Genomic DNA, 55,969 nt, shown 5'->3' on the forward strand with positions numbered 1-55,969 from the left:
TACGACCGCGGGGTGGAAGGCTCGGTCCGCACCTACCAGCTCACCCGCGTCATCCTCAGCGACGAGTCCGGCGTCTACGGCCAGGCGACCCGTGCCGCACTGGAATCCGAGAGCTCGGAGCCGTGACGCCCCGAGGCGGCCGGGTGTTGCGGGTGACTCAGGTCGTCTCCTGCAGCAGTTCGGCGACCGTCGTCACCCGGATCAACGGCCGGTACAGGTCCAGAAGGTGCAACGCCTTGGCGTGTGAGTCGTCGTCCGCGCCCGCGCAGGCGTCGGCGACGACCAGCACCTCGACGCCCTCGTCGGCGGCGGCCAGGGCGGTCGACAGGACGCAGCAGTCGGTGCTAACGCCGGCCAGGACGAGGCGGCCCTCCGACGTTGCGCGTCGGGCGAGTTCAGGGGTCCATTTGCCGAAGGTGCTGGCGTCGAGCACATGCCGCGCGCCGGGCGCGAACTCGTCCGTGAGCTGCCAGAGTTGAGCGTCCGGCGGTTGCAGCGCGAAGAGCCACTGCTCGTAGTACGCCCGCCAGGCGCCCTTCGGGCTCTCGGGTGCCACGAATCGGGTGAACGTGACCCGGTCCCCGAACGCCGGCAGAAGCCGCCGTACGCCCGCTGCCGCTTCGGCGAATCGCGGGGTGGCCCAGGGGCTGCCGGGATCGGCGAAGACGCGCTGCATGTCGATGACGGTGAGCAGCCCCGTGGTCATGCGGTCGCCGCCCCCTCGTCCGGCGTGGGACTCGGTGCCTGCGCCTCCTGCGCACGGACGCGTCCGCGACGCAGCACCAGGGTGCCGAGGAAGCCGAGGGCGAGGGCCACGAGGACGCCGAGGTTGGCGTAGGCCCAGGAGCCGGATCGGCCGCCGAGGCCCAGTGGGGTCAGCAGATAGCCCTGCCAGTCCAGCCAGTTCGCCGCCGAGTTGGTGACCAGGCCCCAGCCGAGGGCGGTGGCGGTGAGGGTCAGGAGAAGCGGGGTGAGCGGTACGTCGCCGTAGCGCCCGCTCGGGCGGTAGAGGTCGGGTTCGTCGTAGTCGCGGCGGCGCAGGGTCAGGTCGGCGAGCATGATGCCGCACCAGGCGGCGATGGGGACGCCGAGTGTGGTGAGGAACCCCGTGAAGGGGCCGAGGAAGTCGTCGGCGAAGAACACGATGTAGATCGAGCCCACGATCATCAGGACGCCGTCGACGAGCGCGGCCACGTAGCGCGGCACGCGCAGGCCCGCCGACAGCAGGGCCAGGCCGGAGGAGTAGATGTCGAGGACCGCGCCGCCGACCAGGCCGAGGACCGCGACGACCGCGAACGGAACCAGGAACCAGGTGGGCAGGATCGTCGTCAGCGCGCCGATCGGGTCCGCGGCGACGGCATCGCCGAGCTTGCTGGACGACCCGGCCAGGAGGAGACCGAAGACCAGCAGGAGCAGCGGCGCCAGCGAGCCGCCGAAGGCGGTCCAGCCGATCACGCCCCGGCTCGACGCGCTGCGCGGAAGGTAGCGGGAGTAGTCGGCGGCCGCGTTGACCCAGCCGAGGCCGAAGCCGGTCATCATGAAGACGAGTGCGCCGATGAACTCCTGGGCGGAGCCCGTGGGTACGGCGCTGACGACGGACCAGTGGATGTCATCGGCGACGAGGACGACGTAGACGACGGTGAGCACGCCGGTGACCGCGGTGATCACGGTCTGCAGCCGCATGATCAGGTCGAAGCCCATGACCCCCACGACCACGGTCAACGCGGCGACCAGGACGAGTGCGACCACCTTGGTCTCGGTGCCGCCGCCCCAGCCGAGCCTTCCGAAGACGGTGGCGGTGGCCATGGTGGCGAGGGCGCAGAGCACGGTCTCCCAGCCGACGGTGAGGACCCAGGAAATCACCGACGGCAGCCGATTGCCGCGCACCCCGTACGCGGCACGACCGAGGACCATCGTCGGCGCGGATCCGCGTTTTCCGGCCACTGCGACGAACCCGCACAGCAGGAACGAGAAGACGATGCCGACGACTCCGGCGACCAGCGCCTGCCAGAAGGAGATTCCGAAGCCGAGGGCGAACGCGCCGTAACTCAGGCCCAGGATGGACACGTTGGCCCCGAACCAGGGCCAGAACAGAGTGCGTGGCGTGCCTTTGCGCTCGGCGTCGGCGATCACGTCGAGGCCGTGGGTCTCCAACTGGAGCTTTCGGCTCGCGGGCCGGCCGTCGAGTGGGTCCGGGGATGTGATCATTCCGGCATCGTCGCACCGCTTTTCCCGCCGCGGAACACCGTCTGCCGGTGTCCGTCGCGCTGGTTGCCATGCGACAGTCACTCATCCGAGTGGCTCTTGGTGTACCCCGGGGGTTCCGAGGGTGATGTTCATGTGACAACAGCACCCACTACAACAGGAGTACGCATGCGTATTCGCACCGCACTTGCTGCCACCGCCCTCGGAGCTCTGGCCGTCTTCGGCGGCGCTGCCGCCGCCCACGCCGACGTCGACGACCAGAGCAGCTTCGGCGTCGGAAGCCAGGAGAACCAGGGCTGGCAGGAGCCCGCGTTCAACGACCAGGGCGACGGCGCCTTCGGCAGTGAAGGCAGCCAGGCCACCGAGCAGGGGGCGGGCTTCGGTGACGCCGAGGGCGCCGAGGGCTCGTTCCTGCAGTAGACGGACGTAGCCGACGAGGACGTCTCGTATGCGCGTCGCGCACGAGGCGTCCTCGGCCGTTGCCGCCACTCGGGCCCGCCGCAGCACCTGGGTGCGCGGGCGGGGCGGCGGACTGATTCAGCCCAGCTTCTTGAGCAGTTCGACGGCGAGCGGGGCGGCGGAGGACGGGTTCTGGCCGGTGACCAGGTTGCGGTCGACCACCACGTGCGGAGCCCACGGCTCGCCCACCTGGACCTGCACGCCGGCCTCGGTGAGCCGGTCCTGCAGCAGCCACTTGGCCTTGTCGGCGAAGCCGGCCTGGGTCTCCTCGGCGTTGGTGAACGCGGCCACCCGGTAACCGGCGAAGGTGTTGGTGCCGTCGGCCTTGGTGGCGGCGAGCAGTGCGGCCGGGGCGTGGCAGACGACACCCAGCGGCTTGCCGCTCTCGAGTGCGAGGGTCAGCAGCCTGCCGGACTCGGCGTTGACGGAGAGGTCCTCCATCGGGCCGTGGCCGCCGGGGTAGAACACGGCGGCGTAGTCGTCGAGGTTCACGTCCTCCAGCCGGACCGGCTGCCGCAGCTCCGCCATCGAGGCGAGTACGGCGGCGACCCGGTCGGCGTTCTCCTGACCGTCGTTGAACTCGGGCGCGAGGCTGCCCTTGTCGACCGGCGGGACGACTCCGCCGGGCGTGGCCACGACGACCTCGTGCCCGGCGGCCGTGAACGCCTCGTACGGGGCGACGGCCTCCTCGGCCCAGAAGCCGGTGGGGTGCTTGGTGCCGTCGGCCAGCGTCCAGTGGTCGGCGCCGGTCAGCACGAAAAGGATCTTCGACATGGGGGGCTCTTTCGAGAGACGGTGAGTCGATGCCCCGACGGTACGCATCTCGTGCCATTGGAATCCAATAGACTTACACATATGAGACATAGGAATTCCGATGAGATGGAGGAGAGCGCCCAGCTCAGCGGTGCAGTGCCGGTGGACCTCAACCTGTTGCGCACGTTCCTGGCCGTGTACCGCACCGGCTCCTTCACCGCCGCCGCCCGGGTGCTGGGGCTGTCGCAGCCGACGGTCACCACACAGATCCGCACGCTGGAGCGGCAGCTCGACAGGGAGCTGTTCCGGCGTCTCGCGCGCGGCGTCGCCCCCGCCCCCCACGCGGACGAGCTCGCCTCCCGGATCGTCGAGCCGCTGGACGCCCTCGCCACCGTGACCGGGCCGGGCGGCTCGGCCGAAGTCCAGCCGGCGGAGCCGGTGCATCTCGCCGGTCCGGCCGAGCTGCTGACCCACCGCGTCATGCCGGCCCTCGCACCGCTGGTCGACAAGGGCGTACGGCTGCGCGTCACCCCCGGCCTGACCGAGCCGCTCCTGGAGGAGCTGCGGGCCGGCCGCCACGACCTGGTCCTCTCGACGTACCGGCCGCGTGGTCGCGCCCTGGCCTCGGTGCCGCTGATGGACGAGGAGTTCGTGCTGGTCACGGCCCCCTCCTGGGCGGAGCGCATCGGCGGGCCGACGCGGATCGCGACAGCCGGGCCCGCCGCGCTGCACGGCGTGCCGCTCGTCGCCTACGCCGAGGACGTACCGATCGTGCGGCGCTACTGGCGTCATGTGTTCGGCAAGCGTCTGGTGCGTCACCCGGCGGTCACGATGCCCGACCTGAACGGGGTCAGGGCCGCCGTGACGGGTGGTGCCGGGTTCAGCGTGCTCCCCCGTTACCTGTGCGCCGCCGAGTTGGCGTCGGGCGCGTTGGTCCTGCTGCACGACCCGGACGATCCGCCGATCAACACCGGCTTCCTCGCCGAACGCCCGGGCTCGTCCGGCAGCCCGCATGTCACGCTGGTTCGCGACCACCTGCTGGGAAGCGCGCGCGACTGGTAACTACCCTGATTTCAACCGGCGTTGGCCCGCAGCGCATGGGTGCGCAGCGCCAGCAGGGCCTCGAACCGGAAGCGCGGGTCCGCGAGCCGGTCACCGAACAGCTCCTCCAGCTGGCGCAACCGTTTGCGGGCCGTCTGCGGATGGATGCCCAGCGCCTGGGCCACCTCCGGAGCCGTACGTCCCCAGGACATCAGCAGCGCGTCCAGGGCCTCGGCGAGCCGCGAGGCCCTTCCCCGGGGCAGATCGGTGAACACGCCCAGCACCCGCCGGCCGAGCAACTGCCCGATGGGGCGCTGCGGAGCAGGTGCAGCTCCGCCAACTCGTCGTCGACGTGCAGGAAGGCACCGTCGCCCGGTTCCGCGCCAGGCGCCGTCGGCCGCTCCGCACGGCGGTCGAGGGCGAGGCGGGCGCACTGCAGGGACAGCCACGCCTCGTGCACGGGAACCGCCGGGCCCACGACGGTGACACGCCCCCGCGCGGCGGCCCGCACCCGTTCGATCAGCCCGCCCGTCTCCGGCTCGGGCACGATCAGGACGATGTCACTCCCCCGGTTCACGGAGAGCACTTCACCGTCCGCGCCGGGCACGGCGAAGCGCCCCGCCGACCGCACCACCACACAGGCGACCGCACCCGGCAGCGCCCAGCGGGCACGCTCGGCCAGCGGTCCCAGCGGTGCGCGTTCGGGCCTCGGCCTGCTCGCCCTGGCGATCCCCGGCGGCGACGAACTCCTCGGAGTGAACTGCAAGGCGTGCAGCCAGCAGCTCATCGGCTCGGACTTCCTCCGGGACCTCAACGCGGCCCGGCGAGACCGACCCGCGCATCAGCTACACGGTGATCACCACCCGGTACGACGAGGTCGTCACCCCGTACGCCTCGGCCTATCTCGACGCCGCCCCGAACGTCACCGGCATCAAGCTCCAGGACCTGTGCCCCGCCGACCTCACCGACCACGTCAGCATCAGCTACAACGACCTGGCCACCCGCCTCGTCCTCAACGCCCTCGACCCGGCCCAGGCCCAGCGCCCCACCTGCTGACGCCCGCGATCCCGTGGCCCGCGCGGATCACTCTGCTCGGGCCACGGGCCGGGGCTCAGAGGCCGCGTGCGGATTCCGCAGGCCGGCCTCCGCCGACGGCCGCGCCGGCTGCACAGGCCCCGGCCGCGCACTCCGTCAGCCACTGGTCGAAGTCGGCGTCGTAGCGGGTGCCGATGTCGGAGGCGTAGACGGCGTATCCGCCCGCGTAGTCACCGACGCGGAAGCGGGCGAGCATGCGGTGGACGTCGGCCGGGTGGCGCTCGAACATGTAGCGGACGGCGAGGTAGCCCCACGGGTAGGTGCGGGTCACGTCGCTGTTGGTGTACGTGTTCTGGAACAGCGTGCTCAGCCGGTACGTGTGCCTGCCCGCCTCCGCGATCGCCCGGCCGTAGGTGATGCCGCGGTATCCGTAGGAGACGTACTCGGCCACTCCCTCGATCCACCAGACGTCCGGCACCGAGATCTGCTGGGCGAAGTCGCCCTTCATGTTGTGGCGGGCGTCGAGGTAGTGCGTGTACTCGTGGTTGAGGTTCCAGATACGGGCGGCGTGACCGTCGTCCTGCTCCTTCTGGTACATGACCGCGAACGGCCGGTTGGCGGGGTCCTCCGGGTCTCCGATCAGGGTCATGCCGCCGTTGTCCGTGCTGATCCCGAAGATCGCTCCGGCGTAGGTGCGGTAGTCGGCGGGGCCGGCGAAGACGACGAGGTCGATGGTGGACAGGTACTGGCCGGGTATGGGGCCGTCATCCTTGACGAGGTCGTGCACGTACGCGTCCTGGCCGAGCACGCTGGCGCACGCCGCGTCGAGGTCGGCCGGGGTGAGTGCCTGGGCCCGGATCGTGTGGGTCGCGTCGCAGGGGTGCGTGATCGGCAGGGCGGCCCTGGTCAGCTGGCCGGTGAGGTCGCAGACGGCGTAGTAGGAGCAGTTGGCTCCGTCGTAGTACTCGGCCTGCGTCGCCACCGCGACCCACAGCCCGGCCGTGGGGCCGGTGATCCGTGACGCGCTCAGCAACTGCCTGGTCAGCGGCCGCACCATGGCTCGCAACGACGGGTGCTCGACGTAACGGGCCAGGTTCATCCCGGCGTTGGACGTCAGATACGCCCGGTCGGTGGGCAGCAGGTCGAGGTGGTCGAGCGCGAACCTGTGGAGGGTCCGCACGATGTACGGGTCGGCGGCCACGGCGTTGACGTAGTCCGCGTTCCAATTGCCGCGCCACAGCGGGGTGTAGACCGCGTTGACGGCCGCGAGCATGCTGGGGATGGCGTCATGGGAGCTGTCGTATCCGTTCAGCACCCGCCGGTAGACCTTCAGATAGCGGGCCTGCTGGTCGGCGCTGTCGGTGAGGATCAGGACCTCGCTCAGCACGTCGCCGTTCGCCGCCGTGACGTCCCTCGACGGTGTGCGGGCGAAGAAGGTGTCCAGGCCGCGGACGGTGTTCCGGGCCAGTCGTGTGCCGTAGGGGCCGACGTCGTCGGGGTTGTTGAACTGCACGTAGTAACCGGCGCGCAGGAAAAGCACGAGCTGCCAGATGCGGGTGGAATTGTCACCGCGATAGGTCTGTGCCGTGCGCGTGAACGCCTCTGCGACGGTGACCATTTGAGACTCACGGAAGACGGCGCGGGCGTCCGTGCCGGTGACCGCGAAGAGGCTGTTGACGCAGTCCGTGGTCGAGGCCTTGAGGAAGGCCACCAGCGCGGATCCCGTTCTGCTTCCGAAGTCGGCGGGACCGCACGGGGCCGCCTTCGGAGCGACCTGCGCGCCGGGGCTGTCCGGCTTGGGCGTCGGCGTCAGGGGCGGCAGGTGGGCGGGGGTGCGCTGCCGGTCGCGTACGGCGGGGTGGGTGGTGGCGTCGGGGGTCGATCCGGTCGGGGGCGGGGGTGGCGTCGACTTCCCCGACCGGGTGGGGAGCGGGGCGGTCTCGGCCGCGGGTGTCGCGAGCGCGGGCGTCGACAGCAGGCCGGCCAGGGTGACGCAGGCGACGAGCGCGGCGGCCATGTGTCTGGGCAGCACGAAGCGGTAGCGCATCTGGATTCCTCCACGGATGGATGCGCCTCGATACGGGTGCTGAGGCGTGTGTGGCACTGTCTCAACGCCCGCCCGGCCCAACAATGGCGTGTGACATAGCACATTGCACTGATCGGCCATAACGCCGACGTCGCGGGCGTGACCTAAGTGGAGCCGGGAGCTATGCCTCGCTGACGTTCCACGTACGGGCCGCCCACGTCCTCAAGTGCGGGGAGTGGGCGACGAGTTCACGGTACGCGGCGGTGGCGGATTGCAGCAGTGCGTCGGCCGTCGCCTCGGTGACCACGTCACGCCGCCACGCCAGTACGTAACGGCACCACAGCGGCGTACCGATCAGCGGCTTGACGACGACCTGCGGGATGGGGCGCGTCGTCGCCTGCACGACGGCGACGCCGAGCCCGTCGGCGATCATTCCCTGCAACTCCAGCCGGTCGCCCAGGAATTCGTGCACCGCCGAGGGGCTGAAGCCGGCCGCCGCGCAGGCCGCGTGGAAGACGCCGGGCCATCCGGCCCCGTCGTCCGGCGTCAGGAACCAGGCCTCCTCGGCCAGATCCGCGAGGGCGACCTGAGCACGGTGTGCGAGCGGGTGGCGGGACGGCAGGGCGACGAAGTTCGGCTCGGTGACGATCCCGCGATGGGCCACGGCGTCGGAGTGCTCCAGCTCCCTGCCGGGGTAGTCCGCGGCGATGGCCACGTCCACCCCGCCCTCCTCCAGCAGTTCGACGATCCGGGAGGAGGCGTACACGCTGCTCACCGCGAGCGAGACGTCCGGCAGCCGGGCACGGACACCCGACAGCATGCCCGCGAGCATCGGAGAGTTGGTCGCCGCCACCCGCAGGGTCCGTCGCGAGGGCCCGGCGCCGGAGGCCGGCCGGCGTCCGATGGCGTCGGCACGGGTGAGGACGTCGCGGGCCTGGGCGACCACCTCGAAGCCGTACGCGGTCAACCGCACACCGCTCGACCCTCGCACGAACACGGGCTCACCGAAGTACCGCTCGATGCGCCGGAGTTGGGTGCTCATCGCGGGCTGCGAGTAGCCCAGCTCCGCCGCGGCCCGGCCTACGCTCCCCGCGTCCGCGATGGCACACAGCACGCGCAGATGCCGTAGCTCCAGCTCCACCCTTCACTCCTTCCCCGCATACCGGAAAAAACCCGAGAACTGGGGCATTCTCCCACCTCACCGACCCCCCTTTGAACGATCGTCGCACCCTGCGGTTAGCATATGAGCGCCACCTAGCTCGAAAGATAGGCCCGTGACTGTCAACGACGACTCGTTCACCAACTGGAAGACCCGCGAGGAGATCGCGGAGTCGATGATCCCGCTCATCGGGAAGCTGCACCGGGAGCGGGACGTCACCGTCCTCCTCCACAGCCGCTCCCTGGTGAACAAGTCGGTGGTCAGCATCCTGAAGACCCACCGGTTCGCCCGGCAGATCGCCGGTGAGGAGCTCTCGGTCACCGAGACGCTGCCGTTCGTGCAGGCCCTCACCGCGCTCGACCTCGGCCCGTCGCAGATCGACATCGGCATGCTGGCCGCGACGTACAAGGCCGACGACCGCGGCCTGACCGTCGAGGCGTTCACCGCCGAGGCCGTCGCCGGTGCCACCGGAGCCAACAAGATCGAGCGCCGCGAGGGCCGCGACGTCGTCCTGTACGGCTTCGGCCGCATCGGCCGCCTCGTCGCCCGCCTGCTGATCGAGAAGTCCGGCTCGGGCAACGGCCTGCGCCTGCGTGCCATCGTCGTGCGCGGCGGCGGCGAGCAGGACATCGTCAAGCGCGCCTCGCTGCTGCGCCGCGACTCCATCCACGGCCAGTTCCAGGGCACGATCACCGTGGACGAGGCGAGCAGCACGATCTTCGCCAACGGCAACGCGATCAAGGTGATCTACGCGAACGACCCGTCCGAAGTCGACTACACCGCGTACGGCATCAAGAACGCCATCCTCATCGACAACACCGGCAAGTGGCGCGACCGCGAGGGCCTGTCCGAGCACCTGCGCCCCGGCATCGACAAGGTCGTCCTGACCGCGCCGGGCAAGGGCGATGTCCCCAACATCGTGCACGGCGTCAACCACGACACCCTCAAGCCGGACGAGCAGATCCTGTCCTGCGCCTCCTGCACCACCAACGCCATAGTCCCGCCGCTGAAGGCGATGGAGGACGAGTACGGCGTGCTGCGCGGTCACGTGGAGACCGTCCACTCGTTCACCAACGACCAGAACCTGCTGGACAACTACCACAAGTCCGAGCGCCGTGGCCGCTCCGCGCCGCTGAACATGGTCATCACCGAGACCGGCGCCGCCTCCGCCGTCGCCAAGGCGCTGCCCGACCTCAAGGCTCGGATCACCGGCAGCTCGATCCGTGTCCCGGTGCCGGACGTGTCGATCGCGATCCTGAACCTCCAGCTCAAGCGGGAGACGACGCGCGAGGAGGTCCTCGACCACCTGCGTGATGTGTCGCTGACCTCGCCGCTGCGCCGCCAGATCGACTTCATCACGGCCCCCGACGCGGTCTCCAGCGACTTCATCGGCTCGCGCCACGCCTCGATCATCGACGCCGGCGCGCTGAAGGTGGAGGGCGACAACGCGATCCTCTACCTCTGGTACGACAACGAGTTCGGCTACTCCTGCCAGGTCATCCGCGTCGTCCAGCACGTCTCCGGGGTGGAGTACCCGACCTACCCGGCCCCGGCGGTCTGATCCCGCCCACGTCGACCCGTCTGTCGCCCTGCGCTGAGCTGCGGCAGGCGGGTCGGCGCTCGCGGAGCCCTCAGTGGCCGCGGAAGGCTTCCTCCAGCCACCACGACCCTCGATCGGCGACGACCTTGGCGTCGACGAGCAACGGCGCGCTGCGCGGCCCGGCGACCCAGTCCACGACGGCCTTCAGGTCGGCCCGGGTCCGAACGGTCACCCCCTCGAAGCCGTAGCCCCGCCCCACGGCGGCGATGTCCGTCGGCGGGAAGCGCACCGTGTCCAGCGGGTGTCCGTGCGGGCCGAAGTGGTGCACCTCGGCACCGTAGGCCTCGTCGTCGTACACGACGACCACCATCGGCAGTCCGAGCCGGCGCACGGTGTCCAGATCCACGGCACTCATCAGCGCGCCCCCGTCCCCGAGCGCCGCCACGGGCAGCCGGTCCGGCTGTGCCAGCGCCGCCCCGATCGCGGTCGCCAGCCCCAGGCCGATCGACTGGAAGGCCTGCGTGAAGCAGAAGCCCTTCTCGTCGGGCACCGACCAGTACGCGCTCGGGTAGCCCATGAAGTTGCCGGAGTCCACGCCGACCACCCGCTCCGCGGGCAGGATGTCGTCGAGCGCGATGCTCAACGTCCTCGGATCGATCCGCTCCCGCGTGCTCCTGTCCTCGTACGGCACGTCACGCAGCCGCACGCGCGCCGCGATGGCCGCACGGACTTCCGTGGTCCGATACCCCTGCCGCTGACCGTCACCCGCCTCGAACACCTGGCGCGCGGTGAGCCCGGCGTCTCCGGTGACACCGAGATGCACCGGCCGGTGCGCGCCGAGCGCCGAGGACTCGTCGTCGACCTGTACGACGGTCGCGTCGGCACCGATGAGGTTGCCGTGCCGCATCGTCCACATGTTGAGGGCGCAGCCCCAGCCGACGATCAGGTCCGCGCCCTGGAGCAGTTCGGCGGCCAAGGGTGAGGCGAAGCCGCCGGAGATGCCCAGGGACCAGGGGTTTGCGTGAAAGAGCCCGTGGGTGACGGCCGAGGTCGCCAGTAGCGCGCCGTGCCGTTCGGCGAGCGCCTCCAGGGCCTCGCGACAGCCCGGCCCGCGTGCTCCGCGGCCGGCCACGAAGACGGGCCGTCGGGCCTGCCCGAGCAGCCGGGACAAGGCAGCCACCTGGTCGGCGTCCGGCTCGACCGCGGCCCGCTGCGGCGGGGGCGCCGCCTGGGCTAGGGCACCGTCGGGCACGTCCAGCGCCTGCACCGGCAGCGGAAGGTTGAGCAGGACGGTACGCCGCTCCCCCACCGCCAGCCGTACCGCCGCGCATGCCTGCTCGACCGCTTCCTCCGCCGACGTGACCCGAACCGTGACGGCGCCCACCGCGCGCGCCAACGCCTCTTGGTCGACATAGAAGTTGGACCGGGGCTCGGTCACCTCGGCGGCCAGCACGACGAGTGGCGTACGGCTCTTCGCCGCCTCCGTGATTCCGGTCATCGCGTTGGTCAGACCGGGCCCCTGATGCACGCTCACGACGGCGACCGTGCCGCTGGTCCGGGCGTACGCGTCGGCCATCGTCGCCGCGCCGCCCTCATGGCGTGCGGCGACGAACCGCGCCCCCGCCGCGACCATCGCGTTCGTCACGTGGAAGTTGCCCGATCCGACCACCCCGAAGACCTGGTCGACCCCGGCCGCGCACAGCGCCCGGCCGACCGCTTCCGCGACGTTCACGAGCGCTCCACCAGGGCCAGCACCCGTGCCGGAGCCCCGGAGCCGGTGACGATGGGCAGCGGTCCGGCGATGACGACGGCGCCGGTCGGCGGCAGCGCGGCGAGGTTCTGCAACTGCGTCAGACCGTACTTGCCGCTGCCCATGAGGTAGGAGTGGCACGGAAAGGCGGGCTCGAACGAGTGCGCGCCCCCGGCATCCGTGCCCACCGTCTCGACGCCGAGCCCGATCACCGGCGACTCCTCGGCCACCCAACGGGCGCACTCCACCGACAGACCGGGGGTGTGCGGCCCGTTCTCGTCGGCGTTGAGGAACGCCTCCTGGGAGTGCGACCGGGCGTCCCAGCCGGTGCGCAGCAGCAGCCAACCGCCTTCGGGCAACGGGCCGTTCTCGGCTTCCCAGGCCTTCACGTCGTCGACCCCGACCAGGAAGTCGGGGTTCTTGGCCACCTCGGCGGTGAAGTCCAGGACGACCGCCGGTGCGATCAGCTTGCCGGCCGGCACCGAGGCCACGTCGGCGAGGTCCTTGCCGGTGACCCAGTGGTTGGGGGCGTCGAAGTGGGTGCCGGTGTGCTCGCCGCTGCGGAAGTTGTTCCAGTACCAGGCGGGGCCGCGGTCGTCGTACCGGCTGATCTCCTCCAGCTCGAAGACGGCGGTCTGCCCGAACTGGGGCGGCAGTTGGATCACCGGTGTCGAGGACGACAGGGGCGAGGTGAGGTCGACGACTTCGATCGATCCACCCCGCAACCCGGACACCAGCGCGGCAAGGACGGACGGCTCGGGCATGGGCGCCTCCTCGGTCGGTGCTCTCCATGACAGCATCGCAGCCGCACTTCCCGCCCCTTGACGCGTCAATGACAACAGTGGCCTGATGGGCTATGGGAGCGCTCCCACTCGCACCGGCGGCACGGCCGCCGACGGCACGGCGGCGAGGGCCACACCTGACACTCCCCCGCCCCCCAACTCCCCTCTCCTGGAGCCGCCATGCGATTCCGCATCCCCGCCGCCCCGCGGCCGGTCACCGTAGCCGCAGCCCTCCTGGGACTTCTCCTCCCGCTGCTTGCCCTCGTCACGCCCGCACATGCCGCGCCGCCGGGCTTGCGCATCGCGAACGGCCGGCTGCTGGAGGCGAACGGGAACGACTTCGTCATGCGGGGCGTCAACCATGCCCACACCTGGTACCCGGACCGCATCAGCTCCCTCGCCCACATCAAGGCCAAGGGCGCGAACACGGTGCGGGTAGTCCCTCTCCAGCGGTGACCGCTGGACCCGCAACGACACCGCCGACGTGGCGAACGTCGTCGCCCAGTGCAAGCAGAACCGGCTCATCTGTGTCCTGGAGGTCCACGACACCACGGGCTATGGCGAACAGAGCGGCGCCGTCACGCTCTCCCGGGCCGCCGACTACCGGATCGGCGTGCAGAGCGCGCTGCTCGGCCAGGAGGACTACGTCGTCGTCAACATCGGCAACGAGCCGTACGGCAACACGAACTGCACGGCGTGGACGGCCGACACCAAGGCAGCCATCCAGAAGCTGCGCACCGCCGGTTTCCGGCACACCATCATGGTCGACGCACCCAACTGGGGTCAGGACTGGGCATTCACGATGCGCGACAACACCGCCTCGGCCCTCGCCTCCGATCCGGACGCCAACACCGTCCTTTCCATCCACATGTACGGCGCCTTCGACACGGCCGCCGAGACCAGCGACTGTCTGAACCGCTTCGTGACGGCCGAACTCCCCATCGTCGTGGGCGAGTTCGGCCACAGCCACTCGGACGGCGACCCCGACGAGGACACCGTCCTCGCCATCACCCAGCAGCTCGGCCTCGACTATCTCGGCTGGTCCTGGAGCGGCGAGGCGGCGGGGTCGAGCACCTGGACATGGTCACGAACTTCGACCCCAACCAGCTGACTTCATGGGGGCAGCGGCTCTTCAACGGCGCGAACGGCATCGCCGCCACGTCCGAAAAGGCCACCGTCTACTCCTCTTCCACGGGCGACACCACTCCCCCGACCGCCCCCGGGACGCCGACCGCCTCCGCCGCCACGTCCTCGTCCGTCACCCTGAAGTGGAGCGCCTCGACCGACGCGAACGGTGTGACCGGCTACGACGTCGTCCGCGTCGGCGGCGGGACCGAGACCGCCGCCACCACGACGACCGGCACCTCCGCCACGGTCGCCGGCCTCGCCCCGGCGACCGCCTACTCCTTCGCCGTTTACGCGCGCGACGCTGCGGCCAACCGCTCTCAGCGCTCGGGCACGCTGGCGGTCACGACGTCGTCCGCAGGCTCGTCGGCGTGATGCGGCGTCGCCTACCGGGTGGCGAACGAGTGGCCCGGCGGCTTCCAGGGCGAGATCGTCCTCCGCAACACCGGCAGCTCGGCCGTCAACGGCTGGACGCTGCGCTGGACCTTCCCGGACAGCCAGCGCGTCAGCAATCTGTGGGGCGGCACCGCGACGCAGCGCGGCACCGGCGTGAGCGTCACACCCGCGCCGTACACGGCGTCGATCGCCCCCGCCGGTTCGGTCACCCTGGGCTTCACGGCCACGAAGGGCGGCACCAACCCGAGCCCGGCCGCCTTCACGCTCAACGACTCCGCCTGCTCGCTGACCTGACCCGCACCCGCTCGCAATCCTTGGCGTCCTGGCAGGTCAGGGCGCCAAGGAAGCCCCGCGTCCCCGGCACAGGACCGTGACAGGAACCACACAGCCCTCGTGTACGGCACACGGAGATCATGCGGATAAGGTGAGCCTGGCCTAATTGACGGCCACATGTGCACCATGAGGGAGCCCTGTCATGCTTCACCGGCGCCGCGGCACAGCCGCCGTCGCTCTTGCCGTCGCCGCCGCACTGTCCCTCGCGGCCTGTGGCAGCTCCAACGACGGCTCGGACAACGCGGGTTCCGCGGCCGGGTCCGGCAGCAAGAAGGACGTGGCCAAGGGCGGCAAGGACTTCGCGTCCGCCGCCGAGAAGACCGCCGCGCTGGGCACCGACGCCAAGCCGGGCCAGTGGCCGCGCACCATCGAGCATGCCATGGGCGAGACGGTCATCGACTCCCAGCCCAAGCGTGTGGTGGTCCTGGACGTCGGCGAGCTCGACAACGTCGTCTCGCTCGGCGTCAAGCCGGTCGGCCTCGCCCCCACCGAGGGCTCCCCCGAACTGCCGTCCTACCTCAAGAAGGACGCCGGCACCCCCAAGAACGTCGGCACGATCAACAACCTCAACCTGGAGGCGATCGCAGGCCTCAAGCCGGACCTGATCCTCGGCAGCCAGCTGCGCGCCGCGGACAAGTACGACGAGCTGTCGAAGATCGCGCCCACCGTCTTCTCCATCCGCCCCGGCTTCACGTGGAAGGAGAACTACCTCCTGAACGCCGCGGCCCTGGACAAGACCGCCGACGCCAAGGCGAAGCTCGCCGCCTACGACAAGAACGTCGACGCGCTCGACGCCAAGCTGGGTGCCGACAAGCCGACCGTGTCGATGGTGCGTTACCTGCCCGACGGTGTGATCCGGCTGTACGCCAACGCCTCGTTCATCGGCACCATCCTCAAGGACGCCGGCATCCCGCGCCCGAAGAACCAGGACATCGAGGACCTGGCCGCCGAGGTCAGCGCCGAGAACATCGACCAGGCCGACGCGGACTACATCTTCACCGGCGTGTACGGCGACGCGAAGGCCACCGACAAGTCCCGCGCGCAGGGCAACCCGCTGTGGAAGAACCTCAAGGCGGTCAAGGCCGGCCACGCGTACGACGTTCCGGACGAGACCTGGTACCTGGGTCTGGGCGTCACCGCGGCCGACGAGGTCCTCGCGGACCTGGAGAAGTACCTCACCAAGTAGGGCCCTCGTACAGGGGATTCGGCTGCCGCACGGCAGCGCGACCAACAGCAAGAGGAACCGCATGTCCCGTACCACCCGGCGTCGTATCGCCTGGACGGTCGCGGGCATGCTCCTGTTGCTGGTCGCCGCCCTGCTGAGCCTCGCGCTCGGCAGTCGGCAGATCCCGCCGGCCCAGGTGTTCGACGCCCTCCTGCACGGCGGCACCAGCGACAACGCGCAGGTCGTGCGGGCGCTGCGGGTTCCCCGCACGGTCATCGGCGTGATGGTCGGGCTCGCCCTCGCGGTGGCCGGGGTCGTCATGCAGGGCATCACCCGCAACCCGATCGCCGAGCCCGGCGTTCTCGGAGTCAGCCAGGGCGCCTCACTGGGTGTCGTCTGCGCGATCGCGTTCCTCGGGGTGCACTCGCCGGCCGGTTATGTGTGGTTCGCGTTCGCCGGTGCGGGGCTGGCCGCGGTGGCCGCGTATGCGGTGGCGGGCAGCGGACGCGGGGGTGCCTCGCCGGTCAAACTGGCGCTGGCCGGGGCCGCGATGAACGCCTTCATCGCCTCCGTGGTGTCCGCCATCGTCACCACCGACGCCCGCGCCCTCGACGAGTTCCGCTTCTGGGACGTCGGCACGATCGGCGGCCGGGACGGTGATGTCGTCGCGCAGACCTGGCCGTTCGTCCTCGTCGGGCTGCTGCTGGTCGCCGTCATTGCGCGGGGGCTGGACGCCCTGGCGCTCGGGGACGACGCGGCCAGAGGGCTCGGTCACCGGGTCGCGCTCCTGCGTGCCGTAGGCGCGCTCGCCGCGACCGTGCTGACCGGGGTCGCCGTCGCGGTCGCCGGTCCGATCGCGTTCGTCGGGCTCGCCGTCCCGCACATCGCCCGGGCGTTGGTGGGCGCCGACCACCGGTGGGTGCTGGCCCTGTCCGCGCTGCTGGGCCCTACGGTGATCCTCGTGTCGGACGTGCTCGGCCGTGTCCTCTTCGCACCCTCGGAGGTGCCGGTGGCCGTGATGACCGCGTTGCTCGGCGTGCCGTTCCTGGTCGCGCTGGTACGCAGGAAGGCAACGGTGCCGGCGTGACCCAGCCCCTCGATCGAACCGCCCCCGCACCCCGTCGCCTCCGCCCCCGCGGCTACACCGTTGTCCACGTGCGGGACGGCAGCTTCCTGCTGCACCGCCGGGCGTGTGCCGTCGCGGTGCTGCTGGCCGCCGTACTTGCGGTGACGGTCGTCGTGTCGCTGTGCGTCGGCGAGTCGTACGTCTCGCCCACGGAGGTCGTGCGGGTGCTGCTCGGGCAGCCGAGCCCCGACGAACTCGTCGTCGGCACGTTGCGCCTGCCCCGCCTGGTGACGGGTCTGCTGGTCGGCGCGGCGTTCGGCGTCTCCGGCGCACTGATCCAGACCGTCGCCCGCAACTCGCTCGCCAGTCCGGACGTCATCGGCGTCACGCACGGCGCGGGCGCGGCGACGGTGACCGCGATGACCTTCGGGCTCACGTCGTACACCGTCCTGCCGTACGTCTCGGTCCTGGGCGGGCTCTCGGCCGCCGCGCTCGTCTATGCCTTCGCCTGGCGGGGTGGTCTGCACGCGACACGCTTCGTACTCGTCGGAATCGGCGTGTCCATCGCTCTCGGCTCGCTGACCAGGCTGTTTCTCACCAAGGGCGACTATCTGGTCGCCCAGCAGGCCAAGGTGTGGCTGACCGGCTCCCTCAACGGCCGGGGCTATGACCAGGCCGCGCCGCTCGCCTGGATCCTGCTGGCACTGGTGCCGGCCCTGCTGTGGGCGGCGTACGCGCAGCGCATGGTGTCCCTGGACGACAGCACGGCCACCGCGCTGGGCGTGCGGCTCGGTCCTGTGCGGCTGGGTCTGACCGCGCTCGGCGTCGTGCTGGCCTCCGTGGCGACCGGCGCCGCCGGCCCGGTCGACTTCGTGGCGCTGCTCGCCCCGCAGATCGCCCACCGGCTGACCCGCACCGCCCAGATCCCGCTGCTCTCCTCCGCCCTGACCGGAGCCACGATCGTGCTCGTCGCGGACGTACTGGCCCGCCGGATGTTCTCCCCGGTCGAGCTGCCCGTGGGTGTCCTCACGGCGGCCGTCGGGGCGCCGTATCTGATGTGGCTGATCGCCCGCACTCGCATTCGTCGCTGAAAAGGGAACCCGAGCGGGGGAAAAGGCGTTCTCATCTGGTAACGGGGTGGGTCGGCCCGATGGCCGGCGACAGGAACGAGGGTGACACGATGAGCGAAAAGGCCCGGAAGCTGTTCGAGGCACTCGACCTCGACGAGAACGGGACCCTGACCCGCGAAGAGGTGATCATCGCTCTGCGCAGCAAGGGCCCGTCCCTGGCCGCTTCTGGAGATCTGCCGATCTGGGCCGTGGGAGACGAGTACGCCTCGTCGGCGTTGTTCGACGCGGCCGACCAGAACGGGGACGAGGTGCTGACCCTGGAGGAGTTCGCAGCGGTGGTGGACCGCCGCTTCGGCTGGCAGTGATACGGGATGCGCGCATAGCGCTGCTGCTCTCCCCTCCTCGAAGGGCCCGACCGTCTCCGCGTCCCGCGCCTCCGGATTGAGGTCGATCAGCACCTCACAGGAACGGCCCACGGAGGCGACGTCGATCACCGCCCGGTAGCCGCCGTCCCCTTCGCCGCGCTCGGACGAATGCGCGGTTCGGCGAGCACGACCGACCCGCACGGCACCTGGTACGCGCTGCTCGCCGTCGGCGTGCCCATCTGCGCCCATCTGGCCTTCGGCCGCCGCACGATCCTCAGCGCCGGGGCCGGCACGGCCGTGCAGGTCGCCCCCCAGCCCGACACCTGCGCCTGACGAGCGCCGCCCGTCAGCGCCTGCGCCCCGCGTCAATGTTGTGCACTTTATTGACGGCAGTCACCATAGAGCCTACCTTCGCGGTGTCCTTCCCCCCTTCAAGGGAGACCGCGATGCCCCCGTCCCCCGTCGCATCACCGTCACCACCCTCGCCCTCGAACCCCGAACGCGCCCGGCAGCTGCGCCGGGTCGCCCTCTCCGGGCTGCTCGGTACCGCCGTGGAGTTCTACGACTTCCTCGTCTACGGCACGGTCGCCGCCCTGGTCTTCGGCGAGCTGTTCTTCCCGGGCGCGGACCCGGCCGTCGGCACCATCGCCGCGTTCGGCACGTTCGCCGCCGGCTATGTCGCCCGCCCGCTCGGCGGCATCCTCTTCGGGCACTTCGGTGACCGGCTCGGCCGCAAGTCCATGCTGCTGCTCACGATGGGCCTGATGGGCGGCGCCAGCTTCCTCATCGGCCTGCTGCCCACGTACGGCACGATCGGCGTCTGGGCGCCGGTCCTGCTGATCACCCTGCGTGTCCTGCAGGGCATCGCCATCGGCGGTGAGTGGGGCGGCGCCACGCTCATGGTCGTCGAGCACGCAGGGGAGCGCCGCCGCGGTCTGTGGTCGAGCTTCACGCAGATGGGAGCCCCGCTCGGCTCCCTGCTCTCCTCCCTCGTCGTCACCTTCGTGGTCGCCATGCCCAGGGACCAGTTCACGGCCTGGGGCTGGCGCGTGCCGTTCCTGCTGAGCGTGGTGCTGCTCGGCGTCGGCCTCTTCGTCCGGCTGAAGGTGGTCGAGAGTCCGCTCTTCGCCGAGGTGAAGAAGGACCGCACCGAGGCGCGGCTGCCGATCGTCGACGTACTGCGGCGCCCCCGGCCGCTGCTGCTGGCCTGCTGTGTCGGCATCGGCGCCTTCACCGCCCAGTCCCTGCTGACCAGTTACCTGATCGCGTACGCCACCGGCATCGGATACGCCCGCCCGCAGGTGCTCACCGCGCTCACGGTCTCCGCCTGCGTCGCCCTGGTCGTCCTGCCCTGCGCCTCCGCGCTGTCCGACCGCGTCGGCCGCCGCCCGGTCGTCCTCGCCGGAGCCCTCACCTCGGCCGCGCTCGCCTTCCCCGTCCTCGCCCTGGTCGACTCGAAGTCGCCCGGCCTGCTGATCCTCGCCGTCGTCCTCGGTCACGGCCTCGCCCAGTCCGTGATGTACGGCCCGCTGGGCGCCCTGCTCACCGAGATGTTCGGCACCCGGGTCCGCTACACCGGAGCCTCGCTCGGCTACCAGGGCGCCACCCTGATCGGCGCCGGCTTCTCCCCGATGCTCGCCGGCAGCCTGGTGGCCGGCAGCGGCAACGGCACCCCCGTCGCCCTGCTGATCTGCGGGGGCTCACTCATCACCGCGCTGACCGTCTGGTTCGTGCGCGAGACCAGCCGCACGTCCCTGTCCGGCTCGGCTCCCGGACGCCCCAACGCCCGCCGGACGGAGGGGATTTCCGCGTGATGACCACGACCGCGCCCCCGCAACCGCACGTACACCGGACCCGCCGCCGGACCCGCATCGCCGGTGCGGCCGCCCTCCTGCTCGCCGTCGGGGCGCTGCCCGCCACGACCGCTGCGGCCGCCTCCGACACGACCCACGTCGACGGCCGACTCCCCTCGGGTGCCACGTACATGATGGACGTGCCCGCCCACTGGAACGGCACCGTCCTGCTGTTCAGCCACGGCTACGCGACCGGCCCGGCCAACCCCGCCCAGGACGCCCCGGACGACGCCACGAAGGCTCTGCTCCTCAGGAACGGATACGCCCTCGCCGGCTCCTCCTACGCCACCACCGGCTGGGCTGTGACGGACGCGGTTCCCGATCAGCTCGCCACCCTGACCGCCTTCACCGAACGCTTCGGGACGGCCTCCCGCACCATCGCCTGGGGGCGGTCGTACGGCGGACTCGTCACCACCGCCATCGCCGAGCGGCATCCGGAGCGGATCGACGGTTCGATCTCGCTGTGCGGCCTGGTCCACGGCGGGGTGGCCAACTGGAACAACACCCTCGATCCCGTCTTCGCCATCAAGACGCTCCTCGCGCCCGGCACCGACGTCCCGCTGGTGAACATCGCCGATCAAAGGGCCGCCGACGACGCGGCCGACACCCTGACCTCCGTGGTCGACTCGGCGCAGACGACGGCCGAGGGGCGGGCCAGGATCGCCCTCGCCGCCGCCCTGCACAACATCCCCGTCTGGAACCAGCCCACGCAGCCCCGGCCGACGGCGACCGACGGGGAAACCCAGCAGGCCAACCAGTACGAGGCGGTCAAGGGCCTGCTGCAGATCGCCGCCTTCAACCGGCGGCAGGAGGCGGAGGCGCGGGCGGGCGGCAACATGTCGTGGAACACCGGCGTCGACTACGCGAAGCTGCTCGGCCGGTCCTCCGTCCGCAAGGAGGTCACCGAGCTGTACCGGAAGGCCGGCCTGTCCCTGCGCGCCGACCTCGCCACTCTCAACCGCGCCCCGCGCATCAGCGCCGACCCGAACGCCGTGGCGTGGATGAGCGGCACCAGCTCCTTCACCGGCAAGCTGGCCAAACCGCAGCTGTCGGTCCACACCATCGGCGACGCCCTCGTCCCCGTCCAGACGGAGAGCGCCCTGAAGCGGGCCGTCACCGCCGCCGGGTCGGCGTCCCGGCTGCGGCAGGCGTACACCGACAACGCCGGCCACTGCACCTTCAGCCCCGCCGAGCAGCTCGCCGCCCTGCACACCCTGGAGGACCGCCTCTCGGCCGGCAGCTGGGTCGGCACCGACTCGAAGTCCCTCAACTCCCGTGCCACGGAGGCCGATCCGACCTCGCCAACGCGCTACGTGCCGTACCACCCGGCGCCGTACCCGCGCCCCTACGACCTTGCCCACCCCGCCGACGGCCGGTGATGCCGTACGACCGCCCGCCGCGCTGTCGGTGGGCGGTCGTACGCTGTGCACCGTGGAGGACGACGACATCCTGGACGCCCAGGTCACCTCGGAGGGCCCGCAGCCGCGCCCGCAGTCGCTCATGCTCGCCTTCTTCGGCAATCACGTCCTGGACGAGGGCGACCTGTGCGTCTACTCGGGCAGCATCATCGAGGTGCTCGGCCGCGTCGGGGTCGGCGAACAGGCCGTTCGCTCCACGCTCACCCGCATGGTCAACCGCGGTCTGCTGCGGCGCCGGCGCGAGGGCCGCAAGATGTTCTTCGGCCTGACCCCGCAGGCGACGCGCGTCCTCGAGGACGGCCGTACCCGCATCTGGAAGCAGGGCGCGGTCAACGACGACTGGGACGGCTCCTGGACGCTGCTCGGCTTCTCCCTCCCCGACTCCTGGAAACGGCGGCGCCACGACCTGCGCTCCCGGCTGGCCTGGTCCGGATTCGGCGCGTTGTACAGCGGGCTGTGGATCGCCCCCGGGAGGGTCGACGTCGCCGCCGTGGTCTCGGAGCTCGAGCTGGCCGACCACGTCAAGATCTTCCACGCCCTGGCGGACGACAGCACCGACATCGCGCAGATGATCCACGGCACCTGGGACCTGGAGAGCATCGCCGCTCGTTACGTCACCTTCGACAAGCGGTGGACGGCCCACCTCGACGCCGGGCCCGGGGACGACCCGATCGGAACCCGGCTGCGGCTGGTCAGCGAATGGCTCTGGACCATCCGCACGGACCCGAGGCTGCCCGCCCGGCACCTTCCCCCCGAGTGGCCGGCCCGCGCCGCCCAGGAGACCTTCCGGCGCGTCGCCGAGCACACCGAGCTGCCCGCGCGGCGGATGGCCGGCGAGTTGCTGGAGACCACCCCGTTCGGGTAGGCGAGCGGCGCCGGGCAGCCGCGCGACCCGGCCGGGAATGCGATCCGGATGGCGGACGGGAACCGGCGGCGACTCGCGAAACGCCGCCGTGGTCCTTCGCAGCCCTCCCCCGACCGGCGAACATGCCATGTCATGGACATCTTGCTCGTCGCCAGCGCGTTCAACAGCCTGTCCCAGCGTGTGTACGCCGAACTGTCCGACCAGGGACACCGGGTCGAGGTCGTACTCGCCTCGCACGGACCCGAAGCGGTCCGGGCCGCCGTACGCGAAACGCGGCCGGAGCTGGTCATCGCGCCGATGCTGAAGACGGCGCTTCCGGAGGACGTGTGGCAGGAGCACACCTGCCTGATCGTGCACCCGGGCCCACCCGGCGACCGCGGCCCGTCCTCCCTCGACTGGTCGATCGCCGAGGAGGCGTCGCGCTGGGGCGTGACGGTACTTCAGGCCGAGGCGGCGATGGACGCGGGCGACATCTGGGCGGACGGCTCCTTCCCGGTGCCGACGGTCGGCAAGAGCGACCTGTACCGCAACGAGGTCTCCGACGCCGCCACGGCCGCCGTGCTGCTGGCGGTGGAACGTTTCGTCGACGGGTCGTTCAAGCCGAAGGCACAGAGCGATCCCGGGATTGCCGTGGTGTGGCGCGACTTCCTCCGCCAGGAGCGGCGGCGGATCGACTGGGAGAACGACAGCACCGCGACGGTGCTGCGCAAGCTCCGTGGGGCCGACTCGCAGCCGGGTGTCCTGGACGAGCTGTGCGGCCGGGAGGTGTTCCTGCACGGCGGGCACGGCGAGGACCGGCTGCGCGGACGCCCCGGCGCGTTGCTCGCGACGCGGTCCGGCGCGGTCTGCCGGGCCACCCGGGACGGCGCGGTGTGGATCCCGGAGCTGCGCCCCCGCAAGAACTCCGGCGACCCGGCGCCGTTCCGCCGCCCCGCGGCCTCCGTGCTCGCCGGCTTCCCGGCTCCGCCCGGCACCGGTCAGGGGACGCCACGCCATGACGGCGGCCCGCACTGGCTGCCGGAGGACGCCGCCCCGCTCGAACTGCCCCCCGAGCGCACCACTTGGACCGACATCCGCTACCGGCAGTACGGCGAGGTCGGCTTCCTGTCCTTCTCCTTCCCGGGCGGGGCGATGAGCACCGACCAGTGCCGCAGGCTGCTCGCCGCGTACCGGCGCGCGCTCACCCGCCCCACCTCGGTGCTGGTGCTCGGCGGAGCCCGCGACTTCTTCTCCAACGGCATCCATCTGAACGTCATCGAGGCATCGGCCGACCCGGCGGGCGAGTCGTGGGCCAACCTCAACGCCATGAACGACCTGGTCGAGGCGGTGCTGCGGACGACCGACCGCCTGGTGGTCGCCGCCCTCGGCGGCAACGCGGCCGCCGGCGGCGTGATGCTCGCCCTGGCCGCCGACCATGTCTGGTGCCGCACGGGCAGCGTCCTCAACCCGCACTACCGGCGCATGGGTCTGTACGGGTCGGAGTACTGGACGTACACCCTGCCGCGCCGCACCGGAGCCGAGACGGCCGCCCGGCTGACGACCGAGGCACTGCCGGTGAGCGCGGTGACGGCCGCACGGATCGGGCTGGTGGACCGTCTGGTGCCGGTCCCGGCGCAGGACTTCGCCGGGGAGGTCGAGCACTTGGCTGCCGCCCTCGCCCAGGCCCCGGACCTCAGGGCACGGATCGCCGCGAAGGCCGCGGCACGGCGGGCGGACGACGCGCGGCGACCGCTCGGCGAGTACCGGCGGGACGAACTCGCGCGCATGCGCGCCATCTTCTTCGACCCGCGTGCCCCGTACCACGCCCTGCGCTCGGCCTTCGTCCGCAAGCAGCCGAGCGGCTCCGCCAACCCGCTGGCCACGGGGGGCGCGCGATGAGCACCCGTCTGCTGGTGGCCGGCGTCGGCAACATCTTCCTCGCGGACGACGCCTTCGGTCCCGAGGTGATCCGCGCCCTGGAGAGGCGCCCGCTGCCGCCCGAGGTGCGGGTGCGGGACTTCGGCATCCGCGGCATGGACCTGGCGTACGAGCTGCTCGACGGCTACGACACGGCCGTGCTGGTCGACGCGTCCGTACGGGGACACGAGCCGGGCACCCTGTCGCTCATCGAGCCGGAGCTTCCGGACGGCACCGCGGGCGGGCCCGTTCCCGAGGCGCACGGCATGGACCCGGCGAAGGTCCTGGCGCTGGCCGGCCACCTGGGCGACGAGCCGCTCCCACGCGTCCTCGTCCTCGCCTGCGAGCCCGAGCTGCGGCCGCTCGGCGACGAGGACATCGCGCCGGGCATCAGCGCGACCGTGCGCGACGCCATCGAACGGGCCGTCGCCGCCCTGCACACGATGGTCCCGGTGCTGCTCGCCGACCCGGCGGCCACGCCCCCGTTGAGCCGCCCGGAGGAATCCACGGACCCGTGCGCGGCCGGTCTCCCGCGCCTGGTGGCCGAGGGCGCGGAGGATCGATAGCGGTCCGAACCCCCGATCCCCCGCTGGGAGCAGCGCGCATGTGCGATTCCGTGGACGAGGTCACTGAGGCCGTCCTGGCGAAGAACGACGATCTGGCCGCGAGCCTGCGCGAGGAACTGGCCCGGCGTGGTGTGAGCGTGGCCAACCTGCTGTCCAGCCCGGGCAGCGGCAAGACGGAACTGCTCGGGCAGGTTCTGACCAGGGCGGTGGAGCGGGGCATCCCCGTGGCCGCCCTCACCGCCGACCTGGCGACCGACAACGACGCTCACCGGCTCGCCCGTTCGGGAGCGCCGGTGAAACAGCTGCTGACCGACGGGCTGTGCCATCTGGAGGCCCGGCAGCTGCGCGGGCACGTGGAGAGCTGGCTGCCGGAGGGCACCTCGCTGCTCTTCGTGGAGAACGTCGGCAACCTCGTCTGCCCGGCCTCCTACGACCTCGGTGAGAGCCTGCGGATCGTGCTGATGGCCGTGACGGAGGGCGAGGACAAGCCGCTGAAGTACCCCACGGCCTTCGGCTCCGCCCACCTGGTGGTGCTCACCAAGACCGACCTGGCCGGGCCCGCCGGGTTCGACCAGGCCGCCTTCGCCGCCAACATCCAGCGGGTCAACCCCGGCGTGGAGCTCATGTTCTCCTGCGCCCGGACCGGCGACGGGGTCGACACCCTCCTCGACCGGGTGCTCGCGGTGCGGGACGGGGCCGCGGTCCACCGGCCTCCGCTGGCCCCCCGTCCGCACACCCACACCCACAGCCACACGCATGAGGACGCCGCTTCCGGCCTCGCGGCCGGCCGCGTCTCGTGACGGCGCCCACCGCACAGGCGGTTCGCCGCCGCGTCACCGTGCGCGGCACGGTGCAGGGCGTGGGATTCCGCCCGTACGTACACCGCCTGGCCTCCGATCTCGCGCTGGCGGGGTTCGTGAGCAACACGGCCGCCGGTGTCCTGATCGAGGTGGAGGGCCCGCCGGACGGTGTCGTCGACTTCTGCGAAAGGCTGGCCGCCCAGCCCCCGCCGCTGGCCTCCGTCACCGCCGTCGGGTTCGAGGACCTGCCCGTCACCGGTGCCGACGACGCCTTCACCATCCGCTCCACCGACCGCTCCCCCGGCCGCACGCTCCTGCCGCCCGACACGGCGACCTGCGCCGACTGCCTGCGGGAGCTGGCCGATCCGGCCGACCGCCGCCACCGGCACCCGTTCGTCACCTGCACGCACTGCGGGCCGCGCTTCACCATCGCCACGGGCATGCCGTACGACCGGGCGGTCACGACCATGGCCGGCTTCCCGATGTGCCCCGACTGCGCCCGGGAGTACGCCGATCCCGGCGACCGCCGCTTCCACGCCCAGCCCGTGGCCTGCCCCGACTGCGGCCCTCGGCTGCGCCTGGTGCCCGCTGCCGGGAGCGGTGTCCGGCCCGTGCGTGAAGCCGATGCCCTGGCAGCGGCACGGGCGCTGCTCGCCGCCGGGGGGATCGTCGCCGTGAAGGGCCTCGGCGGCTATCACCTGGCGTGCGACGCCACGGACGCACGAGCCGTCGACACGCTGCGCACCCGCAAGGCACGCGGCGGCAAACCGTTCGCGGTGATGTGCGCGGACCTCGATGTCGTACGGCGGATCGCCGTGCCGTCCGCGGCCGAGACGGCCGCCCTCACCAGCCCCCGGCGTCCCATCGTCCTGCTGTGCCGGCGCTCGGAGCACGACACCCTCGCGCCCGGCGTCTGCCCGGGCAGCCCGCACGTCGGTGTGATGCTGCCCTACACCCCCGTACACGCCCTGCTGTTCGGCCTGCCCGGCGATCCGCCGGGACCGCGGGTGCTGGTCATGACGAGCGGCAACCGCTCGGGGGAGCCGATCGTCACGGACGACGACGAGGCCGTGGACCGGCTGGCCGGTCTGGCCGACGCCTGGCTGGCCCACGATCGGCCCATCGCGTCGCCGTGCGACGACTCCCTGCTGCGCGTACGCCCCGACGGCACGGAGCAGGTGCTGCGCCGGTCCCGGGGTTACGCACCCCGCCCGCTGAGGCTGCCGGTCGCGGTGCGGCCCGCGCTCGCCGTGGGCGGCGATCTGAAGAACGCGCTGTGCCTCGGTGAGGGCGACCACGCCTGGTTCGGCCCGCACATCGGCGACATGGGCGAGCTGGCCACCCTGGAGGCAGCCCGGCGGGCCGAGTCGCAGCTGCGGTCCCTGACCGGCGTCAGCCCGGAGCTCGTCGCCGCCGACCGGCACCCGGGATACCACTCCTCGCGCTGGGCCCGGCAGAGGGCGTCCCAACTGCCCGCGCATTCCCCGGTGTTCGTCCAGCATCACCACGCGCACATCGCATCGGCGATGGCCGAACACGGCCTCGACGGCAGCACCACCGTGATCGGCGTCGCCTTCGACGGCACGGGCTACGGCGACGACGGCACCGTCTGGGGCGGTGAGATCCTGCTCGCCGACTACACCGGCTTCCGGCGCTTCGGCCACCTCACGCCCGCCCCGCTCCCCGGTGGCGACGCGGGTGTGGCCAACCCGTGCCGCCTGGCGCTGGCGCGGCTGTGGGCGGCAGGTCTGCGGTGGGAGGCGGACCTGCCCAGCGTGTCCGCCTGCGCTTCCGACGAACTGGCTTTGCTGGAACGCCAGTTGAAGCGCGGTCTGGCCTGTGTGGCGACCTCCAGCATGGGCCGGCTCTTCGACGCGGTGTCGTCACTCGTCGGCGTCTGTCATCGCGCCCAGTACGAGGCGCAGGCCGCCATGGAGCTGGAGGCCGCCGCCGCGGCGGCCTGGGACGCCGACACCTCGGCGTACGCCTTCGGACTCGCCGGCGGCGCCTGCGACCCGGCGCCCGTGCTCGGCGCGCTGCTCGACGATCTGCGCCGCGGCACCCCGGCTCCCGTACTCGCCGCGCGCTTCCACCGCGGCGTGGCGCGGGCCGTCGTGGCGGTCTGCCGGCGGGCGCGCCAGGACACCGGACTGACCACCGTCGCCCTCAGCGGCGGAGTGTTCGCCAACGCGCTGCTGGAGGAGGAGTGCACGCGGCTGCTGACCGGGGACGGCCTCACGGTGCTCCGGCACGGCGAAGTGCCGCCCAACGACGGCGGATTGGCCCTCGGCCAGCTGGTGGTCGCGGCGCACGAACGACAGAAGGAGTGACCCATGTGCTTGGCAGTGCCCGGCAAGGTCGTGTCCATCGACGACACCGCGGATCCGCTCACCGGGCTGATCGACTTCGGTGGGGTGCAGAAAGAGGCGTGTCTGGAGTACGTGAGCGACGTGCGGGTGGGTGAGTACGTCATCGTGCACGTCGGCTTCGCGCTCCAGCGCCTGGACGAGGAGTCGGCGCTGGCCTCCCTGAAGCTCTTCGAGGAACTGGGGCTGCTGGAGGAGGAGTTCGGGGACGCCTGGGAGCAGGCGGCCAAGGAGGCGGGCGGCGCCGCGGTGACGGAGCGCCAGGACAGCGGGAGTGAGGCCCGGTGAAGTACATCGACGAGTTCAACGACCCCGATCTCGCCCGGCGGCTGCTGGACGAGATCCGCGCCACCGCCACCCGGCCCTGGGCCCTGATGGAGGTGTGCGGGGGGCAGACCCACTCGATCATCCGGCACGGCATCGACCAACTGCTGCCCGAGAAGGTGGAGTTGATCCACGGCCCCGGCTGCCCCGTCTGTGTCACGCCGCTGGAGGTCATCGACAAGGCGCTGGAGATCGCCTCTCGGCCCGAGGTGATCTTCTGCTCCTTCGGCGACATGCTCCGGGTACCGGGCACCGACCGCGACCTGTTCCGGGTCAAGGGCGAGGGCGGCGACGTACGCGTGGTCTACTCACCGCTCGACGCACTGGAGCTGGCCCGCCGCAACCCGGACCGGGAGGTGGTGTTCTTCGCCATCGGCTTCGAGACCACCGCCCCCGCCAACGCGATGGCCGTGCACCAGGCGCGTCGTCTGGGCCTGACCAACTTCAGCCTGCTGGTGTCGCATGTGCGGGTCCCCCCGGCGATCGAGGCGATCATGACGGCGCCCGAGTGCCGGGTGCAGGGGTTCCTGGCCGCCGGGCATGTGTGCAGCGTGATGGGGACGTCCGAGTACCCGGGGCTCGCCGAGCGGTTCGGCGTTCCGATGGTGGTGACCGGCTTCGAACCGCTGGACATCCTGGAGGGCATCCGCCTGGCGGTGCGCCAGCTGGAGCGCGGTGAGCACCGGGTGGAGAACGCGTATCCGCGTGCCGTGCGCGAGGAGGGCAATCCGGCCGCCGTGCGCATGATCGAGGAGGTGTTCGAGGTCACCGACCGGAACTGGCGCGGCATCGGGCGCATCCCGCTGAGCGGCTGGCGGCTGACCGACGCCTTCCGGGCGTACGACGCGGAGCACCGCTTCGACGTCACCGGCATCCGTACCGAGGAGCCCGCCGAGTGTCGCAGCGGCGAGGTCCTCCAGGGGCTGATCAAGCCGACCGAGTGCGCCGCGTTCGGCACCACCTGCACTCCGCGCACGCCGCTCGGCGCCACCATGGTCTCCAGCGAGGGTGCCTGCGCGGCCTACTACCTGTACCGCCGCATGAACGCCCCGACTCCGCAGGCCGACCGGGCCGCGCGGGAGGAGATGAACCCCGTTGCCTGAACAACTCGCCGAGACGGTCGACCCGGCCAACTGGTCCTGCCCCGCCCCACTGCGCGACCAGGGGGTCGTGGTGATGGGGCACGGCGGCGGCGGTGCGCTGTCGGCGGAGCTGATGGAGCAGATCTTCACCCCCGCCTACGGCAACGCCACGCTGGCCGGGCTCGCGGACTCCGCCGTCCTCGAACTGGGCGGCGCCCGCCTGGCGTTCTCCACCGACTCCTACGTGGTCAGGCCGCTGTTCTTCCCCGGCGGCAGCCTCGGCGACCTCGCGGTCAACGGCACCGTCAACGATCTGGCGATGAGCGGTGCCAGGCCCGCGTATCTCTCCGCCGCCTTCGTGCTGGAGGAGGGCGTGGAGCTGGCCGTGGTCGAGCGGATCGCGCGGGCCATGGGCGCGGCGGCCGAGGCCGCCGGGGTCACGATCGCCACAGGTGACACCAAGGTGGTGGAGTCCGGGCACGGCGACGGCGTGTACGTCACGACCGCCGGCGTGGGACTCGTGCCCGACGGGGTGGACATCCGGCCCCAGCGTGCACGACCCGGTGACGCCGTCATCGTCAGCGGGCCGATCGGCCTGCACGGCGTGGCGATCATGAGCGTGCGCGAGGGCCTGGAGTTCGGGGTGGAGGTGGCCAGCGACACCGCGCCGCTCGCTGGTCTGGTCGCGGCCATGCTGGCGGTCACTCCGGACATCCATGTGCTGCGCGACCCCACCAGGGGCGGCCTCGCCGCTTCCCTGAACGAGATCGCCCGCGCTTCCGGAACCGGTGTCCGGCTGACGGAGCGGGCCATTCCGGTGCCGGACGCGGTGGCGAACGCCTGTGGCTTCCTGGGGCTCGACCCGCTCTACGTGGCCAACGAGGGCCGGCTGGTCGCCTTCGTGCCCCCGTCGGCGGCGGAGGACGTCCTCGCGGCGATGCGCGCCCACCCGCAGGGCGCCGGGGCCACTCTGATCGGCGAGTGCGTCGCCGACCACCCCGGGATGGTGGTGGTCGCGACGGGGCTCGGCGGGACCCGGGTGGTGGATCTGCCGCTGGGTGAGCAGTTGCCGCGGATCTGCTGATCAGGTCCGGACGTGCGTGGGCCCCGCCGAGCGTGTTCGGCGGGGCCCACGCACGCTATGCCGAGGCCGGTGACGGCTCGATCCCGGCGATCTCCAGTTCCCGGCCGCTGCGCAGGTCCGTGGAGGGCTCGTCGCAGCGCGGGCACCAGAAGAACGGGGGCATGCCCACCGGGAACTCCTCGGCGCACGGGCCGCACCAGGCCTGCGCGGGGATCTGCTCGACCACGAGCCGCGCCTCGGCGAGGGGGGTGCCGTCGCGGGCCACCTCGAAGGCGAAATCCAGGGCGTCGGGGACGACGCCCGCCAGTTCACCGACCCGGACGGTCACCGCCGAGACGGATTCGGTTCCGTCCGTCCGGGCCAGCTCACCGGCCCTCTCGATGATCGCGGTCGCGATCGACAGTTCGTGCACAACCGGCTCACGGGTACCGGCGGCCGGCGCGGAACCCGCCGGCCATCCGCCAGATCCGCGCCTCCCGCCTGAGGCTGGGCCATTCCCAGGCCAGCAGGGCGAGGACCACGCCGCCCGCCAAGGCGGCCTCGGCCATCAGCACGCGCTGTCCGCTCATCCCGGCTCGTCTGCCCGTGGCAGCCGACCACCGTGCTCGTTGGACCTTCATTGCGGCGACTCCCTGCTGTCTCTCATCCCGGTGGGATGTTCGGCATGGTCTCCACGAGCGCGTCATGCCGTTTCCAATGGATCCCGGTGGAACGGCGCGCGTCGGCGGTGCCGTCCTCGTGGTGGCCCTTCTGGTCCTTGTACCGCCCCCGGTTGCCCTGGTGCATGCCGGCCACGTGCCCGGGGGTGTCGGGCTTCGCCTGGGCCCGGCCCACTCTGATGCTGCCCATGGGGTGATCTCCTTCCTCGCCTCCGACCTGCGGAGTACGTGCTCAGGACCGCTCGGTGAGGTCCTCGAAGAACCGCTCGACGGCCGGCCAGACCTGGCCGCCGCCGGACAGGCCGCGCCATTCCCGGCGTACGACGGCGACCATCCGGTAGCAGTCGTCGATCGGCACGATCCAGTGGTGGTCGAGGCCGTGGACGGTGTTCACCAGCAACGCCTCCACCTCGGGTTCCACGGTGGCGAGCTGCGGACACGTCTCGGCGAGCCCGATCCAGGCCGCCGCGTCCACCTCCCACCGCATGGCACCGGCCGGGCTGGGGCCCTGCGCGGTGACGGTGCCGTCCGCGCGGGGCACGAAGAAGACCAGGCCGACGGGTACGCCCAGCGCCGCCGTGTCGACCTTGGGCAGCCGGAGCCGGCGCCGGGGCACCAGCCGGTAGTGGCCGTCGCCCGCGCCGGCCCCGGCGAACAGCACCGAGCAGGGGCCGCAGACGCACCGCACCTCGTCCTGCCCGGTGTCGTACAGGTGCGCGTGCTCGTCCGGCACCGGCGCGGCGCACAGGTCGCACGCCTCCGCCCCGGCCGCCGCGGTGCGGTCGGCCGAGGAGCGGATGAGGCGGGCCAGGGCTCCGTCGGTGGTCACCGTGCGCCCCGGTGCGTCAGCGTGGCGAGCGGTACGAACGCGGGCGGGGCTGCGGGAGCAGCCGCGGTGAGCGGCTCCACCGCCGTCAGTTCGGGTGCCACGGCGAGCACCGCCTCGCGGACCGCGTCGGTGACGTCCATGGCACCGGCACCGCAACCGGAGCCGCATCCGCCGCCCGACGTCATGCGCACCCGGGCCACCTGACCCTCCACACCGGCCCACTCCACGTCGCCGCCGCGCTCCTGTACGGCGGGCCGCAGCCGTTCGACCGCACGGGCCGCCCGGCGCTCGGCGGGCTCGGGATGGACGTCGTGCAGGACCAGCAGGTGGCCCAGCAACTCGTCGTCGGCCAGGCGCTCGGCCAGCTGGTCGTCCGCGTGGTCCATGACGCGGGCCAGCGCCTCGCCGTAGACCTCGGTCAGCAGTCCCACCGCCTCGGTCGCGGAGCGGGTGGTGGGGCCGGGCGCGGACTCCAGGCCCGCCAGCAGCTCGTCGAGCCGGGCGAGCCGGGCCTCCACGTCCGGGTCCGCCAGCCGGGCGGCACCGGCCTCAGCCATGGTTCGCCCCGTACGTCGGCGAGTGCAGGGTGGTGAGCGTCTTGCCCTTGCCGACGTACATGTGCACACCGCACGGCAGACAGGGGTCGAAGCTGCGGACCGTGCGCATGATGTCGACGCCCTTGAAGTCGTCCGGCCCGTTCTCCTCGAAGATGGGCTGGCCCTGGACGGCGTCCTCGTACGGACCCGGGGTGCCGTAGATGTCGCGGGGGCTGGCGTTCCACGGGGTGGGCGGGTACGGGTGGTAGTTGGCGATCTTCTTGTCCTTGATCACCAGGTGGTGCGAGAGGACGCCTCGGACCGCCTCGTGGAAGCCGCAGCCGATCGCCTCGTCGGGCACCTCGTAGTTCTCGAAGACCTTGGTCTCGCCGGCCCGCACCATCCCCATGGCCTCTTCCAGGAACTGCAGTGCCATGGCGGCCGCGTAGGCCACGAAGTAGGGCCGGGCGCGGTCGCGTTCGATGGTGTTGCTCCACTGCGGGATGCGCCACTCCAGGGTGGTCTCCGGCAGGGACTCGCCCTTGGGCAGGGAGATGCGCACGCTGTGGCCGGTGGCCTTGACGTACGGAGTGTCGACCAGGCCGCTCAGCGCGGTCGACCACAGCCGGGCGAGCGGGCCGCCGCCGGTGTCGAGGGCGAGGTGCTGGTCGGTCCGCTTGTCGTACCAGCGCGGGCTCATGACCCAGCTGTACTTGTCGTCGAAGTTGCGCTTCTGCGGCACCGGGACGGTGGTCTGGTTCCACGGGTGGCGCATGTCGACGGGGTTGCCGAGCGGGTCGTGCGTGACGAAGGGCGATTCGTTCACCCAGTCCTCGTAGTACGAGCTGCCGAGCATGATGCGCAGGCCGAGGTTGATGTCTACGAGGTTGTTGGTGACCAGTTCGCCGTCGACGATGATGCCGGGGGTGACGTACATGTCCTTGCCCCAGGAATTCATCGTCTCGTAGCGGTAGTCGACGGTCTGGGGGTTCTGGAAGGCGCCCCAGCAGCCCAGCAGGACGCGGCGGCGGCCGACCTCCTCGTAGCCGGGCAGTGCCTCGTAGAAGAAGTCGAAGACGTCGTCGTTCATGGCGACGGCCTTCTTCACGAAGTCGATGACCCGCATGAGCCGGCTGAGGTAGTCGGTGAAGGCGGTCGGCTGGGGCATCGTGCCGACGCCGCCCGGGTACAGCGTGGACGGGTGGACGTGCCGCCCCTCCATCAGGCAGAACATCTCACGGGTGACCCGGCTGACCTTCAGGGCCTCCTTGTAGACCTCGCCCTCGAAGGGGTTGAAGGCCTTCATGATGTCGGCGATCGTGCGGTACCCGTGGATCTCGCCGCGCGGTGCTTCGGTGCGTTCCGCGCGGGCCAGCAGGCCGGGGTTGGTGGCCTTGACCATCGCCTCGCAGAAGTCCACGAAGACCAGGTTGTCCTGGAAGATCGTGTGGTCGAACATGTACTCGGCCGCTTCACCGAGGTTGACGATGTGCTCGGCCAGCGGGGGCGGCTTGACGCCGTAGGCCATCTGCTGGGCGTAGTCGGAGCAGGTGGTGTGGTTGTCGCCGCAGATGCCGCAGATCCGGGACGTGATGAAGCCCGCGTCGCGCGGGTCCTTGCCCTTCATGAACACGGAGTAGCCGCGGAAGAGCGACGAGGTGCTGTGGCATTCCACGACTTCACGGTTGGCGAAGTCGATCTTCGTGTAGATGCCCAGGTTCCCGATGATCCGGGTGATCGGATCCCAGGACATGTCCACGAGTTGTGGCGGCTTGCGCTCCGTGGACCGGGCCTCGGTGGTGGTCATCTGCGGTGCTGCCCCTCGCTGTCGGTGATGTGCGGGCGGGTCGTGAGGTGGGGGTCGTGCGGCTTCGGGACCTGCGCGCGGGGTGCCATCAGGGGCGCCAGTGCGGGTCGTAGCCGCTGGTCAGCTTGCGCTTGTTGTGGCGCCACCTGGGCTCATGGTTGACCAGCTCGTTCGTCACGCCGCGCAGTCGGCGGATGACGGCCCCGTACGGCTTGATCACCAGGGACGACAGCGTGCCGCCCGGAGGCTCGTCCATGAACGGCATGAACGCGTCGGGGAAGCCGGGCATCGTGCAGCCGATGCAGATGCCGCCGACGTTCGGGCAGCCGCCGATGCCGGCCATCCAGCCACGCTTGGGCACGTTGCAGTTGACGACCGGTCCCCAACACCCCGTCTTCACGAGGCACTTGGGCGAGTTGTAGTCCTTGGCGAAGTTGGCCTGCTCGTAGTACGAGCCGCGGTCGCAGCCCTCGTGGACCGTCTTGCCGAACAGCCACTGCGGGCGCAGCATGTGGTCCAGCGGGGGCGGGGGCGCGGAGCCGGCCGCGTGGTAGAGGACCCAGACCAGGGTCTCCATGAAGTTCTCGGGCTGGATCGGGCAGCCGGGCACGTTGACGACCGGCAGGCCGCCCTGGGAGGTGTAGTCCCAGCCGAGGTAGTCGGCGAGGCCCATGCAGCCGGTCGGGTTGCCGGACATGGCGTGGATGCCGCCGAAGGTGGCGCAGGTGCCGGCGGCCACCACCGCCCAGGCCTTGGGGGCCAGTTGGTCGATCCACCAGTTGAGGGTCTGCGGCTCACCGGTCTCCGGGTCGTTGCCGAAGGACGTCCAGTAGCCGTCGCCCTCGATGATGTTCTGGTTGGGGATCGAGCCCTCGATAACGAGGATGAACGGTGACAAATCGCCCCGCGCGGCGGCCCGGTAGGGAGCGAGGAAGTCCTCGCCGCCCAGGCTGGGCGAGAGCACCTTGTTGACCAGGTTCACCTTCGGCAGGCCCGGGATCAGACCGAGGACGAGGTCCTCGATGGAGGGCTGGTCGGCGGCGGTGAGGGAGACGGTGTCGCCGTCGCAGCTCATGCCCTCGGAGATCCAGAGGATGGTGATCTCGTCGAAGCCCTCGCGGTCCTCGGCTCGACTGGGTTCTTTGCTGACCTCGGCGGTACTGCTGTGGGTTGCCATGTCATCGGCCTCCGCTGCGGGGGGTTTCGGATGGAGCGGGCTCCAGTGGCTCGAGTTCGTCCGGCCGGAAGTAGTGGAAGCGGCCGTACCAGCTGTGCAGTTCGGCGGCGGGATCGCCGTCGACGGTGACGGCGAGGTGCACGCTGCCGTCCACGTCGTGGAAGACGGCGGCGACCTCGGCGGTCCGTCCGGCCAGGAACATGTCCTGGGCGTCGGCGCCGCGACCCCTTGGGCGGAGCCTCACGTGGCTGCCCGCTCCGAGGGGTACGCCGTCCACGAGCACGGTGTCCGTGGACGGGGAGAGACCGTCGTCGGCGCCCTCCTGCCACCAGGCCGGACGCTCGGCGGGCGGGGTCGCCAGGGTTACCGGGGTGGCCTCGGTGGTCGCGATGGCTGACGGAGTCAGGGAGCGCACGGCGCCGTGCAGCCGCTCGAAGACTTCCTGAGGCATGGTGTCGACCCGGTCGAGGATCGCGGCGGCCCGCGGGTCGGTGGCGCGCGCCTCCTGCTTCTCCTCGTCGGTCAGCAGCATCGTGCGCAGGGTGAGGATCTCGTCGATCTCCGCCGCGTCGTGCAGGTCACCGGGGCTCTCCGGGGCGACCTGAGGGTGGTCGGGCAGGATGATCGGGGCGGACAGCAGGACGCGTCCGACCTCGTCGGCCTCACCGCCGAGCACGGGGAACGTGAACTCGTTGCGGCACGCGCTCGCATGGGCGCGCAGGTCCGCGGGCGGATCGGTCAGCGAGACGAACTCCACGCCGTCACCGCCGATGAGGGTGTGCGTGGCGATGAGTGCTCGGCGCAGCGCCTCGTCGCGCGGGGTCCGCGGATCCGGCGCGGGTCCCGTGTTCGTGGTGCGCACCCGGAGCCGGCAGAGGTACGGCGCGAGGCGCTCGGCGGCGACGTTGAGGCTCGCCCGCACCTCCTCGCGGCGCCGCACCACCCGCCCGGCGTGTCCCGGCAGGGGCTCGACGTCCACCCCGGCCGGTGCTGCCACCGCAACGGTGTGTTCGCCCTGAAGGAGCTCGTCCAGTGGGATGACGGCATCGAACTCGCGCGGTACGGCCTCGTCGAAGGTCAGATGCGTCGTGCCGTCGTCGGTGCGCAGCGACTCGACGGGGCGGTGTCCGCCGTCCCGTTCCGCTTCCTCGACCTGCTTGCGCTGCATCTGCAGACAGCGAAGCCGGACCCGTACGGCCGCGCCGGGCTGCCGGAGCCTCAGCAGACCCTCGGTCTGCTGGTACCAGGAGTCCGCGGAGCCGGAGATGCCGGGGGCGACGGGACCGTCAGACTCCACCCACTCCCGGGGGAACAGCACCCCGAACTGCCAGCGGACGCGGTTCTTGGCCGAGGAGCGCCGGTAGGGATAGAGGAGGTAGCCCTCGTAGAGGACGGCGTCGGCGACCGCGCTCACCTGCTCGAAGACGCCTCCGGACCGGCCCGGCGGCAGGTCCGCGTCCTCCCGTGGGTCAGCGCACGCAGTGCCGCCCTCGGCCCGTCCCTCCGCCGTCATCGCGCCTCCTCGTCGCAGTGTGCACGCGCATCCCTTCCACCACGCTCACACCACTCACCCACCCTCGCCTCCTCCGGCGCAGTGGTGATGGGCCATTCGGGTAGGAGGCTCAGTCCGTCGGCACGGTCGCCGGCCGGCCCAGAGGCGTGGAGACATGGCGCCAGATGGAGGTGAGCGCCATGTCGAGGGTGACGGTCGGGTCGCGCAGCATGAGGCGGATGCCGTAGCCGTCGCTGAGGGACAGGACGAGGGTGCTGAGGTCGTCCACGTCGGTCGGCGTGAACTCGCCGGAGGCGATACCGCGGCGTACCGCATCGCCCACCCAGGCGTACCGGTCGACGGCGAAGACGCGCGTGGTGTCGTCGCGCAGCGCCCGGACCCACAGTTCCTGCCAGAGCCGCCAGTCCTCGTGGAGCTGGGGTCGGTGGGCAGCAGGTTGCGCAGGATGCGGGCCAGGATGACCGCCGCCGGGGGCGTTTCCGCGTCACGTTCGACGTCGACGGCCGTGTTGGCGAAGGAGTGGGTCATCGCCTCGGTGAACAGCTTCTCGCGCGTGTCGAAGGGGTAGTGCAGCAGCGCCGTCGACACACCGGCCCGCTCGGCGACCATGCGCATCCGGATCTTCTCGAACCCGATGCCGGCGATGACCTCGCACGCCGCGGTCAGGATGCGCTCGCGGGCCGACGACCCGGTCGGGGCGGGTCGTCGCGGCGGCCTGCCGTGCGCACCTACCGCGTGCTCTGTTCCTGGACGACGAACTGCCCGCGATCGTGGACGTGTTGCGGTACTTCGCCGGAGCCGCCCGCAACTTGCCCGGCGTTGCCGCCGCGGAGTACACGCCGGGCCGCGCCTCCGTGCTGCGGCGCGAGCCGGTCGGCCTCTGCGCCCAGATCACGCCGTGGAACTATCCGCTGATGATGGCCGTGTAGAAGATCGCCCCCGCGCCGGCCGCGGGCAACACGGTCGTCCTGAAACCGTCCGACACCACGCCGTCGTCGGCCACGCTCCTCGCCCGGCGAAGAGCCGTGCGCTGCGGACCGGCATCGCCTGGGTCAACACCCACGGCACCACGGTGTCGGAGATGCCGCACGGCGGCGTGGGCCACTCCGGGTACGGCAGCGACCTCTCCATGACCGGCCTGCTCGACTACACCCAGGTCAAGCACGTCATGCTGTGACCGCCGGCTCCGGCCTCACTGCTTGGCGCCGAAGACCTGGGTCCACCACGGGCCCCCGGAAGCCTTGTGGATGCCCACGCCGATGTCCTTGAAAGAGCAGTTGAGGATGTTGGCACGGTGGCCCGGGCTGTTCATCCAGGAGTCCATCACCGCCTCGGGCGTCTGCTGGCCCTGGGCGATGTTCTCCCCGTACGTGGACCAGGTGTAGCCCGCGGCGGTGACACGCTGCCCGGGGTCGGCGCCGTCCGGGTTGGTGTGGTCGAAGAAGTCGCGGGCGTCCATGTCCTCGGAGTGGCGCAGCGCGGCCTGGTTCAGCTGGGAGTCCTGCGACAGCGGACCGCAGCCGGCGGCCGACCGCTCCTCGTTGACCAGCGCGACCACCTGCGCGACGGCACCCGACGGGGCCGCCTGTGTCTGCGGGGTGCTGGACGCGGTCCGGGTCGGCCTGGTGGAGGGCCGGGGGTCCGGCACGCTCTTCTTCGTCGGGCTGGGCGACTTGGAGGGGCTCGCCTTCTTCGAGGGCGAGGCGGACGGGGACGGAGACGTCGAGGCCGACGGGGAGGTCTCGAGGGGGCTCGGCTCCGAGAGCTCGGCGGCGGGAGCGCCGGAGTTCCGCGCGGCGGCCGCCTTCTCCGTTCCGTTCCCGGGGTCCGTGTCGAAGTACCACAGGGCGCCGCCCGCCACGCAGGCCGCCACAACGGCGCCGCCGACGGCCCGGCGGCGGATGCGGCGGCGTCGACGCGCCTCGGTACGGGCGGCAGACCGGGCGCCGGCACCCAGGCCCGAGCTGCCGTGGCCTCCCGACGTGCTCAGCTGGGACGCCGAGCCGACCAAGGCCATACCGCCGGCGGCGGAGAGCACACTCTCCAGCAGCGCGGGTGCCGCGGCGACCAGCGCCAGACCGGCCAACAGCCCCTCGGCGGGCATCAACCCGCTCCACAAACCGGAACAATGCGAGCAACCACGGGCATGCCGGGCTATTCGCTTGCGCCACAGCGCCGAGGGCCGGCCGTCCCAGGAGGCCAGCAGGCCCTGCAGTTCCTCGCAGCGCGGCCGCGCGTCGAGGGCCCGCACCACCACGCGGGCCGCCTCCAGCTGGGCCTTCATCCGCTGCACCCGGACCGCCGCGTGCTGCGGCGACAGCTCCAGGGCCTCGGCGACCTCGGCCCGCGTCAGCTCTCCGGCGCACTCCAGCCACCAGAGCGACAGCAGCCCCCGGTCGTCCGGCTCCAGCCAGCGGGTCGCCCGTGCGGTCTCCATGCGCTGACCGGACAGCTGGAGCTGCATCAAGGTCAGGTCGACGAAGTCGGCTCCCGGGTCCGCGAGATCCTCGGCCTCCTCGACTCCGCCAGGCGCCGCCTGCCGGGCATGCCAGTGCGCTCGCACCTGATTCATCGCGATGGCGACGAGCCAGGAACGGAAGTTCTCGGGAGCACGCAGCCCGCCCAGTGCGTCGAGGGCTCGCAGCATCGTGTCCTGCACGACGTCGTCGACGTCGACGGAGCCGTTCAGCGCCCGTCCCACGACGTTGTAGACCAACGGGAGGTAGGCGCTGACCAGGGCGTCCTGAGCCGCCGGCTCGCCGCTGCGGGCAGCGATCACCAGTGCCACCGACTCCGTAGTGCGCTCTGTACTCATCAAAACTTCCCTGTCCTCGACGCCGAACGATGCTGTCCGATACTTGGGAGATCGATCGGTGAGCCCGGGATAACAGTTCTTCGGACGCATGTTCCACGTGAGACTCACGGGACCGTTCGGGCGGCGCAATGGGGAAAGTCACATCGGCCTGAAAACCTTCACGACTCCCTGCCGAGAGTGCCCTGTTTGGGTGCGTTTTGACAGTTGAGTACGGCCGTATACCGGTGAGTTATCAAATACCGTGACCTGTACCGCCGATTCGGCGCCGCAACGCGCTGCGACGCCGAATCATGCGCCCGCCTCAGGCCACGGCCAGCACCGGACCCTGTGCGCCCAACAGAGCACGTAGGGACGGAATTTGACGCCAGGTCAAGCCGAGAGCGAGGGCGGCGAATCGGAGAGTGACATGCGGGGCGCCCTGCGCCGCGTGACGTATCGCCTCCCATGCGGCCGGTTCGGTCCAGGGCAGCGCGGCTCGGGCGGGTGCCGACGGCTCCGCTGCCGCGACGCGCTCTCGGTCGAGCTCATGGATCTGCGTGAGCTCGGCCGAGAGGTCGGCGGCGGCCTCCAGGGTCGGCGGCAGTACGCCGAGCAGGTGGGCGGCGACCGTGTTGTGGGCCAGGGCATCGTCCAGGGTGGTGGAGTGGATGCGGGCGGAGGCGTCCGTGAGCGGGATGAGGTGGTTCACCGTACGGATCGGTCCGCGTACGCCGTCGACGGCCGCCGCGAACAGGGCGGAGGCTTCCGAGGGGTGCCAGGACAGGGCTTCGCGGACCGCGGCCACGTCCTGCACGAGCGGGGTGAGAGCGTCGCCGTCCAGCCGGTCCAGCACGTCGGCCTGGGGGATCTCCCCGTCGGCTCCCGGCCCGGCGACGTAGACGGTCGCGGGTACCCCGGCGAGCCGGCAGGCGGCCAGGACCAGGGCGTCCACCAGGGGGCTGCACAGGGTGTCCTCGTCGCCGTGCGCGAGGATGTCGCCGCCGACGTCGACGATGCGGACGTGGTCGAATCCGGTGTCCGCGAGGCGACGGATCTGTTCGGCCAGTGCCGACAGCCCCTGCCATGGGTCGAGCAGGGCCAGGCGTGCCGGCAGGTCGGCCGCCAGGGCGGGCAGCGTGGAGCCGGCGGGCGGGATCGGCCGCGTGGTGGGGGCGATCACCGGCATGCCCGTAGGGTCTGCGAGGTCGGCGAAGTGCACGACCCCGAGCGGGCCGGAGGTGGGGTCGACTTCGAGGCGTTCCCAGGCGTAGGTGGCGATCGCGGCATCGCCGAGGGGTGTGCCGGTGAGGACGCGGCCCACGGTCGCCGCGGTGATCGCGGTGCCCACGGGATCCCCGCCGCCGCCCGCGGCGATGAACAGGTCGCTCACACCGTCTCCCGTGCGGTGCCGATCCCGGTGATGCGCACCGGCGTACCCATGTTCTTGCGGGCCCGCGTGTTGGCCTCGTGGAGGCCCTCGTAGTACTCGCGGTCGAGCTTCTTGACGTGGTCGGAGTAGAACATCCAGGACAGGATGTCGCGGTACTTGAAGCCCTTGGGTGTGAGCTGGACGCGGCGCGGGCCGACGCGGTGGATCAGCCCGTTGGCCTGGGCTGCATCGAGGATTTGGTCCACTTCGGGAGCAATTGCGTCCAGGCCGAAGCGGTCGAGTTCGGACAGATCGAGGTCGAAGGTGTCGAGCACGAGCCGTTTGCGGACGATCTCCTCCGGGGTGAGGGCGAACCCCGTCGTGGGCTGCAGGCGGTGGGCCCTGGCGTTGTCGATGTAGTCGGCGACCTCGCTCAGGGACGGCTTGACGCTGCCGGTCATGTAGTCGAGGACGGAGCTGTAGGAGCGGGCGCCGACACCGAGGCCGAGCAGGGGCACGCCGTGGAAGGTGAGCACCTTCTGCACATAGCCGCCGCGGCCGGGCTTCTTGTAGCGGACGGAGCCCTCCTGGACGTATCCGTGGGCGGTGAACACCTCACGGGCGTAGTCGTAACGCTCGTACAGCTCCGGCTTCCACATGTACTGGTATGCACCGGTCCGGGAGAACCACGCGTCCGGTCGCACCGTGAGGAAATAGGTGGAGATCGTCGTCGGCGCGAGCTTCGCCAGCTCGTCCACCGAGTGACGCCAGGTCTCGGGGGTCTGCCCGGCGAACCCCATGATCAGGTCCGTCGACAGGTCCGGCAGTCCGCGCTCGTGGACGATCTCGACGGCCCGGCGGATGACGTCCTCGCCCGCCTGACCCCGCCCCGCCTCGCGGATCTCCTGCGGGACCAGCGACTGGATGCCGATGTTGGCGCGCGTCAGGCCCATGTCGAGTAGCCGCCCGAAGCCGTCGGGGTCGGCGACGATGGAGTCCGGTGTGGCCTCCAGGGCGACTTCCTCGACGGTGGAACGCCAGTTGGGGTAGATCTCGCCGAGGGTGGTGAAGATCTGCTCGAAGTGCCGGGTCGACAGCAGCGCGGGCGTGCCGCCACCGATGTAGACGGTCCGCAGCCGGCGCGCCCGGATGACCTCCGCGTGGTCGCGGAGCTGCGTACAGAGCGCGTCGGTGTAGGCGTCGTACAGGTCCTCGTCGGTGGAGATGACCGTGTAGAGGTTGCAGAACCCGCATTTGTAGCGGCAGAACGGGACGTGCAGATACAGGTTGAGTTCGGGGACCGGGTGGTTGGCCAGGTCCCGCGCCCACACGTCGTGGATGTCCCAGGCGCCCTCGTCGAGCGGCCGGTAGGTGGAGCGGGGCGGATACGAGTACTGGTAGGGGGGTATGACGCCCTGCTGGATGTACTCGGCGAGCTGGTCGTGCGGGCTGTTCACGATGGATGACTCCTTCGCACCATGCCGTTCGGTTGACCTTGCACCCCGATCCGAACACGCAACATTTTGTTGAAGCTATCGGTGTTGTGCACCAACTCCCGCATGCTGACGGGGCGTCATCGTTGTGGCTTCGGCCAACTCAGGCCTGTCATCAGCAAGTTGTTTTCAGAGAACAGCCCGATGGACGGTGCGCCGCCGAGGACGATCCACTGGGTTCGTGGACAGCAGCGACGAGCCGGGCGTGACCGGCGTGATGGTGATCGAGCCGATGGGCAATGCGGGACGCTTCCTCGCGGAGGCCGCCGCCCGCTTGGGCATACGGCTGTACGCGGCCACCGACGAGCGGGTGCACGCCGGCTACGAACCGTGGCTGACCCGCGGCCTCGCCGGGGTGTGCCTGACCGAACTGGCCGACACCAAGCGTGCGTTGGACGACATGGAGGTGTTCTGCCGGGAGCAACGCATCGCAGGAGTCGCGGTCTGCTGGGAGTTGCTGACCCCGCTGGCCGCCCTGCTCGCCGCGCGCCTCGGGCTGCCGGGCAACGATCCGCTGCGCGCCAAGGCCGCCCGCAACAAGATCGTCATGGCCGAGGCGTTCCGCGAGGCGGGCGTGGCGGCCCCCGCGGGGGCGGTGGTCACCGGCGCCGAGCAGGCCCACGCTGTCGCCGCCTCCGGCAGGCTGGGGTGGCCGCTGGTCGTCAAGCCGGCAGAGCAGGGCGGCTCCTGGGGCGTGAGCGTGGTGGCGGGCCCGGACGGCCTCGACGCCGCGGTGGCCGCCGCCGGGCGGTTCACCCGCGCCGAGCCGCACGGTCTGCCGCTGGACTCACGCCTGTTGCTGCAGAGCTATGTGCCCGGCGAGGAGTTCTCCGCCGACACGGTCGTGCACGAGGGAGTGCCCTATCCGCTGCCCGTGGTCCGCAAGGACACCACGGCCGGCACCTACCGCGTGGAGACCGGGCACTCCTGCCCCGCCGGACTCGACCCGCGCACGGTACGGGCGATCCAGGACACCGCCGCGCGTGCCGCCCTCGCCGTCGGGGTGCGCAACGGCATCGCCCACACCGAGGTGAAGATCCCTCCCGGCGGCAGGCCGGTCGTCATCGAGACCGGCGCCCGGCTGCCCGGCGACAACATCTGCGAGATCGTCGAGGCCGCCACCGGCGTCAGTGAAGCGGCCGCCTATCTGCAGGCCGTCACCGGGCGGCTGCCGCACATCGCGCCGACCCGCGACGAGGCGGCCGCGCTGCGCTTTCTGCTGCCCGACCGGGCGGGGGTGGTGGAGGACGTCCTCATCCCCGCCGTGCCCGGCACCCACAGCCACATCGACATTCGTCCCGGACAACGGGTGTCCGAACCGGCGGACAGTTCCGGCCGGGTCGGGCACGTCGTGGCGCGCGCCGCGTCCGTCGACGAGGCCCGCCGCCTGGCCGGCCAAGTGATCGCCGATTCCCTGGTGAAAGTGAGCTGACCTGTGCGCAATCCCGTCCGGAAGATCGCGTTTCTGCGATCCGTGGAGATCCGACGCGCCGACCCGTACATCCAGCGGACCGTCCGCGACCTGGCCAGACAGGGCGTCGAGAGCTCCCTGTTCCACACGCACGGCACGGCGGACGACGGGGACTTCCCCGGCATGCGCCGCCGCCTCGATCCCGCCGTCACCCCTGCCGAACTCGCCCGCGAAGTCGCAGAGTGGGGCGCGGACGCCGCCGTATCCATCTCCCTGCCGTGCGAGAACGCGCTGCGGGACGCCACCGTCAAGGAACTCCTCGACGCCCGGGGCATCCCCACGGTCATGACCCCGCTGCCGTCGACCCTGGCCCTGTGCGACAAGTGGGAGACCAAGCAACTCCTCGCCCGCGCGGGCCTGGACGCTCCGCGCGGTGTCAAGGTCGACTCCGACCTGCTCGCGGGGCGCGGCGTCGCGTTTCCCGCCTACACGGACGCCTTGCGCGCATCGGCCGCCGGCGTCGGCTATCCCCTGCTGTCCAAGCCGTTGTGGGACTCCACCAGCATGGGCATCAGGGCCCTGCCCGACGCCGCCGCTCTGGACGCGTACCTCGCCGATCCGCCCGAGGTGTCCGCGGTGATCGAGGAGTGCGTGGCGGGAGCGCTGTGCTCGGTGGATGTGGTGGGCGAGCCCGGCAAGTACCGTGTGCTGCCGGTGTGCTGGACCGGCACGGCGGGCACCGAACCGGTGTTCACTTTCGCCGACCTGCGCTGGTGCGGTCCCAGACCGCAGGCCGACGCCGATTTCGAACCCGTCGCGGTAAAGCTGGTCGCCTTGTGCGAGGAGCTCGGCGTCCACGGCTCCGTCAACGTCGACATGATCTACACCGGTTCGCGGTACGTGGTGCTGGAGATCAACCCCCGTATCGGCGGTGCCACCACGCTGTCCTGCGCCGCCTCCGCGACGAACACCTTTGACGCCCTGGCGGCCATGGCACGCGGCGACTACAGCCCGGCCCCTGTGCGACGTACGGGATGGGCCATCGAGTTCCTCTCCCCCGAGCGCCTGCCGGAGTCGGCGCGGGCGGAGCTGACCGACCGTCTGGATCTGGTGACGGCCCACGAGTTGGTGATCGACGACACCAGTCACGGCGACATCGTCGTCTTCACTCTCGCCCGAGGCGACGAGGAACAGACTGTCAAGCAACTGCAGGAGTTGCATCGGACAGTGGGCTGGCCGCGTCAGGAGATCCTGGGCAAAGTCCGAGCCCTGCTCACCCCATGACCGGCACCGTCACTCCCCGTGCGCCGCGTGTGTCCCGGCTGCGTCGCATGCTCGGCATCCCCGCCACACGCGGACACGGCCGGTTCATCACCGGCAACCTCATCGACTCCCTCGGCAACGGCATACTCCTGCCGCTGGGCCTGCTGTACTTCACGACCGTGCGCGAGCTGCCCCTCGCCGCGGTCGGGGCGGCCGTCACGGTGGGCCAGTTGGCCGCCCTGCCCGTCGTCTTCGCCGCCGGCCGGTTCATGGACCGACGCGGTCCCAGACGGCTCACCGTCATCGCCAATGTCGTCAGCGCGGCCGGTTTCCTCTCCTTCCTCCTCGCCGAGCGGCCCTGGCAGATCGCCTGCGCCTACCTTCTGGTGCAGTCCGGCATCAACTCCTACTACACGGCGCAGCGCACGCTGATCCTGCACGCCGCACCGGCCGCGGAGACGCGCGGCTGGTTCGCCATCACCGGCAGCCTGCGCAACGTCGGCATCGGTGTCGGGGCGCTGCTGGCGGCCGGCACGCTCGCCCTCTTCGGCACGGACGCCCTCACGTGGCTCGTCGTCACGGCCGCGCCGCTGTATCTGCTGGCGGCGTTCTGCTTCGCCCGTGTTCCGACGCGCCCGCCGCCGCAGAGCGCCCCCGAAGAGCCACCGAGCGAGGAGGGGACGGCCGGCGCCAGGTGCGACCCCGGCGACATGCGCCGCTACCTGCTCCTGGTGACCTGCAACATCCCCTTCGTCCTGTCCCAGGCCATGCTGTCGGTGCTCATCGCCGTGTACGCCACCGAGACGCTCGCACTGCCCGCCTGGTCCGCGAGCATCCTGCTCGTGGTGAACACCGCGATGGTGTCCACCCTCACCAGCCCGCTGACGGCACACGCCGCCCCCGGGCAGCCTCGGCACACCATGGCCCTGGGTCACGTCCTGCTGGTGTGCGCCATGCTGGCGTTCGCCGCACCCGCGCTGCCCGACGCCGGCCTGCCCGCATGGCCGGCCCTGGTCACGGCGATCGTGCTGTTCAGCCTGGCCGAGATCTTCTACTCGCCGGCCGTCAGCGAACTGTCCGTCACGCTCACCCCAGGCGCCGCCCGCGGCAGCAGGCAGAGCCTGTACCAACTCTCCTGGTCCGCGGGCAACATCGCCGCCCCAGCCCTGTTCACCGGCCTCCTCGACGCACATGCCCTGCTGCCCTGGACCGTGCAGGGCGTGGCGTGTCTCATCGCCCTGGCCGCGGTCCCGGCCCTCAAGTCCCCTGCCGCGCAGGGCGGAAGGAAGCAGAGTTGAAGACCGAGATCGTCAGCGGCGTCCACGACGTCCCGGCGGCGGACTGGGACCGGCTCGCGGAGCATGCCGGGGTGTACCTGTCACACCGCTGGCTCGCCGGTGAGGAGAACGACCCCACCGCGACCGCCTCGTACACGCTGATCCGCGACCACGACGGCACCCTCGTCGCTGCCGCGCCTCTGTACCTCGTGCACAGCGAGCCCAACACCTACTACGAGCCCGCACACCTGCCGCCCGGCGCGGAGCGGCCTCGCGTGATCGCGGGCGCCCGACGCGGCTACCACAACGCGCCGTTGACCGACCCGGGCCTTCCCGACGACGTCGAGGTCCAGTGCCTGTCCCTGCTCCGCGATGCGGCACGGGACCACGCCGGTCGGCACGGGACCTCGCACTGGTGGCCCTATCTCACCGAGTCCGCCACGCGACGGCTCGCGCCGCTGTACGGCACGCCCCCGCACCACATGGAGGACGACGCGACGATTGTGCTGCCCGGCGCCGGGTTCGACGACTACCTGGCAGCCCTGCCGTCCAAGCGCCGCGTGGCGATACGTCACGAACGCGCCGCGTTCAATGCGGCGGGGCTGGACGTACGTCGCGGGTACCTCATGGACTGTTACGAGGACGCCGGGCGGCTGCTGGCGGCGCTGCAGCGATCCCACGGCCACGGTGACGACACCGCCGCGATGACGGGCCTGCTGAAACGACAGGCCGATGCCATGGGCGAAAGCGCCCGAGTCGTAGCCGCCTACGACGGCTCCCGCATGAACGGCTTCTGCCTCTACTACCACCAGGGCAGCACCACTTGGCTGCGCGCCGTCGGCATCGACCCCGAACGCCCGGCTCCGTTCGCGTACTTCACCCTCACCTACTACGAGCCGATCGAGGACGCGTACCGCCATGGCACAACCGCTGTGCACGCGGGGATGAAGGCGATCGAGGCGAAGCGGTTGCGTGGTGCTCGGGTCAGTGGGTTGTACGCGCTCGATGACACGGGTGCGGAGGGGTGTGCGTGAGGGTGTGCGGGAGAGGTCGTCGGTGATGGATTGCCCAGTTCGACGAGCCAGGGGCTACTCCTGTCGTGGGCCGATGACCCGGGCATTGTTGGCTTCGCCGTGGAGCCACTCTCCGGTACATCCGGCCAGACCAGATCGGACCACCAGATCTCACCGATGTTCGAAGCCACCAAGGCAGCGAACTCTTCCTCGACGCTGCCCACGGGCCGGTAGTCCATGGATGCCGAGAGCGGCAGGTGCGGGTGCAGAAGGTCCGGATCACAGGAAAGCTCGGATGCGTGGATCCCGCCGTGCAAGCTGTCGCGTCGGACGGATCCCGTGCCCAGTCCTCGACGTTCCCCTTCCTGAACCAGGCATCGGACAGCGCCTCACGTATCCGCAGCACTTCCCGGACCGTCCGCAGCTCGACATCCACCGACACCCGCGCGAGCTGCTGGTCACTGATTGCCACAAGCCCCGCGCGACGCGCAGGGCCGCGGCAGGGTCGGTGGCGCGGAAGGCCGGGTACGCGACGGGGTTGGACATACGTGCACCCTGCCACCGTCCAGACGCTAGACGCTGACGGCGTCGAGAACCTCCGCCCGCGCGGGGCCCGGCGGCATACCCTGCTCGACCTCGGCCATGGTCCGCTTCACCGCCTCCACCAGAGCTGGAGCGCTCATCTCCGCGCCCGCGCCCGGCAGGAGATGGGCCCCGGCCCGCTCCGCCCGAAGCGCGTCGGGATCGCGGCCGGCGAGCAGCGTCAATGCCCTCGCCCGGTCCCAGTCGGGGTGCCGGTAGGGGTGGCCGGCCGCGTGTGCGTCCATCTCGGCCAGGCGGTGACGGGTGTAGGAGGTGCTCTGCCAATACACCGGTTCCAGACCCTCCCGCGTCGCCCGGCCGAAGGCGGCGACGAGGCCGACCGGGTCACCGGTGCCGTGCTTCCGGAGGACGTCACGCAGGATCAAGCTGTGCTGGAGGCTTATCGCCAGTCCTCGGCCGATGCTCGGCACGGTGACCGCCCACGCGTCGCCGACGGCCACCAGCCCCGTGACGAGGGGGACTTCGGCGTCGTACAGGGTCCGCTTGCGGTCCGTGAGTCCGGCCATGATCCGGACCCCCTCGGTGAGAGATCCGCCCTCCAGCCAGGCGTCCGCGCCAGGGAACAGGCGCACGGCGGCCGACCAGGCGCGTTCGTGGCGCAGCAGCCTACGCAGTTCGTGATCGTCGCTGCGGCTGATGAGGCCGAGCGAGTAGGTCCCGTGGTCGGCCGGGATGCGGAGAAGGCCGAGGGAACCGTGCTCCTCGATCAGCGGGAACGTACTCGCGGGCAGGGCGCCGTCGGCCGACCGGAAGTAGCGGCAGTAGTAGGTGAATCCGCGCCGCCCCGCTTCCTCGACCGGCCCCGGTACGCCGATGTCACGCAGCCAGGAGGGCAGCGGCGATCGGCGCCCAGTGCAGTCCACGACGAGATCGGCGGCGCGTGGGCCCGTGCTGGTCTCCACCCCGGTGACATGCGGTGCGCGGGAGTGGGGCGCGGAACGGCCCGGCCTGCTGCGCAGGCCCCGGCACGCGACGCCCCGCTCGATGCGGACACCGCCGGCCTCGGCCGCGCGCGTGGTGACGTACTCGAGGAGACACCGCCGGGCGGCCAGCGTGTCGAAGCGCGCGTCGGCGGCCAACAGGCCATCGCGCAGGCCCGGTTCGGGTGCAAGTGCGTTCATGCGGACGGCCCCGGCCGCCGTCATCTGCCCGACCAGGCCCGGCAGCTGCGCCTCGGTCAGTTGAAGCCAACGGGCGAGCGGGAGGTGGGTGAGGCGCAGTTGCGGGATGCCGGGGCGATGCCATCGTGCCCAGGCCACGTCCGGGTCCGACGGCGGGGGATGCGGGTCACGTTCCAGCACGGTCACCTGATGGCCGTCGTCGGCCAACAGCAGAGCGGTCTGCAGGCCGCCGAGCGCGGCACCCAGTACGACGATGCTCGCCATGAGGGTCATCCTTCCCCGCTGGGCGGGTTGCCGTACCGGCGCGACGGGGCTGTTCGGGGGGCGCAGTACGGGCATCGCACCTCGGCAACTTCGCAACTTGGCCGAAGTCGGCATGGCGGGCGGGATGTGGAACGTTCAGGATCGCGTCGCTGTCAGCTCCCGTTCCGCAACCACCCGGAACCCGTTCGGCAGGCGGCCGGTCAGGCGCAGGACGGTGTCGGTGGTCCGGTCCTCCGCTCCCCCGGCGATGGCGCGGTCCATGTCGGCGAGCATCGTGGCGAACTCCAGCGGGATCACCGCGGCGAGACGGTCACGCATGTCGTCGTAGGTCAGGCGGTCGTGGGCGACGGGGCGGCCGGTGACCTGGGTGACGATCGCGGCGATGTCGTCGTGGCTGAGCGCCTCCGGCCCGGTCAGGATCAGGTCCGTGTCGGGGGCGCGGTCGTCGGTCAGCGCGCGTACGGCCACGGCGGCGATGTCGTCGGCGTCGACGAAGCCGACCCGGCCGCTCCCGGCAGCGGTGCTGATGACGCCGTGCTCGCGGATGCTGTCCGCGTGGGCGTGCGTGCCGGTGAAGTTCTGCATGAACCACGACGGCCGCAGCACGGCCCACTCGTCGAACAGGCCGGGCAGCGCCCGGTGCACCGCGCCCGCCGCCGGACCACCCTCGGGGATGGCCGAGGAGCTCAGCAGTACGGCACGCTCCACACCGGAGGCGCGGGCCTGCCGGAGGAACGGCAGCATGACCGCGGCCGGGTCCGGATCACCGACCGGAGGCACGAGGTAGACGCTGTCGGCCCCGGCGAGGGCGTCGCCGAAGGTGGCGGGGTCGTACCAGTCGAAGCGGACCGGTTCCGTGCCCGGCAGCGGGGTGGCGCGACGGCTCGCGGCCTTGACGCGGTGGCCGGCGACGATCAGCTGTGCGGCGGTACGGCTGCCCGTGGTGCCGGTGGCGCCGATGACCAGGGTGGTGCGGGTGACGGTCATCGGGCGCTGCTCCCGGCGAAGTCGACACCGGGTGCCTGGACCGCAAGGGGGTTCCAGTAGTCGCGGTAGGAGGTGAAGTGCCCGTCCTGGACGGTCACGACGGCGATGTAGGTCATGTCGAAGGGACCTCCGGTCCCGACCAGACGGCCCACCCCGCGCATCTCGACCACGATGGTCCCGGCATCGGTCGTCTCGTGAATCCGCAGTTCGGGGAAGTCGTGCAGGTCGATGTGGTCCGGGTAGTCGCGCATGTAGGCGGCGATGGCCTCCCGGCCCTCCAGCCGCTCGGGCCAGCCAGGGGGCGCGAAGGGGAACTCCATGACGCCGTCGTCGGCCCACAGGCCGACCCAGGCGGGAATGTCCTTGTCCAGCAGCAGCCGCAGGCTGTGACGGTACAGATCCGCCGGTGAGGTGGTTGCGGGCATGGGCTTGTCCTCCCGTACGATACGGACCAGCGGTCCGCTTCTTCCGGGAACGATATGGACCGCCGGTCCGCATTGCAAGCGGAGGAGCAACGGAGGAGCCCCATGCCGACCCCCATGGCCGAACGCAAGCCCCGCAAGGACGCGGCCCGCAACCGGGCGGCCGCCTTCACGGCCGCCGACACCCTGTTCGCCGAATGCCGGAGCCCCGACGAGGTCACCATGGCCGACATCGCGGCAGCGGCCGGCGTCGGCAAGGGGACCCTCTTCCGCGCATTCGGCGACCGCACAGGCCTGATCCACGCGCTGGTGAGCGCGCGACTCGAGCCCCTGAGGGTGGCCGTGGAAGAGGGCCCTGCGCCGCTGGGCCCGGCCACGCCGCCGCTCGAGCGCGTACCGGCCCTGCTCGACGCCGTCCTGTGCTTCAAGCTCGACAACCGGCATCTCGCACTGGCCCTGGAGACGGCCGGCTCGGACAGCCCCTACCGCACGGCTCACTACGAGCGCTGGCACGCCCTGCTCCGCGACCTCCTGGACCGCGTCCCCGGCCTGTCCGGCAGCGACTTCACCGCCCACGCGCTGCTCGCCGCCACCCGGGCCGACCTCGTCGAATACCTGGCCGGGCAGAAGGCGGTGCCACGCGCGGAACTGCGCGAACAGCTGGCGAAGTTCACTGCCGGAGTGCTCGGCAGCGGCATGTGAAGCAGTCCGGATGTCAGCGGGCCACCGAGTTGGCCCCCGCCTGCGCGAACTTCTCGTCCAGCGCGCCGGACGGAGCGCCCGCGACGCCGATGCCGGCGATCGGCGCGTCGTCCGCGGTGACGGGCCGCGATCCACGCCGCCGCCGAGGGCCGCCCCGCCCTGTCCGCGCCGGTCGCGGGCCGCGTCATGGCCAACCTCCGCCGGCCCCGCCCCACCCTCACCGACCGCGAACGTGACATCCTCACCCAGCTCGCCCGCGGCATCGGCAACCGCGACATCGCCCGCGCCCTGTTCATCAGCGAGGCCACCGTCAAGACCCACCTGCGCCGCATCTACGACAAGCTCGGCGTCGACACCCGGGCGGGGGCGGTGGCGGTCGCGAAGGAACAGCGTTTGCTGCCGTGAGGCCGGCAGGCCCGGCCGCGGTGCGCCCCTCGGGCCACTCAAGGGTCGACGCTGCTCAGGAAGATCCCCCACTCACTCTTGAAGATGTCGGCACCCTCGGCACAAATACTCTCGGCCTCCGCCCGAAGCGGCGGCGCAGGCTCTGCCGCGCCGCTGAGTCCGGAGCAGGAATCGGGTCGTGCAGTCGGTCGATCCCGTCCTGGACAGCGCCGGTGGTGAGGAACACCGCGCTGTACAACACGCCCGCGTACTCGGGTTCCTTGACCCGCAGCCGTCGTTCCGTGTCGGCAGCGACCTTCTCGGCCGCGGCGTGCGCCGCCCCGCAGCCCCTGTCGGCCAGCGAAGTCGTCATCGTGCACTTGTCCAGGTCGATGTCCGGCTACGCGTCCGTCGCGCTTCGTAGGCAGCCTCGATGTCCCGCGTCAGGTGCGACGTCGCCGCGGACGCGGAGGCGTCCGGGACGGCTGAAGCGCCGGCCGGCGCGGACGATCTCGCCTGCGAAGGCGCCGGCTTGGCGGGCGCCGGGTCGCCGCTGCACTCGGCCAGCAGAACTCCGGTGGCCACAGCCGGCGGTAGCGGCCAGGTCCGGCTGATCGCTCGTCGTCCCGAAAACATGCCGGGATCTCAGGGAGGAGCGCCCGGGAGGGGTCCCGGCTCGCTCCGGGTACCGCCGGGATGGCGGGCCCTGGACCTGCTCGTCCAGGGGACCGAGGGGCGGGGCGCGCGGTGCTACCCCCTCCGGTCCGCGTCGAGCGCCTCATCGACGCGTTCGGCCACCCAGGCCAGGAAGGCGTGTACGTCGGCGGTGGGCAGCGCCGTCGCGGCGGTACGGGAGGGGCGTTCGTAGCTGTGCACCGCGGCCTGCAACAGCGGACGGAAGCGTTTTTCGGATGCCGCGACCGCCTCCGCCGCCCGGCGTTTGGGCTGCCAGCGGCCCGTACGGCAGAACTGCACGGAGCGGCAGCCGTTGAGGACCCGGTTGTCCGCGAGATGCCCGTCGCCGGTGCTGTGCTCACGGACCGAGGAACGGAGCGCGGTGAGCACGTCGGCGCGTGCGGGCTCGGCGATCACCTCCCGCGCCGGCCTGCCGTACAGCACGCGCCCGGCTCGGTGAGCGACGGAACGGTCGATGACGTACCAGAACGCCGGCGACTCCGACGGGTCGACGCCGGCCCGTTCGGGCAGGAGCGGTCCGGTGTTGATGTCCAGCAGGTAGCCGGCCTCGCCGGAGGGCCGGGCCGCGAAGTCCCGGTCGTAGACCACCAGCTCCAGTCCCGCCGCGGGGCACGGCAGGGCGGGGTGTGCGAGTGCGGCGGCCAGGTCGGGGACGGCTGGGCCGGGGAGCGCCCGGCCGGGGACGGTGCCGTCCACGACCACCGTCACGTCGACGTCGCTGCGTCCGTGCCGGTAGTCGCCGAGCGCGACGGAACCGACGGCGATGACGCTCACCAGGTGAGATCCGCACAGAGCGTGCGTGCGCTGGACGACCTCCTGGAGGTAGGGACGCAGTTCGTCCGGGACGGAGTACGGGTCCACGAGAGTGCAGGTCATACCGTCAGTGTCCGCCGAGGCCGGAAATCGATGAATGCCCGAGAACCTCCGCACCGGGCGACACGTGACGACACCCGGCACATCCGGAATCACGCCAATATCGGCATCGGACGCCGCGCGGTCGACGCGCGTTTCGCCGCTCCCTCCAGGCGGCCCCTCCCGCCCTTGCCGTGCACAGATGCACCCCGAACAGGGACTTCACATACCCACCGCACGCCCATCACATGAGACACACATTCGGCCTATCGCTCACCGGAACGACCTTCGAGGTGCAGACGACGTGCGCGCCGGATGCCTAGCCTCCCGGGCCATGCGATCACCACGTATGAGACGCCTGGGTCTCACCGCCGTCCTCGGTCTCCTGCTCGCCGTGTTCGGTCTGGCCCCCAGCGCGAGCGCGGCCGACCCCGCACCCGCCGCCCTGACGTTCACCGCCGACTCCGCCACCACGACACCCGGCGGCACGGTGCAACTCTCCATGACGCTGACCAACAACAAGACGTACGACGTCCTGTTCGTCTACCAGACGATCGAGCCGACGTGGCTCACCACGCAGCGCCCCGACCTGAAGTACAGCTTCACGGGCTGCGCCCTCACCACCGCCGTCGGCAGCACGCCCTGCGCCGGCACCGGGCCCAGCAACCTCGGCCAGAACTACGGCGCCACCATCCCGCCCGGACAGAGCCGCACCGTCACGCTGACCCTCCAGGTCGCCGCCGACTCGGGCTGCAACGGCAACATCGGCTTCTACTCGTACTACTACGCCGAGTTCAGCGACGCGACGAACACCAGCGGCGGCCCGGTCTTCACGCCGGAGACGCGCGTGCTCTGCGCCTGACGCCCGCACCAAACCGCCGACGCCCCGTGCAGGTGCCTTCCTGCGCGGGGTCAGTCGGCATTTCGGCGGGCGGGCCAGGGGAATGACCCAGGTGCGGAGGACCGGCCCGGTGAGGAGGACTGCCCGGTCGGCGCGGCTGTCACAGAATGGGGGCCGGATCATCAGGAACCCCCAGCAGCGCCAGATGGGCGAGGTCGCCGGGCGGGGGCGTGCTCACCGACCAGAGAGGCGCCGGACTCCCGTCGGCGACAGCGGCCGGGGCGTCGGTCAGGTTCATCCGCTCGCGCAGCCGGCCGTAGAAGTCCATCGGGCCGAGCCGGACGGCGCGCAGCCGGCGCGGCGCCGCATACACGCCGATCCAGTCCCCCGGGTCCAGAACGCCCCGCATCTGCCCGTCGATGCTCACGGCGGCCGGTCCCGACCGCTCGAGGACACGCAGTCCGACGGGCTCGTCGGGGGCCGTGACGATCGACCGGTCGAACGCCATGTGCGGGGCGACCGGCGTGAAGACGAGGGCCTCGGCTCGCGGTGAGACGACGGGTCCGCCGGCGGCGAAGCTGTAGGCGGTCGAGCCGGTCGGGGTGGCCACCAGCAGCGCGTCGGCAGAGTAGGCGGCCAGGAGCCGGCCGGAGACGTACACACCGACCGACACCTGGCGGTCCCTGGCCAGCTTCTCCAGTACGACGTCGTTGAGGGCGGTCACGTCGAGGGGGATGCCCCACTCGTCGTCGACCTCGCAGTCCGGGCGCACCGGGGGCGGCGGCAGGAGCGGACCGCGGCCGTACCGCACCCACTCCTCCAAACCCGCCGGTACCTTCAGGTGGCAGGAGGCGCGCAGGGCGAGCAGCATCCGCGTGTCCGTCCTGAGCCGGTCCTCGCGCACCGCGTCCAGCGCCGAACGCACCCCGGAGGCCGGCACCTCCGTCAGGAAGCCCACCCGGCCGAGATCGACGCCCAGGACCAGGGCGTCGTTCTGCGCGGCCATCCGGGCGCCGCGCAGGAAGGTGCCGTCTCCGCCCAGGGTGACGACGAGGTCGGGGTTGCCCGCGGCCTCGACCTCCGCACGGGCGCTGCGCCGCCCGCCCTCGCCCCAGACGTCGATGTCCGTGCACCGCACGGCGTGCTCCTCACACCACGCACGAACCACCCGAGCCGCCTCGACGGCCTCCGGACGTCCGCCATGCACGACCAGGCCGAGCCGGTTCAACGTCATCTCCGCCTCCAGGGCATCTCGGTCACCGGGTCGTGGCGATGGTCCGGAGCGTGGCCCGAGCCAAGGCCGACGCGGCCGGCAGGCCGCCCCATTCGTAGGATCCCTGCATCGCACCGGCCCCGCACGCGCGGTCGGCGCAGGAGGAGGGCAGACGGGACCGACCACGAGGTCTTCGGTACGGGCGGTGAGGGTCAGGGC

Annotated in this window: 53 protein-coding genes and 3 pseudogenes (1 of these 56 running past the window's edge); 30 read left to right on the forward strand and 26 right to left on the reverse strand. The window is 71.4% G+C overall.

Annotated features, from left to right (window positions below):
- Positions 1–126, forward strand: the 3' portion of a protein-coding gene (locus AB5J55_RS03445; protein WP_369269213.1) for a peptidoglycan-binding protein. Its footprint begins 879 nt before the window's first position; 126 of the gene's 1,005 nt are visible here — the last part of the coding sequence; its start codon lies beyond the left edge, outside the window; its stop codon occupies positions 124–126.
- A gap of 31 nt (positions 127–157) precedes the next feature.
- Here the strand turns inward: AB5J55_RS03445 and AB5J55_RS03450 are convergent, their stop codons facing one another.
- Both AB5J55_RS03450 and AB5J55_RS03455 read right to left on the reverse strand, forming a co-directional pair.
- Positions 158–706, reverse strand: coding sequence for a cysteine hydrolase family protein (locus AB5J55_RS03450; protein ID WP_369269214.1), 549 nt, complete (start codon positions 704–706; stop codon positions 158–160).
- A complete protein-coding gene (locus AB5J55_RS03455) occupies positions 703–2,208 on the reverse strand; it encodes a cytosine permease (protein WP_369269215.1) in 1,506 nt (501 codons plus the stop codon). Before AB5J55_RS03455 ends, AB5J55_RS03450 begins: the two co-directional genes overlap by 4 nt.
- Positions 2,209–2,373: 165 nt before the next feature.
- On the opposite strand from AB5J55_RS03455, the gene AB5J55_RS03460 reads away from it, so the two are divergent.
- Positions 2,374–2,625 carry a hypothetical protein gene (locus AB5J55_RS03460; protein WP_369269216.1) on the forward strand — a complete coding sequence of 84 codons (252 nt, stop codon included), beginning with the start codon at positions 2,374–2,376 and terminating at the stop codon, positions 2,623–2,625.
- A gap of 117 nt (positions 2,626–2,742) precedes the next feature.
- On the opposite strand, the gene AB5J55_RS03465 is transcribed toward AB5J55_RS03460, so the two are convergent.
- A complete protein-coding gene (locus tag AB5J55_RS03465; RefSeq protein ID WP_369269217.1) occupies positions 2,743–3,438 on the reverse strand; it encodes a type 1 glutamine amidotransferase domain-containing protein in 696 nt (231 codons plus the stop codon).
- Positions 3,439–3,519: 81 nt separating this feature from the next.
- Between AB5J55_RS03465 and AB5J55_RS03470 the strand changes: the two genes are divergently transcribed.
- The gene (locus AB5J55_RS03470; protein WP_369269218.1) at positions 3,520–4,479 is read left to right on the forward strand and encodes a LysR family transcriptional regulator; all 960 of its coding nucleotides are present in this window, start codon (positions 3,520–3,522) and stop codon (positions 4,477–4,479) included.
- An 11-nt stretch (positions 4,480–4,490) separates the two neighbouring features.
- Here the strand turns inward: AB5J55_RS03470 and AB5J55_RS03475 are convergent, their stop codons facing one another.
- Both AB5J55_RS03475 and AB5J55_RS03480 read right to left on the reverse strand, forming a co-directional pair.
- Complete coding sequence (locus tag AB5J55_RS03475; RefSeq protein ID WP_369269219.1) at positions 4,491–4,670, reverse strand: helix-turn-helix domain-containing protein; 180 nt, start codon at positions 4,668–4,670, stop codon at positions 4,491–4,493.
- Positions 4,670–5,245 (reverse strand): hypothetical protein, encoded by a 576-nt coding sequence (locus AB5J55_RS03480; protein WP_369269220.1) that lies wholly within the window; start codon positions 5,243–5,245, stop codon positions 4,670–4,672. Before AB5J55_RS03480 ends, AB5J55_RS03475 begins: the two co-directional genes overlap by 1 nt.
- A 65-nt stretch (positions 5,246–5,310) precedes the next feature.
- Here AB5J55_RS03480 and AB5J55_RS03485 point away from each other — a divergent pair, with 65 nt between their 5' ends.
- On the forward strand, positions 5,311–5,514 hold the full coding sequence (locus tag AB5J55_RS03485; protein WP_369269221.1) for a hypothetical protein: 204 nt from the start codon (positions 5,311–5,313) through the stop codon (positions 5,512–5,514).
- Positions 5,515–5,569: 55 nt separating this feature from the next.
- Here AB5J55_RS03485 and AB5J55_RS03490 read toward each other — a convergent pair whose 3' ends face one another.
- Together AB5J55_RS03490 and AB5J55_RS03495 are read right to left on the reverse strand one after the other, a co-directional pair.
- Complete coding sequence (locus AB5J55_RS03490) at positions 5,570–7,540, reverse strand: collagenase (protein ID WP_369269222.1); 1,971 nt, start codon at positions 7,538–7,540, stop codon at positions 5,570–5,572.
- A 160-nt stretch (positions 7,541–7,700) separates the two neighbouring features.
- Positions 7,701–8,660: a LysR family transcriptional regulator gene (locus AB5J55_RS03495; RefSeq protein WP_369269223.1), complete on the reverse strand. Its 960-nt coding sequence runs from the start codon at positions 8,658–8,660 to the stop codon at positions 7,701–7,703.
- A gap of 133 nt (positions 8,661–8,793) precedes the next feature.
- On the opposite strand from AB5J55_RS03495, the gene AB5J55_RS03500 reads away from it, so the two are divergent.
- Positions 8,794–10,239: a glyceraldehyde-3-phosphate dehydrogenase gene (locus AB5J55_RS03500; protein ID WP_369269224.1), complete on the forward strand. Its 1,446-nt coding sequence runs from the start codon at positions 8,794–8,796 to the stop codon at positions 10,237–10,239.
- Between the two features lie 70 nt (positions 10,240–10,309).
- On the opposite strand, the gene AB5J55_RS03505 is transcribed toward AB5J55_RS03500, so the two are convergent.
- Both AB5J55_RS03505 and AB5J55_RS03510 read right to left on the reverse strand, forming a co-directional pair.
- Complete coding sequence (locus tag AB5J55_RS03505; protein ID WP_369269225.1) at positions 10,310–11,950, reverse strand: thiamine pyrophosphate-binding protein; 1,641 nt, start codon at positions 11,948–11,950, stop codon at positions 10,310–10,312.
- The gene (locus AB5J55_RS03510; protein ID WP_369269226.1) at positions 11,947–12,732 is read right to left on the reverse strand and encodes a cyclase family protein; all 786 of its coding nucleotides are present in this window, start codon (positions 12,730–12,732) and stop codon (positions 11,947–11,949) included. Before AB5J55_RS03510 ends, AB5J55_RS03505 begins: the two co-directional genes overlap by 4 nt.
- 198 nt (positions 12,733–12,930) lie before the next feature.
- Between AB5J55_RS03510 and AB5J55_RS03515 the strand changes: the two are divergent.
- The 16 genes and pseudogenes from AB5J55_RS03515 to hypE all read left to right on the forward strand — a co-directional run bounded on the left by AB5J55_RS03515 (position 12,931) and on the right by hypE (position 30,524).
- A pseudogene (locus AB5J55_RS03515) lies at positions 12,931–14,565 on the forward strand (cellulase family glycosylhydrolase).
- 181 nt (positions 14,566–14,746) lie between these two features.
- Positions 14,747–15,790, forward strand: coding sequence for an ABC transporter substrate-binding protein (locus tag AB5J55_RS03520; RefSeq protein WP_369269227.1), 1,044 nt, complete (start codon positions 14,747–14,749; stop codon positions 15,788–15,790).
- Between the two features lie 61 nt (positions 15,791–15,851).
- Positions 15,852–16,856 (forward strand): FecCD family ABC transporter permease, encoded by a 1,005-nt coding sequence (locus AB5J55_RS03525; protein WP_369269228.1) that lies wholly within the window; start codon positions 15,852–15,854, stop codon positions 16,854–16,856.
- Positions 16,853–17,926 (forward strand): FecCD family ABC transporter permease, encoded by a 1,074-nt coding sequence (locus tag AB5J55_RS03530; protein WP_369269229.1) that lies wholly within the window; start codon positions 16,853–16,855, stop codon positions 17,924–17,926. Before AB5J55_RS03525 ends, AB5J55_RS03530 begins: the two co-directional genes overlap by 4 nt.
- Before the next feature lie 89 nt (positions 17,927–18,015).
- Positions 18,016–18,270, forward strand: coding sequence for an EF-hand domain-containing protein (locus AB5J55_RS03535; protein ID WP_369269230.1), 255 nt, complete (start codon positions 18,016–18,018; stop codon positions 18,268–18,270).
- 168 nt (positions 18,271–18,438) lie between these two features.
- Positions 18,439–18,603 carry a hypothetical protein gene (locus AB5J55_RS03540; protein WP_369269231.1) on the forward strand — a complete coding sequence of 55 codons (165 nt, stop codon included), beginning with the start codon at positions 18,439–18,441 and terminating at the stop codon, positions 18,601–18,603.
- Between the two features lie 113 nt (positions 18,604–18,716).
- The gene (locus AB5J55_RS03545; protein WP_369269232.1) at positions 18,717–20,084 is read left to right on the forward strand and encodes an MFS transporter; all 1,368 of its coding nucleotides are present in this window, start codon (positions 18,717–18,719) and stop codon (positions 20,082–20,084) included.
- Positions 20,084–21,502: an alpha/beta hydrolase family protein gene (locus tag AB5J55_RS03550; protein ID WP_369276078.1), complete on the forward strand. Its 1,419-nt coding sequence runs from the start codon at positions 20,084–20,086 to the stop codon at positions 21,500–21,502. The genes AB5J55_RS03545 and AB5J55_RS03550 overlap by 1 nt, the downstream gene beginning before the upstream one ends.
- Before the next feature lie 52 nt (positions 21,503–21,554).
- Entirely contained in the window at positions 21,555–22,406 is an 852-nt protein-coding gene (locus AB5J55_RS03555) for a PaaX family transcriptional regulator C-terminal domain-containing protein (RefSeq protein ID WP_369276079.1), read from the forward strand.
- Between the two features lie 132 nt (positions 22,407–22,538).
- Entirely contained in the window at positions 22,539–24,284 is a 1,746-nt protein-coding gene (locus AB5J55_RS03560) for a hydrogenase maturation protein (protein WP_369269233.1), read from the forward strand.
- Positions 24,281–24,868 carry a hydrogenase maturation protease gene (locus tag AB5J55_RS03565; protein ID WP_369269234.1) on the forward strand — a complete coding sequence of 196 codons (588 nt, stop codon included), beginning with the start codon at positions 24,281–24,283 and terminating at the stop codon, positions 24,866–24,868. The genes AB5J55_RS03560 and AB5J55_RS03565 overlap by 4 nt, the downstream gene beginning before the upstream one ends.
- A 38-nt stretch (positions 24,869–24,906) precedes the next feature.
- Positions 24,907–25,668, forward strand: coding sequence for a hydrogenase nickel incorporation protein HypB (gene hypB / locus AB5J55_RS03570; protein ID WP_369269235.1), 762 nt, complete (start codon positions 24,907–24,909; stop codon positions 25,666–25,668).
- Positions 25,665–27,998: a carbamoyltransferase HypF gene (gene hypF, locus AB5J55_RS03575; protein WP_369269236.1), complete on the forward strand. Its 2,334-nt coding sequence runs from the start codon at positions 25,665–25,667 to the stop codon at positions 27,996–27,998. The genes hypB and hypF overlap by 4 nt, the downstream gene beginning before the upstream one ends.
- 3 nt (positions 27,999–28,001) lie before the next feature.
- Positions 28,002–28,322, forward strand: a complete 321-nt coding sequence (locus AB5J55_RS03580; RefSeq protein WP_369269237.1) for a HypC/HybG/HupF family hydrogenase formation chaperone — start codon at positions 28,002–28,004, stop codon at positions 28,320–28,322.
- On the forward strand, positions 28,319–29,461 hold the full coding sequence (gene hypD, locus AB5J55_RS03585) for a hydrogenase formation protein HypD (RefSeq protein ID WP_369269238.1): 1,143 nt from the start codon (positions 28,319–28,321) through the stop codon (positions 29,459–29,461). Before AB5J55_RS03580 ends, hypD begins: the two co-directional genes overlap by 4 nt.
- The gene (hypE, locus tag AB5J55_RS03590) at positions 29,454–30,524 is read left to right on the forward strand and encodes a hydrogenase expression/formation protein HypE (protein ID WP_369269239.1); all 1,071 of its coding nucleotides are present in this window, start codon (positions 29,454–29,456) and stop codon (positions 30,522–30,524) included. The genes hypD and hypE overlap by 8 nt, the downstream gene beginning before the upstream one ends.
- A 55-nt stretch (positions 30,525–30,579) precedes the next feature.
- On the opposite strand, the gene hypA is transcribed toward hypE, so the two are convergent.
- The 9 genes from hypA to AB5J55_RS03635 form a co-directional block, all read right to left on the reverse strand.
- Positions 30,580–30,936 (reverse strand): hydrogenase maturation nickel metallochaperone HypA, encoded by a 357-nt coding sequence (gene hypA / locus AB5J55_RS03595; RefSeq protein ID WP_369269240.1) that lies wholly within the window; start codon positions 30,934–30,936, stop codon positions 30,580–30,582.
- 7 nt (positions 30,937–30,943) lie between these two features.
- Positions 30,944–31,093 (reverse strand): hypothetical protein, encoded by a 150-nt coding sequence (locus AB5J55_RS03600; RefSeq protein WP_369269241.1) that lies wholly within the window; start codon positions 31,091–31,093, stop codon positions 30,944–30,946.
- 73 nt (positions 31,094–31,166) lie between these two features.
- On the reverse strand, positions 31,167–31,373 hold the full coding sequence (locus AB5J55_RS03605) for a hypothetical protein (protein ID WP_369269242.1): 207 nt from the start codon (positions 31,371–31,373) through the stop codon (positions 31,167–31,169).
- A 42-nt stretch (positions 31,374–31,415) separates the two neighbouring features.
- Entirely contained in the window at positions 31,416–32,012 is a 597-nt protein-coding gene (locus AB5J55_RS03610) for a DUF5947 family protein (RefSeq protein ID WP_369269243.1), read from the reverse strand.
- Complete coding sequence (locus tag AB5J55_RS03615) at positions 32,009–32,569, reverse strand: NifU family protein (RefSeq protein WP_369269244.1); 561 nt, start codon at positions 32,567–32,569, stop codon at positions 32,009–32,011. Before AB5J55_RS03615 ends, AB5J55_RS03610 begins: the two co-directional genes overlap by 4 nt.
- A complete protein-coding gene (locus AB5J55_RS03620) occupies positions 32,562–34,355 on the reverse strand; it encodes a nickel-dependent hydrogenase large subunit (protein ID WP_369269245.1) in 1,794 nt (597 codons plus the stop codon). Before AB5J55_RS03620 ends, AB5J55_RS03615 begins: the two co-directional genes overlap by 8 nt.
- A gap of 88 nt (positions 34,356–34,443) precedes the next feature.
- Complete coding sequence (locus tag AB5J55_RS03625) at positions 34,444–35,532, reverse strand: hydrogenase expression protein HypE (protein ID WP_369269246.1); 1,089 nt, start codon at positions 35,530–35,532, stop codon at positions 34,444–34,446.
- A 1-nt stretch (position 35,533) separates the two neighbouring features.
- On the reverse strand, positions 35,534–37,045 hold the full coding sequence (locus tag AB5J55_RS03630) for a hypothetical protein (protein ID WP_369269247.1): 1,512 nt from the start codon (positions 37,043–37,045) through the stop codon (positions 35,534–35,536).
- A 109-nt stretch (positions 37,046–37,154) separates the two neighbouring features.
- The gene (locus AB5J55_RS03635; RefSeq protein WP_369276080.1) at positions 37,155–37,430 is read right to left on the reverse strand and encodes a TetR family transcriptional regulator C-terminal domain-containing protein; all 276 of its coding nucleotides are present in this window, start codon (positions 37,428–37,430) and stop codon (positions 37,155–37,157) included.
- A 367-nt stretch (positions 37,431–37,797) separates the two neighbouring features.
- Here AB5J55_RS03635 and AB5J55_RS03640 point away from each other — a divergent pair.
- Positions 37,798–38,058: pseudogene (locus tag AB5J55_RS03640) on the forward strand (aldehyde dehydrogenase family protein); the annotation flags it as partial.
- A gap of 68 nt (positions 38,059–38,126) precedes the next feature.
- Positions 38,127–38,222: a hypothetical protein gene (locus tag AB5J55_RS03645; protein ID WP_369269248.1), complete on the forward strand. Its 96-nt coding sequence runs from the start codon at positions 38,127–38,129 to the stop codon at positions 38,220–38,222.
- A 15-nt stretch (positions 38,223–38,237) separates the two neighbouring features.
- Here the strand turns inward: AB5J55_RS03645 and AB5J55_RS03650 are convergent, their stop codons facing one another.
- From AB5J55_RS03650 to AB5J55_RS03660, 3 genes are all read right to left on the reverse strand, one after another.
- Positions 38,238–39,860 (reverse strand): sigma-70 family RNA polymerase sigma factor, encoded by a 1,623-nt coding sequence (locus AB5J55_RS03650; RefSeq protein ID WP_369269249.1) that lies wholly within the window; start codon positions 39,858–39,860, stop codon positions 38,238–38,240.
- Positions 39,861–40,161: 301 nt separating this feature from the next.
- Entirely contained in the window at positions 40,162–41,229 is a 1,068-nt protein-coding gene (locus tag AB5J55_RS03655; RefSeq protein ID WP_369269250.1) for a DUF1152 domain-containing protein, read from the reverse strand.
- On the reverse strand, positions 41,226–42,665 hold the full coding sequence (locus tag AB5J55_RS03660) for a coproporphyrinogen-III oxidase family protein (protein ID WP_369269251.1): 1,440 nt from the start codon (positions 42,663–42,665) through the stop codon (positions 41,226–41,228). Before AB5J55_RS03660 ends, AB5J55_RS03655 begins: the two co-directional genes overlap by 4 nt.
- A 217-nt stretch (positions 42,666–42,882) precedes the next feature.
- Here AB5J55_RS03660 and AB5J55_RS03665 point away from each other — a divergent pair, with 217 nt between their 5' ends.
- Genes AB5J55_RS03665 through AB5J55_RS03680 form a run of 4 tightly spaced genes read left to right on the forward strand, consistent with a single transcriptional unit; the run spans position 42,883 to position 47,686 of the window.
- Positions 42,883–44,133: an ATP-grasp domain-containing protein gene (locus AB5J55_RS03665; RefSeq protein WP_369269252.1), complete on the forward strand. Its 1,251-nt coding sequence runs from the start codon at positions 42,883–42,885 to the stop codon at positions 44,131–44,133.
- 3 nt (positions 44,134–44,136) lie between these two features.
- Complete coding sequence (locus AB5J55_RS03670; protein WP_369269253.1) at positions 44,137–45,396, forward strand: ATP-grasp domain-containing protein; 1,260 nt, start codon at positions 44,137–44,139, stop codon at positions 45,394–45,396.
- Positions 45,393–46,673 carry an MFS transporter gene (locus tag AB5J55_RS03675; protein WP_369269254.1) on the forward strand — a complete coding sequence of 427 codons (1,281 nt, stop codon included), beginning with the start codon at positions 45,393–45,395 and terminating at the stop codon, positions 46,671–46,673. The genes AB5J55_RS03670 and AB5J55_RS03675 overlap by 4 nt, the downstream gene beginning before the upstream one ends.
- Positions 46,670–47,686 carry a peptidogalycan biosysnthesis protein gene (locus tag AB5J55_RS03680; protein WP_369269255.1) on the forward strand — a complete coding sequence of 339 codons (1,017 nt, stop codon included), beginning with the start codon at positions 46,670–46,672 and terminating at the stop codon, positions 47,684–47,686. The genes AB5J55_RS03675 and AB5J55_RS03680 overlap by 4 nt, the downstream gene beginning before the upstream one ends.
- Positions 47,687–48,237: 551 nt before the next feature.
- Here AB5J55_RS03680 and AB5J55_RS03685 read toward each other — a convergent pair.
- The 3 genes from AB5J55_RS03685 to AB5J55_RS03695 form a co-directional block, all read right to left on the reverse strand.
- Positions 48,238–49,653, reverse strand: coding sequence for a hypothetical protein (locus tag AB5J55_RS03685; protein WP_369269256.1), 1,416 nt, complete (start codon positions 49,651–49,653; stop codon positions 48,238–48,240).
- A 135-nt stretch (positions 49,654–49,788) separates the two neighbouring features.
- Entirely contained in the window at positions 49,789–50,640 is an 852-nt protein-coding gene (locus AB5J55_RS03690) for an NAD(P)H-binding protein (RefSeq protein ID WP_369269257.1), read from the reverse strand.
- Entirely contained in the window at positions 50,637–51,065 is a 429-nt protein-coding gene (locus AB5J55_RS03695; protein WP_369269258.1) for a nuclear transport factor 2 family protein, read from the reverse strand. The genes AB5J55_RS03690 and AB5J55_RS03695 overlap by 4 nt, the downstream gene beginning before the upstream one ends.
- A gap of 114 nt (positions 51,066–51,179) precedes the next feature.
- Between AB5J55_RS03695 and AB5J55_RS03700 the strand changes: the two genes are divergently transcribed.
- Both AB5J55_RS03700 and AB5J55_RS03705 read left to right on the forward strand, forming a co-directional pair.
- Positions 51,180–51,764 carry a TetR/AcrR family transcriptional regulator gene (locus tag AB5J55_RS03700; RefSeq protein WP_369276081.1) on the forward strand — a complete coding sequence of 195 codons (585 nt, stop codon included), beginning with the start codon at positions 51,180–51,182 and terminating at the stop codon, positions 51,762–51,764.
- 123 nt (positions 51,765–51,887) lie between these two features.
- Positions 51,888–52,169 (forward strand): annotated as a pseudogene (locus AB5J55_RS03705) (response regulator transcription factor); the annotation flags it as partial.
- A gap of 729 nt (positions 52,170–52,898) precedes the next feature.
- On the opposite strand, the gene AB5J55_RS03710 reads toward AB5J55_RS03705, so the two are convergent.
- The gene (locus tag AB5J55_RS03710) at positions 52,899–53,720 is read right to left on the reverse strand and encodes an aminoglycoside adenylyltransferase domain-containing protein (RefSeq protein ID WP_369269259.1); all 822 of its coding nucleotides are present in this window, start codon (positions 53,718–53,720) and stop codon (positions 52,899–52,901) included.
- Between the two features lie 325 nt (positions 53,721–54,045).
- On the opposite strand from AB5J55_RS03710, the gene AB5J55_RS03715 reads away from it, so the two are divergent.
- A complete protein-coding gene (locus AB5J55_RS03715) occupies positions 54,046–54,558 on the forward strand; it encodes a hypothetical protein (protein WP_369269260.1) in 513 nt (170 codons plus the stop codon).
- Between the two features lie 139 nt (positions 54,559–54,697).
- On the opposite strand, the gene AB5J55_RS03720 is transcribed toward AB5J55_RS03715, so the two are convergent.
- Entirely contained in the window at positions 54,698–55,771 is a 1,074-nt protein-coding gene (locus tag AB5J55_RS03720) for an NAD(+)/NADH kinase (RefSeq protein WP_369269261.1), read from the reverse strand.
- Positions 55,772–55,969 lie beyond the last annotated feature (198 nt).

This window comes from Streptomyces sp. R11 (assembly GCF_041051905.1).
GTDB lineage: Bacteria > Actinomycetota > Actinomycetes > Streptomycetales > Streptomycetaceae > Streptomyces.

What these genes read in the sequence shown, in the direction of transcription:
- AB5J55_RS03715 (WP_369269260.1), top strand. Translation starts at nt 54,046, where the DNA reads ATGAGACGCCTGGGTCTCACCGCCGTCCTCGGTCTCCTGCTCGCCGTG.
- AB5J55_RS03535 (WP_369269230.1), top strand. Translation starts at nt 18,016, where the DNA reads ATGAGCGAAAAGGCCCGGAAGCTGTTCGAGGCACTCGACCTCGACGAG.
- AB5J55_RS03455 (WP_369269215.1), bottom strand. Translation starts at nt 2,208, where the DNA reads ATGATCACATCCCCGGACCCACTCGACGGCCGGCCCGCGAGCCGAAAG.
- AB5J55_RS03605 (WP_369269242.1), bottom strand. Translation starts at nt 31,373, where the DNA reads ATGGGCAGCATCAGAGTGGGCCGGGCCCAGGCGAAGCCCGACACCCCC.
- AB5J55_RS03510 (WP_369269226.1), bottom strand. Translation starts at nt 12,732, where the DNA reads ATGCCCGAGCCGTCCGTCCTTGCCGCGCTGGTGTCCGGGTTGCGGGGT.
- AB5J55_RS03490 (WP_369269222.1), bottom strand. Translation starts at nt 7,540, where the DNA reads ATGCGCTACCGCTTCGTGCTGCCCAGACACATGGCCGCCGCGCTCGTC.
- AB5J55_RS03615 (WP_369269244.1), bottom strand. Translation starts at nt 32,569, where the DNA reads ATGGCTGAGGCCGGTGCCGCCCGGCTGGCGGACCCGGACGTGGAGGCC.
- AB5J55_RS03690 (WP_369269257.1), bottom strand. Translation starts at nt 50,640, where the DNA reads ATGACCGTCACCCGCACCACCCTGGTCATCGGCGCCACCGGCACCACG.
- AB5J55_RS03450 (WP_369269214.1), bottom strand. Translation starts at nt 706, where the DNA reads ATGACCACGGGGCTGCTCACCGTCATCGACATGCAGCGCGTCTTCGCC.
- AB5J55_RS03545 (WP_369269232.1), top strand. Translation starts at nt 18,717, where the DNA reads ATGCCCCCGTCCCCCGTCGCATCACCGTCACCACCCTCGCCCTCGAAC.
- AB5J55_RS03600 (WP_369269241.1), bottom strand. Translation starts at nt 31,093, where the DNA reads ATGAGCGGACAGCGCGTGCTGATGGCCGAGGCCGCCTTGGCGGGCGGC.
- AB5J55_RS03685 (WP_369269256.1), bottom strand. Translation starts at nt 49,653, where the DNA reads ATGGCGAGCATCGTCGTACTGGGTGCCGCGCTCGGCGGCCTGCAGACC.
- AB5J55_RS03675 (WP_369269254.1), top strand. Translation starts at nt 45,393, where the DNA reads ATGACCGGCACCGTCACTCCCCGTGCGCCGCGTGTGTCCCGGCTGCGT.
- AB5J55_RS03720 (WP_369269261.1), bottom strand. Translation starts at nt 55,771, where the DNA reads ATGACGTTGAACCGGCTCGGCCTGGTCGTGCATGGCGGACGTCCGGAG.
- AB5J55_RS03565 (WP_369269234.1), top strand. Translation starts at nt 24,281, where the DNA reads ATGAGCACCCGTCTGCTGGTGGCCGGCGTCGGCAACATCTTCCTCGCG.
- AB5J55_RS03625 (WP_369269246.1), bottom strand. Translation starts at nt 35,532, where the DNA reads ATGGCAACCCACAGCAGTACCGCCGAGGTCAGCAAAGAACCCAGTCGA.
- AB5J55_RS03710 (WP_369269259.1), bottom strand. Translation starts at nt 53,720, where the DNA reads ATGACCTGCACTCTCGTGGACCCGTACTCCGTCCCGGACGAACTGCGT.
- AB5J55_RS03540 (WP_369269231.1), top strand. Translation starts at nt 18,439, where the DNA reads ATGCGCGGTTCGGCGAGCACGACCGACCCGCACGGCACCTGGTACGCG.
- AB5J55_RS03475 (WP_369269219.1), bottom strand. Translation starts at nt 4,670, where the DNA reads ATGTCCTGGGGACGTACGGCTCCGGAGGTGGCCCAGGCGCTGGGCATC.
- AB5J55_RS03550 (WP_369276078.1), top strand. Translation starts at nt 20,084, where the DNA reads ATGACCACGACCGCGCCCCCGCAACCGCACGTACACCGGACCCGCCGC.
- AB5J55_RS03695 (WP_369269258.1), bottom strand. Translation starts at nt 51,065, where the DNA reads ATGCCCGCAACCACCTCACCGGCGGATCTGTACCGTCACAGCCTGCGG.
- hypB (WP_369269235.1), top strand. Translation starts at nt 24,907, where the DNA reads ATGTGCGATTCCGTGGACGAGGTCACTGAGGCCGTCCTGGCGAAGAAC.
- AB5J55_RS03520 (WP_369269227.1), top strand. Translation starts at nt 14,747, where the DNA reads ATGCTTCACCGGCGCCGCGGCACAGCCGCCGTCGCTCTTGCCGTCGCC.
- AB5J55_RS03460 (WP_369269216.1), top strand. Translation starts at nt 2,374, where the DNA reads ATGCGTATTCGCACCGCACTTGCTGCCACCGCCCTCGGAGCTCTGGCC.
- AB5J55_RS03525 (WP_369269228.1), top strand. Translation starts at nt 15,852, where the DNA reads ATGTCCCGTACCACCCGGCGTCGTATCGCCTGGACGGTCGCGGGCATG.
- AB5J55_RS03465 (WP_369269217.1), bottom strand. Translation starts at nt 3,438, where the DNA reads ATGTCGAAGATCCTTTTCGTGCTGACCGGCGCCGACCACTGGACGCTG.
- AB5J55_RS03650 (WP_369269249.1), bottom strand. Translation starts at nt 39,860, where the DNA reads ATGAGTACAGAGCGCACTACGGAGTCGGTGGCACTGGTGATCGCTGCC.
- AB5J55_RS03645 (WP_369269248.1), top strand. Translation starts at nt 38,127, where the DNA reads ATGCCGCACGGCGGCGTGGGCCACTCCGGGTACGGCAGCGACCTCTCC.
- AB5J55_RS03630 (WP_369269247.1), bottom strand. Translation starts at nt 37,045, where the DNA reads ATGACGGCGGAGGGACGGGCCGAGGGCGGCACTGCGTGCGCTGACCCA.
- AB5J55_RS03620 (WP_369269245.1), bottom strand. Translation starts at nt 34,355, where the DNA reads ATGACCACCACCGAGGCCCGGTCCACGGAGCGCAAGCCGCCACAACTC.
- AB5J55_RS03470 (WP_369269218.1), top strand. Translation starts at nt 3,520, where the DNA reads ATGAGACATAGGAATTCCGATGAGATGGAGGAGAGCGCCCAGCTCAGC.
- AB5J55_RS03580 (WP_369269237.1), top strand. Translation starts at nt 28,002, where the DNA reads ATGTGCTTGGCAGTGCCCGGCAAGGTCGTGTCCATCGACGACACCGCG.
- AB5J55_RS03560 (WP_369269233.1), top strand. Translation starts at nt 22,539, where the DNA reads ATGGACATCTTGCTCGTCGCCAGCGCGTTCAACAGCCTGTCCCAGCGT.
- AB5J55_RS03480 (WP_369269220.1), bottom strand. Translation starts at nt 5,245, where the DNA reads ATGAGCTGCTGGCTGCACGCCTTGCAGTTCACTCCGAGGAGTTCGTCG.
- AB5J55_RS03700 (WP_369276081.1), top strand. Translation starts at nt 51,180, where the DNA reads ATGGCCGAACGCAAGCCCCGCAAGGACGCGGCCCGCAACCGGGCGGCC.